Source organism: Paenibacillus sp. Lou8.1 (assembly GCF_024213565.1).
Classification (GTDB): Bacteria; Bacillota; Bacilli; order Paenibacillales; family Paenibacillaceae; genus Paenibacillus; species Paenibacillus polymyxa_B.
Genome location: NZ_JANAVN010000021.1, coordinates 1 through 57,671, shown reverse-complemented (window position 1 = coordinate 57,671; position 57,671 = coordinate 1). Strand labels below are relative to the sequence as shown.

Below are 57,671 nucleotides of genomic sequence, written 5' to 3'. Positions count from 1 at the left end.
AGTGTTGTAGATACGGCTACCGTCATGTTCAAAAAAGAAGGTTGATCCAGATACCCAATAGGTTCTGTTTCGTACAGACTGGAGCACCGCAGCACCCGTATAACCGGATGTTCGTCCAGCGCCGTAATGGCTTCATACAGGGTATGCTCACGCTCCCCCAAATTAGCCCCTAAAGCAATATAAGCCTCTGATCCCTCAGAGGTCGAATGTGCATTCATGTATCGTTCCTACTTTCTTGCGCGATAAAGCTCAACCGTCACGCCTTGAAAATGAATATCAAACGGCGGATGCGGCTTCGTGACTTTGACAGTCAGTGCATTGACACTAGTATAAGTGTCCAGTAGGGAAGATGCAATACGTTCGCCCAAAGCTTCAATCAATTGGTAAGATTCCTTTTCTACAATATCTTTAACGGTGTAATGCACCTCGGCGTAATTAACCGTTTTGTCCAAAGCATCCTGCTCACCCGCTTCACGCAGATCAAGCTCCAGTTCCAAATCAATATAGAAACGCTGTCCCAGCTTGCGCTCCTCTGGAAAAACGCCATGATATCCGTAATACTCCATACGATGCAAAACCATTTTATCCATCGTGGGTAGACCCCCTGTTTTTTATTAGATTTTTCTAAATAGGCTCAACCACCATAACTCAGTGCATTTTTAGACCCGTACACCATCGCATCACACATACGTACGGTGCGCTTGATTTGTGCCACATCATGTACACGCACAATCTGGCACCCTTGAGCAATGCCAAAAGCAACAGTAGCCGCCGTGCCCTCCACTACATCATTCACAGGCAAATCGAGTGCTGTACGAATAAATCTTTTGCGTGACGTAGCCAATAACAGTGGGAAGCCTAGCTGACTCAATGTATCGAGAGAAGTCATGGCATGGATATTTTCATCATAATCCTTGGCAAAACCGATGCCTGGGTCTAAAATGATCTGTTCCTCACGTACCCCCGCATCCAGCGCTAATCGGATACTCTCTTTCAAATCAGACAGCATATCAGAAACCAAATCACTATAATTACGATCATGACGATTATGCATCAAAATGACCGGGCAATCGAATTCCGCAGCTACACGCGCCATATCAGGGTCTGCCTTAAACCCCCACACATCATTAATGATATGTGCGCCAGCTTCAAGCGCCTGCCTGGCTACTTCGGCTTTGTAAGTATCTACAGATAACGGAATGTGCGGTGCAATGCGATGGATGGCTTGGACGACCGGAATGACCCGTGCCAGCTCCTCTTCCACACCTACCGGATCATGCCCCGGACGGGTAGACTCCCCACCAATGTCAATGATATCGGCTCCATCTTCCACCAGCTTCAATGCATGTAAAACAGCAATCTCGGGACTATAATGTAATCCTCCATCGGAAAATGAATCTGGGGTCACATTCAGTATACCCATGATCTGTGTGGAGTGTCCGAGCGTAAGCTCGGCATCCCCCATTCGGTAACTACGTTGATAAAGGGTCGGTATGTTCACTTGATCCCTGCTTTCTGTCTATAATCGTGCAACAGCAAAGCTGTTATGGACCTGGGCTGTGTCAAGGGAACCGATACATGGTTCGTTGCTCCTCCCGGCCCCAACAACAAATCCACGGGCCGTATTTCTTGTATAGAGTTGGTCATAAAAATTTCATCAGCCTGTTTCAGCTCGTCCCAGCGGTACAACCCCTGCTCACAAGGAATGTCTCGCAGATGCGCCAGCTCCAAAATGAATTCACGCGTAATGCCTGGCAGAATCCCTGTACACAAGTCAGGGGTATACAGCGTATTATTCCGCACAAAAAACAGATTGCTGACCATTCCCTCTGCCAGAAAACCATCCGCCGTAAGCATCATTCCTTCAGCCTTATAACGGACAGCCTCGGCATACTGCTGAAGTTCCCGCTTCGCAAGAATATTATTCATATAATGGAGCGACTTTAAACGAACCTCACCCTCTGGAGTGTTTCTGCGGGTTCGCAACAACTGAAGCGCCGATGGGGAAATGGATTGCCCGGTTTGTGTATGGGTAGAGGGCAACGGTTTCGCAAACAAAATATGGTTGGGGCGCGTATAGTCCCCCGTCGGCAATCCTAGCACCTCTTCGCCCGCTGATACGGTGTAGCGGATATAGGCTTCATCCAGTCCATTCGCCACCATCAGATGTTGGATGTGTCTCGTAAGCTGCTCCTCATCCGGTTGAAAAGGAATGCCGAGCATTCGGCAACCTTCCTGCAGTCGATGCAGATGCCGATCCAGCAAGAATGGGACACCCTTGTAGGTGCGGAATGTTTCAAACAAGCCCATTCCGTATAAAAAGCCGTGATCACTTACGTGAATCACGGCTTTTGCGGCATCCGTGAGGACGCCGTTGACTCCGATATATTTCATGAATCAGACGCCTACCTTGCGTTTTAGGAAATTGCGTAATAGTTGATGCCCGTAATCCGTAATAATGGATTCTGGATGGAACTGAACTCCTTCTACGGCAAATTCTTTATGCCGCAAACCCATAATTTCACCTTCCGCGGTTTCTGCGGTAATCTCTAGACACTCAGGCAGACTCTCGCGCTCCACCAGCAATGAGTGATACCGGGTTGCTGTGAACGGAGAAGGCAAGCCTTCAAATACCGATGTATTGTGATGAAGAATCGGTGATGTTTTACCGTGCATGAGTCGTTCAGCCCGGATAACCTTACCGCTAAAAGCCTGTCCGATGGCCTGGTGGCCGAGGCAAACGCCAAAAATCGGAATGCGACCTTTAAAATGGCTGATCACATCCAGTGATATCCCCGCCTCATTCGGCGTGCATGGACCCGGCGAGATCAAAATATGCTCTGGTGCCAGCTCTTCTATGCCCTTTACATCAATCTCATCGTTCCGTTTTACGGTTACTTCTTCGCCAAGTTCACCCAAATATTGAACAAGATTGTACGTAAACGAATCATAATTATCAATCACCAAAATCATACGACTCACCCTCCTGTAATACCGCTTCTGCTCAAAGCAGCTTCTTCTTCACCACATTGTACCGCCTTCATGACAGCTCTGGCCTTGTTCCGACATTCCCGATATTCCCTGTACGGGTCTGAATCAATGACAATCCCCGCACCAGTCTGTAAATAGGCAGTGCTGCCTTTAACAGCTAGTGTTCTTATTATAATATTTAATTCCATATTGCCGTTATAGTCAATCCATCCAAGGGACCCTGTATAAGGACCCCGACGAACGGGCTCTAATTCTTCAATGATTTCCATGGTGCGCACCTTGGGTGCCCCGGTAATGGTTCCGCCTGGAAAGGTAGCAGCAATTACATCTATAGCTGTACGACCCGGGGCTAATTTTCCCTCAACCTGAGATACCAGATGCATAACGTGCGAATAGTATTCGACAGTCAGCAGTTCAGGCACATGCACCGATCCGTATTCAGCAATCCGTCCGATATCGTTACGCTCCAGATCGACGAGCATAATATGCTCGGCGCGTTCTTTTTCGCTTGATAGAAGCTCTGCTGCCATAGCGGCATCTTCATCCGGTGTTAGCCCCCTTCTTCTCGTACCTGCAATAGGTCGGGCGCTCACACGTCCATCCTCCAGCTTCACCAACAATTCTGGCGAGCCACTGACGATCCGTAAATCTGGCATACGCAGCATACCCATATAAGGGGAAGGATTCAGCAGACGAAGCCATTCATATATATTTTCAGGGAGGGCTGTAAGCGCACGTTGCTGACGAATCGACAAGTTAACCTGGAATACATCCCCTTGGGCAATGTATTCCTGCACACGTTTCACGGCATGTTCAAAATCTTGTTGGTTGAATGCCGCTGTCCAACCATCAGATTCTTGATGAGCAGCCTCTAGCCCCTCTTCGGCAAGCCTAGCACAACGACGAGGGTACGCAGGATCAATCTCTCCTGCATTTATGATGTTATTCCACTGAATCAGCATACGTTCTGCACGTTGGGCAGCTTCCGCATAATGCTCGCAAAGTATGGGATTTGGCCCATCCCGTTTAACGGGATTGGTCAAATCGGTATCACGGCTGACTTTATCGGAATGCGCAGGAGCAGGCATATGAACAGCACAATATATGCAGGATTTTTCGTGATCATAAATCCATAGCTCATCCACCCTCATCCATACATAATCAGGTATGCCCGTATCGTCTGCAGCTTGAGATGGCAAACGCTCCAACGAGCGAGCTACATCGTAGCCAAGATAACCCGCAAATCCCCCGGAGAAAAAAGGCATGCCAGGTACACGCGGTGCACGGTAAGGAGCGATCCAGTTGTTCATGACTTTCAAAGGTTGACCATGTATATCTCCATGTTTCCCATTTTGCAAATCGGTCCAAACTGCATGTTCTCCCTTGCCTTCCAATATAGCAACCGGATTTAAAGCCAGATAGGTGTACCTCCCACCTTTAGCGCTCTCCAGCAAAAAGGCATATGGCGACGAATCCTCCCAAGCCTTCCGCCACGATGACGGTAGCCCTCCCACAGGTAATGGGTACTCAGCGATATAGGGAAGTATGCTCCAGCCTTCCTCCTGCCAAACCTGCCACTGCGCCTCCGTCACTCTAGCTGTCGATTTCATCCGTGTGTGCTTCCCCTTCCCTACTTTTCAAAAAGTCTACATTCTCTCCTTAAAAAGAAACCCCCACCCCCCTGCAACAGGGAAATGAGGGAATCCTTACGTATAGTATACACAATTACGACATAATTACAGCTCGAAATTGTATAGTGGCGTACTCAGGTAACGTTCTCCATTACTTGGAACAATGACAACGATCCGTTTACCCTTGCCCAGTTGCTTAGCAAGTTTCAAAGCCGCATGAACAGCCGCGCCAGATGAAATACCGGACAAAATGCCCTCTTCCTTGGCCACTCTACGTGCTACCTCGAAAGCTTCATCGTTTTCTACATGAATAATTTCATCATAGATATCACGGTTTAAAATTTCAGGAATAAAGTTGGCACCCAGCCCTTGGATCTTGTGGGGTCCTGGCTTACCGCCTGCTAACAGCGGGGAAGAGGCGGGCTCTACAGCCACAACTTTAATATCAGGGAATTCTTTCTTAAGCACTTCTCCGGCACCAGAAATGGTTCCGCCAGTGCCTATTCCCGCTATAAAAGCATCCAGAGTTCCGCCAATGGAACGAATGGCTTCCACAATCTCAGGACCGGTCGTTTCACGGTGAATTTTGATATTAGCTTTGTTCTTGAACTGCTCAGCAGCAAAATAATCCGGATTTTCACTCAGCAATTCTTCCATTTTCTTAACGGACCCATTCATGCCTTCTGATCCTGGTGTTAACACAAGCTCGGCTCCATAAGCACGCAACAAATTACGACGCTCTATGCTCATCGTTTCTGGCATAACGATGACTGCCTTATAGCCCTTCGCAGCAGCTACCATAGCCAAGCCGATTCCTGTATTACCGCTTGTTGCTTCAATAATGGTACCGCCTGGCTTAAGCAAACCTTCACGTTCAGCTTCTTCTACCATGCTAATCGCAATACGATCTTTTACACTGGAGCCTGGGTTCTGATATTCCAGTTTCAAATAGATTTCGGCGCTATCTTCCGGTACGATCCGGTTGAGGCGAACGAGGGGTGTTTCTCCGATAAGTTCGGTAATGTTATTAACAACTTTAGCCATGATAATTCCTCCCTGACTGTAGATGATATATTAAAAATTGCGAAATCATATTGTAGATTATTCTTAGTCAATTACTTTAATTTGGTGCCGTTCATTAATTTCCGATAAAAATAGTTGGTTTTATACGCTAATCATAACAATCTTCAATTCCAATGTCAATACGAGTGAATAAGCCGCGATGCTGTCAACCCGCGTTATCAGCATCGGGCTTCCTTCAAACCAATATTCTTTCACTACGTTACAGAGAAGCTTAGGATGTATTCTTTCCAGATAAAATACGCGCTCCATATTTATCACGCAGACCCTTCTCGACCTCTTCCAAAGGAGCGGCTTGTGCAAGCGCAAGAGATCGGCGAATTTGCTGCCGGATCTGCTGCTTATCCGGAGAATTCTTCAACCTTACATCCTGTACATAAATGACAGCATAGCCATCGTTAACAGAGATCGGACCTGCAACATCCCCAGAGCTTAGTTCTCTCGCCGCCTTCATGATCGCCTCCGGTTGCAATGGATCATATTCATCCACCCATCCCAGCTGTCCACTGCTATCTTTGTCGAAAGGCTTACCTGCATGCTCTTGAATCAGCACATCGAAGCTCTCCCCCTGCTTAACCCGATCTAGCAACGCTTCTGCTTCCTCCGCATTATCTACATAAAGAGCTGCCAATTGGATCTGCTTACCGACGGCAAATTCCTCAGGATGCTGCTCCCAATACTCGTCAATCTCAGCTTCCTGAACCTGAATACCCTGCGTGGCTATTTTCTCCAAACCAATCCGGTATTCCGCTTCATTCCGCAAATCAACCGGACCTAAGCCAAACTGTCGCTGCATTTCATCAAAATAGGCATGATCTGAGTCATACCCTTTACTATCCTGCTCCAGCACCTGCTGTAGATCCTCTTGGGTGACCTTGATACCGAGACGCTTGGTTTCAGCCTGCACGGCTTTACGATTCAACATTTGCAACAGCGTATTGGTTCCATATCGCTTTTTCAGTTCCGCTACCCACTGTTCCTCCGATATGCCTTCCTGACCCATCTCCGCCACAGTATGATCGCCGTCATCCTTGCTTACATCACCCGGCTTTGACAGCCCCCGAAGCATGATAAGACCACCCAAGGCGGCGACGCTAACGGTCAGAATAATGACAGCTGTCCATAATCCTTTTTCCCGTGTAGTCATCGCTTGCACCGCCCATCCGGTTAGGCTTTGGCTTGATCTAACAGATTTTGCAATTCATCTTTATTAAACTGATAAGCCTCATTACAAAAGTGGCATACGACCTCAGCCTGTCCTTCTTCCTCAATTAACTGCTCTAATTCGCTTTCTCCCAAACTGATCAATGTTTTTTCCACGCGCTCACGTGAACACTCACATTGAAAATGAATATCCAATTCATCGAGAATCCGAACGTCCGGCAGCATCCAGCGCAGCATTTCATCAAGTTCCAACCCTTGATCCAGCAAAGCAGTAACGGGTGGAATGGAGCTGACTGCATTTTCGATCGCAGTAATCTCATCATCATTCAAGCCTGGAAGCAACTGAATAATAAATCCACCAGCCACAATAACCGAGTTATCCGTATCTACCAGCACACCCAAGCCCACTGCTGACGGGGTCTGTTCCGATTTGGCAAAATAATAGGTAAAGTCCTCACCCAGTTCACCGGAAATAATCGGAGTACTGCCGCGATACGGTTCTTTTAACCCCAAATCCTTGATGATATGAATGAAACCCTCTGTACCTACGGCACCCGCTACATCCAGTTTGCCCATATTATTGCTCGGCAAATGCACATGCGGTTCAGTAACATAACCTCGCACTTCCCCTACAGCATTGGCATCAACGACGATTTGCCCAATCGGTCCATCACCTTTAACTTGAATGGTCAATCGCTCTTTGCCTTTTAGCATAGAACCCATAATAGCACCTGCTGTGAGGGTTCGCCCTAAAGCAGCGGTAGCCGTTGGATACGTATCATGTCTTCTCCGTAATTCCTCTACCAATTGAGTTGTCCGAACAGCAAAAGCTCTAACCCTTCCATCCATGGCTGTGCCACGAATAAGTCGATCCTGCTTATTTTCCATATTGATATCCTCCCCTATTCTCCAGGACAGCTATGCTGCTTATTTTCGTTAGTATGGCTCATCATTGAAGCATAATTTCCTATTATATAAACAACCTGCATCGACAGATCACGCGAATTGTTCAAAAACGTAACATATTTCAGTATAGACGAAAAACGCCGCTAATCCAAACCGATAAGATCATCGGTTGGACTCAGCGGCAGCTTATATCCACTTTTTTTATTCAGCGTTACGTTGGTAAATGATGCGTAATCCTTCGAGCGTCAACATCGGCAGCACTTTCTGAATGCTCTCTGTCTCTGATGCGATCAGCTCTGCAAGACCTCCGGTAGCAATAACCGTAGGTTCCACCTGCATTTCTTCCTTAATGCGCCTCACAATGCCATCCACTTGCCCCGCATAACCGAAGATAATCCCAGCTTGCATGGCATGAACCGTATTACGACCAATAACCTTTTTGGGTTTCTCCAACTCGATGCGGGGCAGCTTGGAAGCCCGTTGATACAGTGCCTCCGTCGAAATCCCGATCCCCGGCACAATGACACCGCCCAAGTAGTTTCCCTTATCGTCAATACAATCAAACGTCGTCGCTGTTCCAAAGTCCACCACAACCAGCGGCCCGCCGAACCGTTCGACAGCCGCAACAGCGTTCACGATCCGATCCGCACCTACTTCACGTGGATTCTCATAACGCAGGTTAAGACCAGTCTTGATTCCCGGCCCGACGATTAACGGCGTTTTGCCTATGTATTTATCGCACATTTCTTCTAATACACGGACCAATGGCGGAACGACAGAGGAAATAATCACTCCCTGGATGTCATCCTTTAATACGCCACCCATACTAAAAAGATTATGTATGAGTACGCCGTATTCATCTGCGGTTGCCTGTCTGGAGGTACTGATCCGGTAATGGTGCAACAGCTCCCGCCCTTCGTATATCCCCAGAACAATATTGGTATTGCCTACATCCACTACAAGAATCAATGGGTGTCACCTATCTTTCTTTGCGTTAAGGTCAAGGCTGATATCCAGGTTATGAAAAGAGTATGTCAGCCTGCCTACAGAAATCACATCTACGCCACTCTCAGCCATCTCACGCACTGTATCCAGCGATACATTGCCCGAGGCTTCTGTTTTGACATGTGGTGCCCGTTCCCGAATGAACCGAACGGCTTCCTTCATATCTGGGGCAGACATGTTATCCAGCATAATGATATCCGCCCCAGCTTCCAGGGCTTCCTGAACTTGTTTCATGTTTTCCGTCTCTACTTCAATCGTCATCGTATGCGGTATATTAGCGCGCGCTCGACTCACAGCTTGTTCAATCCCACCTGCGCCCTTAATATGATTATCCTTAATCATAACAGCATCGTACAGGCCAAAGCGATGATTCGAGCCACCGCCTACACGAACAGCATACTTCTCCAGCAGTCGATGTCCCGGTGTTGTTTTACGTGTATCCACCAAGCGAGTGGACAGACCATGCAATTGATCTATAAAAGCCCGAGTCCGCGTGGCAATACCAGACATCCGTTGGAGCAGATTTAACGCCAATCGCTCTCCGGTCAGAATTGCATGGGTACTCCCCGTTACTTCTGCCAAAACGCTCCCCTTTTCAATCCACTGTCCATCGACTACCAGCGGAGTGAACGACAAGGAAGGGTCCACTACCTGAAATACAAGGGCAGCCACGGGTAACCCCGCAACCACGCCGCTCTCCTTGGCATGAATGACAGCCTTGGATTGGTGGCCCTGCTCAATTGTCCAGCGCGTAGTCACATCGCCAGTGCCCGTATCTTCTCGCAGCCAGCTGCGAATTTGTGCCGTCAGTTCTTCCTGATATCCACTAAACTCTCCATAAAGCTCGCTGTTAGATGTCATGAACGTACTCCTCCGTTATCCCTTGCTCACGTCGTTGCTGAACATGCTTTCGCCAGACGCTATCATCTGTCTCAGGAAAATCCTCGCGATAATGCGCTCCCCGGCTCTCCTCACGTAGCAGCGCACCATCTGTTACTAATAAAGCACAGGTGAGCAAATTGGCAAATTCGATCTCTTCCCGGCTAGCGATCACAGCCTCAAAAATAGGCATTAGCCCTTGCAACTCATCTAATGCTGCTTGCAGCCCTTCGCCGTGCCGACGAACTCCAGCATAACGAACCATTGCTTCTTGCAGCCTATGCCGCTGCTCCGCGACGGATGAAGCCGGGAACTCTGTACGGTTATCGCTATAAGATATCAACGTATGGCCGACTAGCGGTGGCAATGAATGCAGTCGGTCAATAATCCTGCTGGCGAATACAATAGCTTCAGATAACGAATTGCTCGCCAGACGATTAGCTCCGTGAACACCTGTAGAAGAGGTTTCCCCGCAGGCGAACAAACGCGCAATGGAGCTTTCCCCGTGTAGATTAGTCTGAACACCACCCATCATATAATGGGCAGCAGGCGCAATGGGGATCCAGTCTGTCGTCATATCCAAACCAAATGACAGACATGTCCGATAAATGGTTGGAAAACGTTGCTTCACCCGCTCTGGTGGCTCATGCGTAATATCCAGGTATACAAACGCAGCTTGGGTGCGTTCCATCTCATGAATGATAGCACGAGCTACGATATCTCTGGGTGCAAGCTCCTGCCGGGAATCATATTTGTCCATGAAGCGTTCTCCGTGAATATTGCGTAACACGGCTCCTTCTCCCCGTACGGCTTCGGAAATTAGAAACCTTGGAGCGCCCGGATGGCACAACGCCGTAGGATGAAACTGTATGAATTCCATATCCCGTACAATCGCCCCAGCACGATATGCCATAGCGATACCATCCCCGGTTGCAATATCCGGGTTGGTCGTATAACGGTATAATTGCCCGCTACCTCCTGAGCACAAAATCGTTGCATTAGCAGTGATATACGACCTTTCCCCACCTGGCTTTTGGACGAGGGCTCCAATACACTCACCATGCTCCGTCAGCAGATCAATTACCATGCATTCTTCCCACACTTCGATACCGGGATGGGCAGCAACCTGGTCTGATAAGGCACGCACAATTTCATAACCGGTAGCATCTCCATTCGCATGCAAAATACGCCGGTGACTATGCGCTCCTTCCCGTGTCAACGCTAGTTCACCATCCACACGGTCAAAAACCGTTCCCATACGTATTAACTCTTGAATACCAACTGGACCTTCATGGACAAGCGTACTGATCGCCTCAGGTTCACACAGACCTGCTCCAGCAATCAGAGTATCTTCCATATGATAGGCTGGTGTATCCTCGTCCGATGTGACAGCAGCAATGCCGCCTTGAGCATAACGCGTGTTGCTTTCCATCAAAGTCTTCTTGGTAATCAGCAACACTTTCCGATTCTCCGCAGCCTTAATCGCCGTATATAAGCCCGCAATGCCCGAGCCGATAATTAACACGTCGGCCTCCAATCGGGTCAAGTCCGCTACATCAAAATCAACTAGATATCTTGGAATCATGCCTTCACCTGATTTCACAGAAGAATAGCGCACACCATAGGTTCTACAGTATGCGCTCACGTATATGTTCAAAATGATAGAGAGTCGATTGCAGTGACTGTTGGCTTTTATACGCTAAGAAGACGACAGCCGTTTATTTAACAATAAATGTACACAACGTTCCGATGTCTGTCAAATCACGTTATCAATAATCTTCCATTTAAAAAACTCCGGAAAACCAATAATACCTGGTTCCCCGGAGCTTCCTATACGCTTATTCAACTATCCCATCGGATGATTAGGTTGTTGTCGGTGGAGTACCACCGGAGTTGCCCGAATTGTTATCATCCTCTGGCTTTTTCAGATTAGGGATATCATTCGGTTGATCCGTTGTATTCTTAGGCTCGTCATCCTTACCTTGAATACGTACACGGACGTCTCCAATGTTGTCGATCACAGGCTCACCGTTTTCTGGTGTTCCTTCTCCCTCCGTTGTGCCACCATCCAAAGAACCTGTCTCGATCAAACGTTTGATTTGTTCAAGTTCCAGAGTTTCTTCTACCAGCAAGGTTTGAGCAATCAAATGAACCTCTTTGGAATACTTGGTCAGGAGTTCTCTAGCACGCTCATAAGACTCAGTGATGAAGCGATTCATCTCCTGGTCAATCTGATAAGCGATCTGATCACTGTAGTTCTGCTCATGACCGATATCGCGTCCAAGGAATACTTGGCCTTGTGAAGTACCGAACTGCATCGGACCAAGCTTCTCACTCATACCATATTCTACGATCATGCTGCGTGCAATGCTTGTCGCTTGCTGGAAGTCGCTATAGGCTCCCGTTCCGATCTCACCAATGAACAGTTCCTCGGATACGCGTCCACCCAACAATCCAGTGATTTTGTCCAGCAATTCCTGCTTAGTTGTCAACATGCGGTCTTCCTTCGGAAGCATGATGACATATCCGCCTGCACGTCCACGTGGAATAATCGTTACCTTATGAACCATATCCGCATTTTCCAAGAAGAAGCCGATAATCGTATGGCCTGCTTCATGATAAGCAACAATTCGTTTCTCGCGGTCACTGATTACGCGGCTGCGTTTTTCGGTACCTACGATAACACGGTCGATAGCTTCATCTACTTCTCGCATCGAGATATCTCTGCGGTTACGACGAGCCGCCAACAAAGCAGCTTCGTTCAACAGATTTTCCAGATCAGCGCCTGTAAAGCCTGTTGTACGTTTCGCAATTACGTCCAATTTAACATCCTTCGTTAATGGCTTGTTGCGAGCATGTACATACAATACTGCTTCACGGCCTTTAACATCTGGACGGTCAACCGTAATTTGACGGTCAAAACGTCCTGGACGAAGCAACGCCGGGTCTAAGATATCCGGACGGTTTGTAGCCGCTACGATGATGATACCTTCGTTTGCGCCGAATCCATCCATCTCTACGAGCAATTGGTTGAGCGTCTGCTCACGTTCATCATGTCCGCCACCCAATCCGGCGCCACGTTGACGTCCAACGGCATCAATCTCATCAATGAAAATGATACAAGGTGCGTTCTTCTTCGCGTTCTCGAACAAATCACGAACACGGGAAGCACCGACCCCGACGAACATTTCTACAAAATCAGAACCCGAGATGCTGAAAAACGGTACTCCGGCCTCGCCTGCAACAGCTCTCGCCAAGAGTGTTTTACCCGTACCTGGAGGGCCCACTAACAGAACACCTTTTGGAATACGAGCGCCCACAGCTGCAAACTTGCGTGGGTCCTTCAAGAATTCTACGACTTCGACAAGCTCTTGCTTCTCTTCGTCAGCCCCTGCCACGTCCTCGAACGTAACCTTCTTCTTCTCTTCGTTATACAGACGGGCTTTGCTCTTGCCGAAGTTCATAACTTTGCCGCCACCGCCCTGTGCCTGATTAAACAGGAAGAAGAACAACAGGAACATGATCACCAAAGGAATGATAGAAGTCAAAAACGTCAGCCAAATGCTTTCGCCTTCCATTTTCTTCTGCACGTATTCAAACCCGTTCGTTTCGCTGGCATTCACCAGTTCACTTAGTGCTTGATCCGTTGGTGGAACATATACGGAAAAATTGGTCGATTTAGCATTAGCCGGCTGCTTCTTATATGCACCGGTTACAAGATAGGCGTAACCGTCAAATTGGACCGTTACTTTAGAGATGTTATTAGCTTTAACCTCTTGCCGTAATTGGTCATATCTAGGGAGATCGGAGGCTTCGTTACTGTTGCTAACAAACTGAACGATACCCACCACAACTAAAAAAAGAATCAAATAAAAACCAGAATTCCGGATGAACCGATTCATCCCCTACCTCCTCTCGAGACACTTAAGTTATTTTACCATAGCCTGTAAGTCCTTCTCAACAAAGGGCCTTATTTAGTCCTAGGACTGGAGGCTGAGATTAGTTGGTGTAGATTTCCGGCTTTAAAATCCCTATGTATGGGAGGTTCCGGTAGTGCTCGGCATAGTCCAGACCATAGCCGACAACAAACGCATCTGGAAGCGTAAATCCAGTATAATCTGCTTCAAGATTAACTGTCCGGCGTGCAGGCTTGTCGAACAAGGTTACGACACATACCGAATTGGCATTACGGTTTTTAAGCAATTCAATCAAATGCGTCAGCGTCAGGCCGCTGTCGATAATATCTTCGACAATCAGAACGTCGCGTCCTTCTACAGATGCGTCCAAATCCTTAATGATTTTGATGATACCTGAGGATTTTGTGGATGCTCCGTAACTTGATACAGCCATGAAATCAAGCTCCAACGGCACTGTAATGGTTTTAACCAAATCAGCCATAAAGATAAACGCACCTTTCAGTACGCAAATCACCAATGGATTTTTACCTTCATATTTCACGCTGAGCTGTGCACCCAATTCCTTAATTTTACTCTGAATTTCTTCTTCGCTGATCAATATTTCCTGAATATCATTTTGCAACGGTGTAAACCTCCTAAGTTTATACTATGAAAGCCGTTCCTGCGCAATTACCGATGCCCCGGACTCTCTCGTCTTTGCCATGACATATATATAACCGAAGACGTGTGCTTTTGCACTGCGGCATGTACAGAACGTCGTACGCCCGGAATCCAGAGAATAGTTCCAGCGTGGTCGCAGACGATGGGAGTAACGGAACGCATTGAAGGAGGTATTTTTTCATCAATAAAAATATCTTTAACCTTTTTTCTTCCGTTTAATCCCATTACATACATGGTATCTCCAGGTAATCGCGAGCGTACAGTCAAAGGCAGACTCAATTGATCTGCGTCGAACCACGCTTCCTCCTTATTCGCCGGATGGTCCGCATCCGAATAGGAAGCCCTTCGCCACCGAAGTATACCACCTGCCTCAGGCAACTCTAGCTCACCGGAAAAAGGCAATACACTTAGTCCATAGCACCATTCGCCCATAACGACTTGCGTACGGTCAAACAAAACCGCCTGGTCATATTCGCGGACTCCAACCGCACCGCCTCCCAAGTCCAAACTCCATGTAGACGATGCCTCTTGGAGAAGTCTTAGTCGAACGGTCTCAATTTTACGAAAATCAAAATTTTCACTGTCCGAAGGCAGATAATTTAATATTAGTTTAATCAACCTCCGTTGTAAAGCAACGGATAGCTTACGGTATGAAGCGATGGGAAACATGTACCTGCCATTATCCAAGCGCACCATTTTCTCGTATGCCGACAGCGTGGATGCCTCCATAAAGTCATTTTCGTCAGCCATCGTTTCGGCCAGCCGGTTTAGGGACGGTGTCAGTCGCTCATTATATTGCCCCAAAAAAGGAAGCACATCCATGCGAATGGCGTTACGACGGTATTTGGATGATAAATTAGTGCTGTCTATCACATAGGAAAGATCATAAAAGTTACAAAACTCAATCAGGTCAGCCTTGTACATACGTAGCAGCGGGCGAATGAGTTGCACATTTTTTTCCCTGCGCGCCAAACGCATACCTGCCAAACCTGCTGGGCCGCTACCACGCAGCAAGTGCAAGAGAACCGTTTCGGCTTGATCGTCGCCGTGATGAGCCATTGCAATATGCTGTGCTTCCCACTTTGTAGCCATATCATGTAAAAAACTGTAGCGCAGCTCGCGGGCTGCTTCCTGTGGCCCCTTCCCGCTCTCCTTCATATAAGCGGGTACATCCACCCGAGTCATTTCAAATGGAAGTTCGAGCTTTTGGGCAATATTGCGTACCTCTTCAGCCTCCGCATCCGATTCTTCTGGTCTGAAACCATGATGAACGTGAGCGCAGACGAGTTGTAAAGGCATATGTATAACGGATATTTCATGTAAAATGTGCAAAAGGGCCACCGAATCCGGCCCACCGGATACAGCAACCACAATGCGGTCTCCGGGGCTCCACAGTGAATGATCTCGCGCCAAGGCGAGCACTTCCTGTACAACACCGGTCGGTTTTGTTGTTCCCATTCACGACCCTCTTTTCTCCCGACCGTAAAAATGATGATCATCTGTTATCTTATGTAAGTCTGCTGCTACCTTAACGCAATCCAGAGCGCTCCGGCAAGCAGCAAAAGCGATACCGTGAAAGCATATCCCAGCCAGCGTGGGTTCCCTTTTTTGACCGACGATTGCCTGACATGTGCGGAAGCCAAACGTGACCAAGATCGGGCCGCTGCACGAGTATCGGAATATTCTCCACGCACTGCACCCAGCAGCCATTCGGCATAGGGGCGCAATACACGGCTACGGCGAATGATGACCGTCAATTCTGCCGTATTCCGCAGCTGTGGCAGCCTACTCGCAGCGGTCTTTAATGATTCGCTCTCCAATATATGAATCGTTAGAAGAGCGAAGGCAAACAGGTCATACTGGGAATCAGCATTTCGGCTGCCAGCATTCCAGAATCCCCTATCATACCACTCTGTGAATTGTTTAACACTCCGACCAGCAAGAGACACCCCGCCGTAGTCAATTAATTCAGCCTCTCCATAGGCATTGACCAAAATATTCTGCGGCTTCAGGTCGCCAAACACCCATCCTGCCTGATGGAGATCCGCCAGACGATTCAGTATACCGGTTCCAGCCACACCATACCATTCCGGCCCTTTGGCTGCCACAAAACGATGAAGCGGATCACCCTTAACATATCGCATAACATAAAAGGGGATTTCTCCGCTGCGTAACACTACATCATCCACCTCAAACAAAAAGGAAGGATTTCCATTGCGCTGAAGGGCGGCCTGAGTCCCCTGAGACTGCAATGTGGTCAGCACATTAATCTCCGATTGCAGATCAAGCGTGTTCTTCCCCATTTTCAGAGCAAATTGCCGATCGGCCTGTGCTTCTTTTACCAAATATACAGTTCCGTTCGCTCCCCGGCCCAGCAAGCGCTGGATGACATAGCTGCTCCGCTTCCACTTGCCCTTGATGACCGTTCCGGGTGCAAGAACGGGATCAGACGACGTAGTCACCGAGCATCCCTTCTCCTTTGCCATAGGATTCTTCCAGATCTTTCTGTTCTCCTAGTGTAACATATCGGTAATAATCAATCACTTGTAAAATGGCAGGACCTGTCGGTGTTGCCCCTTTCATCCGCAAGCGTCCAAATATCGATTTGATCTGGTTAAGCTCAGAGGTCCAACCGATATCCATGACTGCGTCTTCTCCCATTTTGCCGCCCGGAAAATGAAACACAGATATACGACTGTGTCCGCTTCTGGACTGTAAACTGAGTAGCAAATCACGGATGCTGTCCTCTACAGCAGGTAGCTTGGGCTTCATGCTCGCACTTGCATCAATGAGCAAAGCAATCTCCAGGGTGCTTGTTTCTGTCAGTTCATCCATCACCTCAACCACTTGGGCTCGTTTGGCCGGAGGAAGTTCACCGATATGTTTGGCGCCACCCTCACCCAGAATGTGCGTTAACTCTCTATTAACCGCCTGCTGAATGGTTTGAACCACCGTCTTGCGCGTCATCATCTGCATGGTCTGCGCCAACTGCTTCGTCCCTACGATTTGGCTAAACCCTCCCCCTGCTTTAGCAATTTCTTGAATCTCCGCACTGCCAAGCTCGCCAATAGTTCCATAATCTATGACTCCGGCGACGTTCACTGTAATACCTTCCCGTAAAGCCTGGGCAGCCGCCATGACTGGACTAACACCTACATTCGAGCATCCGTCTGTAATGATCAAAATTTGCTTCATCGTTTTTTGACCTCCGCTTCCTCTTAATCTATCCCGATAGATTCTATCTTTGCCTAATCCGGAACGATTCAAACGAAGGATGCGGATTTTTAAAAATGGGTAAGGAATTTCCCGGGCAATGTCGGCTTAGCTCACCGTCCGTGGACGTTCCAACCACCTCATGCCAGGTACATGGAGAGTTGCCCACTCTGGGCGGAAGTGGTCGATTTTACTAACAACTACAGTCATATCATCATAGATTTGATTTTGCTGGTATCGAATAACCCGTTCTAGCAAACAGTCGGCCAACTGCTGAGGATCTTCGCTTTCAATTTCCTGAATCATGCGTTTCATCCATATTTCCTTATTAACCGCGTAACCCGGTGAGTCGTATATACCGTCTGTAATCATAATGAGAATATCGCCCGGCTGGAGCTGTAGTGATACCAAATCAATTTCAATATCCTGTATAATGCCAATCGGCAAGTTGCTGGCAGATACAGGGGTGACCTCCTCCCCTCTTTTAATAAAGCTCGGCGTAGACCCAATCTTCATAAAAGTTGTCTGGGCCGTGTACTGATCAATCAGCGCCATATCGACCGTAGCGTACATTTCCTCAGGTGATCGCAGCATCAGGACAGAGTTAACCGACTTGATCGCCAACTTTTCGTCCATACCCGATTGCAGTAATTCCTCCAAAATGTTAAGTGCTGCACTGCTTTCTTGCTGCGCGCGCTCTCCGTTCCCCATACCATCACTTAATGAGACTGCAAAAGTCCCGTTCCCTAGCTCCATCATGCTGTAGCTGTCACCTGAGAAAAAATCGCCTCCTTTGGCGGCACTAGCTACCCCTGTAGCAATCTCATACGTTTTAGCAGAGCCGAACATGACTGTAGCCAAGCCTTGGCGGCGATCTGCCTCCGTTTCGCGCATCACAGCTATATGCTCGTCCAGTATGTCCGACAGAAGTGGAGCAATGATTTTCCGACATTCATCAAATCCCCTTGTATAGGCATGGACAATCTCAATTTCTACCTGACCTGCATCCAGATTAATAATCTCAATAGATTGGATGGACAAGCCCAGTCTATCAAGAGCTTCTCGTATTTGCTCCTCCTGCCGATGCATGGTCTGTCCTTCCCGCTGAATTTCTCGCGCTAAATCCTCCATAATTTGTGATACACCCGATAGCTGGTCAGCAACAAGCTGACGACTATCGTATACTTGGCGCTTCCACTGCATATTATGTTGGTAGAGGCTATACTGCTGCTTCATCACTTGCAGGACAGCGCCCGTTTTAGCACATGCCTTGCTCCATTGCGGGGGTATCTGCTCCGGCTCCAAATCCGGGTTATCCTCAATGGCGCTCATCATTTCCGTCATATACTGATGGGTTTGCATAAACTTGCCGTCCCAGCACTGCTCACACTTGAAGCAGGAGGCACATGTCCCTTCTGCCACCGCATTCATAAAGTGTTCGATTTCTCCGTCCGACTTCGTGCTCTCACTCGCAGATATCTGGTGAAAGCTGCGGGATAGCTGACTGAATACACGGGAAAACTTCGTTACCCGCTCTGCGGTGAGATCGCGGACCCTTTTGGCATATTCATGCTGAGATTTGGCGTGGTCCTGCGTACCGGGAACATAGGTAGAAACCGCTTTAAAGAAACTTTTTGGGGTCATTAAGAATAATAGAATCGCCGCACAACTCTCCCAGGTTGACGTCAGCACGTCTCCGGTTCCGTCCAAATAGATCGTCAGAATTGAGGAGCCTAGCAGCATCCCAAGCGCAACAGCACCCTTTTTCCCTTCACGCAGCATCCCTGCCAGCAAACCTGCAAAAGCGAGTAAACTCATCTGCACAATTGCAGACATATTGGCCAAGCTTAAAATTAAACCGGTAATTACACCGACCGATGCACCCAGCGAAGCACCTCCCACCAAAGCAAACACCAAGACCAAATATCGCGACAGTACATGATCGACAGACAATGAATGAACAGTCCAGCCTACTGCTCCCGTCATCACAGAGGCTAATAAAATAATAAGACATAAAATTTCCTCATTTTTGAGCTGGCTTGTCTTCTTGCGGTACGTAAACAACGGTATGGCCTGCGTGAACACCAGCGTAAGCATAAAGCTGAGAACCGCATCCGTTCCCACAATGATAAGCTCATACCATGTGAAAGTTGGAGCCATCACGGCGTTAAATAAATTGACCATAAACACCGACAAGAAAACCATAAGCGGGGCATAGGATAATTCCAGACGGTCGAAGGTTCGTAGCCCGCGATACAGGAGATAAAATACCAGTAGCTCGCCACCAATCATAAATAACGATGGGTAAGGAGCTAATAGGCTGCCTAACACAACGGATACAGCTACAGGCAGCATCAGATCACGCCGAAGAAACGTTATGACCGCAAAATAAGCGAGGGCAAAAGGAGAAAGCTCGTCCAAAATAGTGGCGCGTCCCAGTAGAACTCCCATAGCTGACAATAGCAGCATCCATCTTTGCGCCGTTACCCATTGCACCACTTTATGTGAATCCAGCCGTTTCTTGAGTCTGGAAGACCACCCTTCCGTACGCTCTTTGGATTTGGACTTTCTAGATTTTAACCCCGGAAAATGTACCACGTTCCATTTCTCCATCATGCGTCAGGCACCCCATTCATCAATTTGATGTTCCTATCTTAAACCGGAACGACTGAGAAAGTTTGTCAGAACCCCACGTCTTATTCCAAGAAATTTCCGACAAAAAAACGTTCTGCGCGAAAGGACAGAGCATCACTCTGAACATCAAGCTACGCCCGTATGGAAGCCGATGGAAGAAACGTCCCGCTACTCCTTATATGACCTCTCGATGTCGTTCATCCTGATGTCCAATCTAGCGATTTGCACAGAAGATAGACGGAAAACCGTTGGAGTTTGTCGGACGATTATGTCCTCACGACAAAAAAAACATCCGCTTTCCAGCATCGAAGCTCTTTTCTTCTTCATCAAAATTGCGAATCTCATAAATGCCCGTACGACTAACCACTGGATTCAGCGCCAACAATCGCTGCTTATCGCATCCGTTGTCGGTAGAACGCAAAAAAAACCGTAGCAGTCTCTCGACTGTACGGTTTTCCGTGTATGATTGATACGGTTGTCAAAGTGAATTAAACACGCTTCGCGCCGCGTCCTCCGCGTTTACCTTCGGTGTTCTTTTTCAGCGACGAAATGCGTTCCTCACTATCTTTCAGGAAGCGTGACATTTTATCCTCAAATGAAGGTTTACCCGGTGCAGGCTTGAAAGAACGGCCTCCACGATCGCGGTTGAAACCACCGCCACCACCACCGCGTCCTTGACTTGGACCTGAACCTCCACCGCCGAAACGGTCGCCTCCGCCTGGTCCTCCTGTACGCTCCGGTCTTGGAGCTCTTGGGGGACGGGCTTCACTTGCCGGCTTGTCAATCGTTTGCTTAATGGAAAGTCCGATTTTGCCATCTTTGTCAACATTAATGACTTTCACCGTCACAACATCATTAATCTTCAGGTGGTCGTTAACATCCTTAACATAGTTATCGGCGATTTCCGAGATGTGAACGAGACCCGTGACACCTCCAGACAAATCCACAAATGCTCCAAAATGCGTGATGCCTGTCACTTTGCCCTCTAACTTGGTGCCCACTTCAATTGCCATAGAATAAAATGATCCTCCCTTAAAATATACAACCGATTTTTTTGCAAAAAAATCCCGCTGTGGTGATTTGATTATACAAAATGGCGGAACCAAGGTCAACTAAGCATTGGCCCGATAATGTTCCTATTTTTGATCTCCGATGATTGGCGTCTCTTCCGGTTTGTAAAGACCGTACTTGCTTCTGGCAATCTCGCCAATGTACTCAGGGTCCTTCAGACGATTCACTTCGGTTTGAAGCTGTTGTTCCGTTTGTGTAGCAGCTTGCTTCTGCTTTTCCTTCTGGGTGAGCTGTTCACTTCGATCGGCCATAATCATGCCTTGAGAAAAAAAGGTAAAAATTGCCCAACTACCAAAGGCGGCAAGCGATAGCAACCAAATCATGATTCGCCTGCGCCCGCCCGCGTTGGACTTGGACGTAGAAGATGAATGGCGATCTACAGACGAATTACGCATGATACTACCTCCTTCCAAACCATCTTTTCGCTGTGTTTTTCAGTCTGATACCCAGCTTTACGAGCAACTCTGGAGTCTTCCAGCGCGCTTTAAGCGGACCGATCAGCCATAGGATCGGCTTCCAAACCGGCATCAGGATGTATATCAGCATCCTTCCCAGGAACACAATTAGTGCCCATGTCCATCCGACCAGCTTGCGTAACAGCCGATACAGCGCTAACACCGGAAGAACAATCAGGATGCGCAGTATGCTGTTCACGATCAACGTCAGTCTGCGAACTATCTCTAATAACATTACCACAAAACGTTGGGTTGTAACACTAAAGGCCCAAAAATAGAGCCAAACCCCCAAAAGTAGTCCTAAAAAGACATAAAACCGCAGCTCACCGCGATTACTCGCGTATAGCACACGGAAAATAAACAAAGCCGAGGCCACCCAGTACAGCACGTCCAACATATGAACGCTCCAGCGGGCAAAATGAAAGCGTATGGACAGCACCCGGTAGCTGTCAAACACCACTCCCATGGCTATGCCCGACATCAGCATCCACGTCAACGTCAGCCATTGCGTGTAAGGGTTCATTTGAAGATCTTGCCGAATAGGCTTTTTCCGTTTTTGGCCGGGGCCCCGGGCTCCAGGTAGACGAGGGAAGTAATCAAACCTTCAATGGACAACAGCCCCTCTTCTAGACTGAGGTTTTTGATATGTAAATGTTGTCCGCGAATGGTGAGATGGCCCAGCTCGGTCTGAAGCAAAAATTCTTCACTGTCAAAGCTCTCCACATTGCTGACGCCTGAAATATCGAGTTGCTTGCGGCTTTGCATGCGCAGATCATGGTGCTTGGACTTCCCTTGTTCAATCATGGCATGTACCCCTCCTTCTGTTCTTAGCTTATGAAGGGGGCCGTATGATTTAGAACCGCTTTTGCTGTTAATCAGCATATGATGGACGAAAACTCGTCATTAAAGAAAAAAAGCACTCCTTCATAAAATAATGAAGGAATGCTTTCATGTACAGTTATGAGAAAATCAGATGTCTGCTTACCAGTTCAAACCATTGTCCCTGGCAATAGGCTCTTCCTTTACCAAAGTGTACATACTTGCAGCCTCGTCCTTGCGTGTAGTGTCGGCGAGCCGTTCCACTCGCACGGTCACCAGCTTCTGGCCAAACTGGACGGTAATTTCATCGCCTACTTTGACCGCACTGCTCGGCTTGGCTTCGCGTCCGTTCACCAGCACTCTCCCTTGTTCGGAGACGTCCTTGGCTACCGTACGCCGCTTAATCAGCCGCGAGACTTTCAAGAATTTATCAAGACGCATTAGTTAACGGCTTCTTTAAGCTTATTACCGGCTTTAAAAGCAGGAACGGTCGATTCTGGAATTTCAATCGTGTTACCGGTTTGTGGATTGCGGCCTGTACGGCTGGAACGCTTGCGTGTTTCGAAAGTACCAAAGCCGATCAGTTGCACTTTGTCACCGCTAGCAAGTGCATCTGTAATTTCACCAAGAACGCCATTCAATACAGCTTCAACGTCACGTTTGCTCAAACCGCTTTTGCTGGAAATATTGTTGATCAGATCTGTCTTGTTCATAAGATAAAAGCCTCCCAAATGTCAAAAAATAATCATCACGCTGCATGTCCATTTATGGAGCAGACGTGAGGTCCAACTGTGGCCGAAGCCCTCCTGAATGTCACTGTAACACGCTTAACTATAAGCTACAGTTATTTTCAGAATTACTACAAGTTATTCTGGCTTGTCCGTAAAAATCCTGCAATAACAGGCGTTTTTTTATTCGACCCCAGTTAAGCCAACATCCTACTACAAAACTCTGTCCATTGGCAAGTCTTCTCAAACTGAGCCTTCTTTCAACCCTGCATATGTCCCATTTTTCTGGTCTGTGCAGCCAAAAGCGAATGTGTGGAATCACGCTTTGCCAAGGAGCTTTTTCGCTTCCTGCCAGTAAGTCTCCATTTCATCTACGCTGCTTTCTTCGGGACGACGCCCCTGCTCGCGTAATTTCTGCTCAATATACTGGAAACGGTCGACAAATTTGCGATTGGTGGCGGACAATGCCTCTTCTGGATCTACTCCCATGAACCGGGCTGCATTCACGGCAACAAATAACACATCGCCTAACTCCAGCAACTGGGCTTCCACGGCATGCCCTTCACGAACCGCTTCCTTCAACTCAGCCACTTCTTCGTCTAATTTATCAAATACGCCCTCAATGCTATCCCAGTTAAAGCCTACTTTAGCTGCTTTCTTCTGGAGCTTGTACGATTTCATAAGAGCAGGCAGATCACGTGGAACCCCATCCAGTACGGAAGGGTATGCTGCCGTCGTGCCTTTAAGCCGTTTTTCCTCAGCCTTCATCTGCTCCCAGTTTTGCAGCGCCTCTTCCGCATCATTCGCTTGATTGTCACCAAATACATGTGGATGACGGAAAATAAGCTTATCATTCAGCCCCTGGATAACATCATACACATTGAAGGTTCCGACTTCCTCTTCCATTTGGGCATGCAGCAAAATTTGCAACAACAGATCGCCCAGTTCTTCCTTCATATGCTCAGGGTCGTCCTCATCTATCGTTTCGATGACTTCATACGTTTCTTCGATCAGATTTTTGCGAATCGACTGATGTGTCTGTTCACGATCCCATGGACAGCCCTCCGGGCTGCGTAAAATATCGACAATCTCGTGTAGACGGTCAAAAGAACGCCGTTTCAGCGCCTCATCTTCACTGCGAGGTATGTATACCAAGGATAGGTTCCCGTAGCCCTCTACTCGATCCAGCTCGTACAGCGGCACCTTGTGCACCGCTTCCTCACCTTCCACCCCAAGAGCGTGACCGACATACACCTCATAATCGTCAGGATACCGCTCCATCAGGCACAGCTTCACATCAGATGCCGTGAAGGTGTCATATACCTGTCCGATCAGCGTATGCAGCTGAGGCTGGAGCCAGCTGGCATCCAGTGTACCTGCGTCCAACAGCTGGAAACCCTCAATCGGATCAAAACCAAGACGCACAAAAGCTTCATCCAGGAAACTTTCGCCGCCCAGAATGTTCAGTTCAATCCCTTGCGCAGGACAACGCTCCTTAAGCAACTGCACCGCTGCTTCTGCCACCATCGGGTGACCGGGAACCGCATAGACGATTTCGCTTCCGTCTGCCGCCTTAGCAGCCGTCGTAATTAATTGGCTGGTAATTTCCTCGTATACCTCTGGAAAGGACTCCTTTGTCTCATATACGTTGTCAAACGACTCAAAAGGCACTTCAAACTCATTCAGTACTTGAACCGCAGGATGCTCCTTGGTCCGCAGATAGAGCGCTGAAGCGCCCCGCATTTTGTTCAATATCCCTATCGTAAGCTGATCCGGGTCTCCCGAGCCCAGACCTACGACCGTTAATGTTACGCTCATATTCAATCCTCCGTTTCGCAGAAACAAGGTTCTTGCTCGAAAAAATACACGGCCTAACCCGCTTCCGCTTCCTTTGCTTTGGCATTTACTATACCACAAAGTTGTATAGGCTCATAAAATGGCTGTGCCGCTTTCGCACCCTAAGCCCTATGCCTGGGCTAAGCCAGTACACGTAGCCTGCGCAGCACGGCTGCCAGCGGGCGTCCGAGCTTGGGCACCGCCACAAGCTCGGCTTCCGTGATCAGCCTCAAGCGTGCGAGGCCGATCACGAACACTACGGTGCCTGCGGCTACGCCCAGCAGGCTCTCCGCGGCTGCCGTGGCACGACCTCCGGCAGCCCACCCCAAGGCACCCAGCACAGCGCTGGTGCCCCACATCGCCGCCCCGGCCGCACCAGCCAGGGCGATAAGCAGTGCCGCCGGCTTGAGCACGCTGGCGGACCAGCTCCCACGCAGGCCTACCAAGCGAGCCAGCAGCACGATGTTGATCACCGCCGCCAGCAGATAGGCGACAGCCCCCGCAATGGCGGCTCCAGCCGTGCCTAGCTGCGGCACGAGCAGCCAGTTTAGCAGCGCCTTGGCTACTGCGGCCGCGAGCATCGCCAGAGCCGGCGCGCGAACCGCGCCAAGCCCTTGCAGCAGCGCAGCCGAGATGATGCTGAGCGTGCCGCCTACGGCGGTTAGCGCCATCCAGCGCATAACCCCGCTGCCGGTGTCGTCCGCATACAGCATCACATTGACGGGCACAGCCAGCACGATCAAGCCTGTCGCAGCGGCTAGTCCCAGTAGCCAAAACCAGCGCAGCGATTGCTCGCACTGGCGACGTGCCAGCTCCGTACCGCCGGTTATCCGGGCCTCAGCCAGCGATGGAATGAATAATGCCGACAAGGTGGTGGCAAACATCATGACTAGCTGTACCAGCGGCAGACCTCGGTTATACACGCCAAAGGCCACCATAACCGCAGTATCGTCCAAACCCTCCTGCTTTAACAATCGAGGTACGGTAAATGTGTCTACCAGACTAATTAACGGAACGGCTAGCGCTCCAAGGCAAACAGGCAAGGCATAACGCAGCAGCGCCTTTAGCAAGGCACCGTTGCTTTCCGCTGGGTGTAGCTCTTCAGTTTGTGCTTGCACTGTGGCCATGACCGTCCCTTGTCTTCTAAGCCTCTTCCTGTGATTTCGCCAATATAGCAACATGACGACCAAGCCCGCTGCTCCGCCTGCTGCTGAACCAAACACTGCTCCGGCGGCAATCATATCCGCCCCCGCTCCTTGTGACAGCATGAGCAGCAACAGCATAATCATCACGCTTACCCGTATCGCCTGCTCCGTCACTTGGGAGATAGCAGTCGGAAGCATATTTTGCAAACCTTGAAAATATCCTCTCAATCCCGCCATAACCGGCACGAACAAAAAGGCAAACGCCGCCGCCCTCACCGACGGAATGACGTGAGCATTGTCGATCCATTGACCAATGAGCGGCGCACACGTATACATCAGCACGCCCAGGATCAATCCAAACACACCCAAGACAAGCGAAGATAGCCAAGCAACACGTTGCCCCGCTGCCCGGTTTCCCACTGCCTCAAACTCAGCTACAAATTTGGATATTGCAGCCGGAAATCCAGCAGCTGCAATGGTAATGAACAGCGTATAAAAAGGATAAACCGTATTATAAATGCCAAACACGCCGTCGCCGCCGATATTCTGCAGCGGGATTTTTTGCACTGTGCCGATCAGCTTGCTCGCTACCGCTGCCAGTGTCAAAATGACAGCACCCCGTAGCAGCCGCGAAGCGGCGCGATTTTCCTGCATTCTCCGTCTTCACTCCCACCTGAAATATGCATCTTTCACCAGTCCTATTATACCGCCTCTTCTCCCGGAAAGAAAAAAACCCTGTACAACGTAGGACGGCTTTCGCCATTCTGTACGTCATACAGGGGTGAAACGGGATGTTACTGTTCCATTTGTTTGCCCAGGAAGCCAGCGGCTGTTTCAGCCATTTTGACTTCCATTTCGGACATTTTTACATTTTCGTCCTTGTTCAACAATACAACGGAACCAATGGGATCACCACCGGAAACAATGGGAGCCGCCACAAAGGACGAGAGTGTTTCTTCGTGGTCTCGCGTTAGCTCATAAGAGCCGCTGGCTGTCTCCAGCACAGTTTTGCGATTATCCATACTACCTTCGATAATGCTACCGATTGGCTTGTCCAGAAAATCTTTTTTGGAGCCTCCAGCCACCGTAATAATGGTGTCCCGATCGGTAATCATTGTAATATGGCCCGTGCTTTCAAACAGGGACTCAGCATATTCTTTGGCGAAATCACCAAGTTCACCAATAGGTGAATACTTTTTCAAAATGACTTCTCCGTCACGATCCACAAAAATCTCAAGCGGATCTCCTTCACGAATTCTCAAGGTGCGGCGAATTTCCTTTGGAATAACTACCCGCCCAAGGTCATCAATACGGCGAACTATACCAGTAGCTTTCATTTCACATGTTGCCCCACTTTCTCAAGAAGAATTTAGTAAACTACTGACGGTATCGAAAGACGCTTCCACTCCCCCAGAAGCGGTCACGAAGAACGTCACGGTCATGGTGTTTATGGTGATATCTGACCATAGTATTCATCTGTTCCCAATTCCTTATGCATGTTCAGTTATTTACCTTCGTTTGTAGCTCCATCTTTGGCTGTTCCTGCCTTGGCATCGCCCGTACCGTTTGTTGTTGCGCCCGGTGTAGTTGTGCTACCGGCACCGGAAGTTGCACCGCTTTTCTCTTGCGTAGCTGGTACCTTCGGCAGATTGATTTTCAAATCAAGTTTTGCCAAATCATTTTCGGTAAAGTTTTGGATACTTTCCCCGGCCAATTTATTTTTCAGGGCTGCCTTTTCGTTGTCTTTCAATTTATCAAACGTTGGCTCATTGCGGGACTCCACTTTGATCACGTGATATCCGTATTCCGTTTCCACCGGCTCACCAATTTTGTTAATCGGCTGAGTCTCAGCGGCCTCTTTAAAAGCAGGTACCCATTGCGCTACGGATGCATTCTCATACAGACCTCCGTTAGACGCAGAACCTGGGTCTTCTGAATATTTCTTAGCAATCGTCGCAAAATCCGCTCCTCCATCCAGCTTCGCCTTCACTTCTTTGGCCAGCTTGAGGGTATCCTCTTTTTTGCGCTGTTTCTTCGTTTTAGGATCTTCGAAGTTAATCAATACATGGCGCACAGTTGCTGTCGTGAATTGATCTTTATTTTTCTCAAATTCCTGTTTTAGCTGATCATCTGTTACTTTGTTGGTTTCGCTGTTGATTACCGTCATTACACGCGTGAAGTAATCTTTCACACCTTGTTCGGTCAGTTTTTTATCACTCAGAAATGTCTTGAACTTATCTTCTCCGACTGACTTTTTATACTGCTCCAGCTGTTCGTTCCCTTGTTTGGCACCCTGCTCCTTGGCTTTGTCGTCCGCTTTGGCCGCCAGAAGCTTGTACACCACTTCCTGCTTTACAATTTGCTCCCGTACCTGATCCGAAGCTAACGCAGCCTCATATTCCGGGTAAAGGAATTTCATCATGCTGATTTCTTGGTTGAACTCATTTTCGGTAATGGTTCCACCCTTATAGGTCACGACAACCTTGCTGTTGTCCTTCGGTTCATCCTTGACCTTGTTCTCATCCGCTTGCTTCGTACATGCTGCCAGGACAGATATAGCTAGCAGCGCTGCCATTCCCAAGGAGAGCATTCTCCAAGGTTTTCTTTTATTTAGTTGTGGCATTTTGCAGTTCCTCCTTCAATGTGAATGCTTCTTTCAATGCACTCAAAAATTGTTCCAGCAGTTCTAGCAACTGTGGATCATTTAGACCTTTGCCCTTTATGCGTGCGCTCATAGAAGTGCCCTGTTCAAATTGTACACGTCTTTCAAAGCGATTGCCAATCTCGGCAAGTTTGGCGGTCTGTACCGCCTGCTGGCGCCCTTCATGGAATTTCAGCACTATATTGTCATCCCGTTGCACCATGGACTCGATGCCATACATGCGTCCATATACCTTAAGGCGAGCCACGGCTAGCAAATGACGCACAGCCTCTGGCAGATCACCAAATCGGTCGACCAGTTCATCCTCCAGTTCGGATGCCTCGTCAAAGGTGCTGACCGCTGCAACCTTTTTATAAATTTCAATCTTTTGGATGCTGTCATAAATATAGTCTCCCGGCAGGTAAGCATCGACGCCTAAATCAATCGACGTACTCCAATTCCGATTGGACTGATCCTCTTCTCCAAGTACGCTGACTTTACGTTTATTAATTTCCTCAGCCAGCATCTGCGAGTAAAGATCAAAACCGACCGATGCAATGAATCCGTGCTGCTCAGCGCCAAGCAAGTTACCCGCTCCACGGATGGACAAATCGCGCATTGCAATCTTGAACCCGGAGCCGAGCTCCGTAAATTCTTTAATCGACTGAAGGCGCTTCTCCGCCACTTCCGTGAGCACCTTATCCCGCTGGTACGTGAAATAAGCATAGGCAATCCGATTGGAACGACCTACACGCCCACGCAGCTGATAAAGCTGAGATAGCCCCATTTTATCGGCATCATGCACAATGAGTGTATTCACATTTGGAATATCCACGCCGGTTTCGATAATGCTGGTGCTGACCAGCACATCGTATTCGCCATCCAGGAAATCCAAAATCGTTTTCTCCAGTTCGGTTTCGGACATCTGTCCGTGACCCACGCCCACCTTGGCCTCCGGTACGAGCGCATTGATCTCGGCAGCCATCTCCTGAATACCCTGCACGCGATTATACAGGTAGTACACCTGTCCACCGCGTGCCATCTCGCGTTCAATGGCCTCACGAACTAGAGTTTGGCTGTGCTCAACCACATAGGTTTGCACTGGAAAACGGTTTTCCGGTGGCGTCTCAATGACTGACAAGTCACGTACACCCAGCATGGACATATGCAACGTACGCGGAATAGGTGTTGCCGTTAACGTCAGCACATCTACGTTCGTTTTCAGCTTCTTCAGCTTTTCCTTGTGGGTTACGCCAAATCGCTGTTCTTCATCGACAATCAGCATTCCGAGGTCCTTAAACACCAGATCCTGCGACAACAGACGATGGGTACCAATGACAATATCGACCGTGCCTTGCCGGACCCCTTTAATCGTCTCATTCTGCTCTTTGCGCGAGCGGAAACGGCTCAATACCTGAATATTGAACGGATACCCTGAAAAACGTTCACGGAACGTCTCATAGTGTTGTTGTGCCAAAATTGTCGTCGGTACCAGCACCGCTACTTGTTTGCCTTCAATAGCAGACTTAAAAGCAGCACGAATGGCAACTTCAGTTTTGCCGTAACCTACATCACCGCATAGCAAACGATCCATCGGGCGGCTCTGCTCCATATCCTTCTTAATCTCTTCGATGGCCCGAATCTGGTCACGTGTCTCATCATACGGGAACATATCCTCAAACTCTTGTTGCTCTGGTGAATCCTTTTCAAAAGCAAACCCTGGTGCCGACTGTCGTTCTGCATATAGCTTGATCAAGTCATCCGCAATATCCTGAACCGAGCTGCGCACCTTACTTTTAACCCGTGTCCACTCATTGCCACCCAGTTTATAAATCTTGGGTTCCTTGTCCTCTGAGCCGACATATTTCTGAATCAAATCAATTTGTTCAATCGGCACTGACAGCTTATCTCCACCCGCGTAGAGGACATGCATGTAATCCTTATGGATACCGCCAACCTCCAGCGTGCCGATCCCCATGTACTTCCCGATCCCGTGATTTTGGTGTACGACGTAGTCGCCCACCTTCAGCTCGCTATAGCTCTTAATCCGTTCTGCATTGTCCACATGCCGGCCCTGCTTACGAGCTTTCCGCTGCTTCTGGGAAAACATCTCGCCCTCGGTAATGACTGCCAGATGAATAGACGGCATTTCAAAACCGCTTTGCAGATTGCCGATTGCCATCGTCGGCTCATCAATACCGTAATCTTCAAGCACTCGGCGCATCCGGTCCAGACGTTCATCTCCACTTGCCAGCATCATAACCTGCGTGCCGGCTTTGCGCCAACGATCCATCTCCGCCTTGAGCACATTCATTTGGCCATGGAAATCCTGCATTCCTCGGCAGATGAAATTCAAAATATTTTGTGGCTGAGTATGAGGAACCTGACGGAGAAAAATCGACAGGAACAACGTCTGAAATCTCCGGTTGTACAGCAGATTGTCCGCGTCATCTGACAGTTCTAGCTGTGGTAACGTTTTACCGTTTTGAAGCAAATGCAGATTCCATTCTGACTCATCCCGTTCCAGTTGCTTGGCTGTTTCCAGCATACGTGCCGGTTCGTCAATAATCAGAATCGTATCTTCCGGCATATAGTCTGCTAGGGTTTTACGTTCAGGATACAGCAGGGAGATATATTTATAGATTTCGTCAAAATACACATGCTCTCGCAGCAACTCAATTTCACGATGAATCTCTTCTTTCAGGTGCTGCTTAGCTTGACGATCCGTCATTTTGCCCAGCTGCTCCTCCAACAAAATAGCAGCGGCATCCGCCGCCTGATCCATACGCTGGTTATTCGCAATAACTTCCTTACACGGCGTTACGGTAACGTCCTGAACCTTTTCCACCGAACGCTGATCTTGCGGATCAAACTTACGGATCGAATCGATTTCATCGTCAAACAGCTCCACACGATAACCCCAACGGGTTGTCATTGGATAAAAATCAATAATTCCTCCGCGTACGCTCATCTCTCCACGTGATTCCACACGCTCTACACGCTGGTAGCCCATCTCGACCATATGTAGCAAAAACGCTTCCAGCTGAATCGTTTCGCCTTCTTTCAGCTCAATACGAGCCTCACGCCATGTTTCCGGGATTGGCAGTAAACGTCGGACACCAGAAAACGGCACGACAACAATCCCACGAAAACCCTGGGCGCAGCGTATCAATACATCAATTCGTTGGGACAATGTCTCTGGACTGGATATTGCAGCTTCAGCAGCTACCAGCTCATTAGCAGGATACAATAAAACCTGATCAGGAGAAAGCGCTTCCTGTAAGTCATCTGCTATTTTTTGAGCGGCAAACATATTGTGCGTCATGACCATTAACGGTCGTCCGGTATCTTCGGCAAGCGCGGCCATCAGTACCTGTCGGGAAGAGCCTGATAAACCTGATATCAGTTGTTCCTTCATCCCTGATGAAATACCTGCTGCAATGGATGCATAATCAGCATCCTTCGTAAAAGCCTGAATAAGTGCTTGTAACAAAAAAGGCACCCCTTTATGCTTATAAATAGTTACATGTAAACCGAAAAAGAAGCCTCAGCAATGCTGCCAAGGCTCCATAAGCGGAATTGCCGCTTCACCTCTCAAGCTGGTACATCCTACCAGTTGAATACCTGTTATTGGAGCGGATTAACGAGCAGACTCAGCTCTGGATTATTCTCCAATGCCTGACTGCAATGCTCGCAAATGACTTTGACGGTCACTTCACCACCCGAATTATACGCTATTATATCTCTACGTTCGGCAGGGGTCAAGGAATGGAAGCCCAACCTTTCTTCGGTTATTGCCGCGGAATCAATTCGTCCCAAGAAAGTTCGACAATGTCTGCATACATAATTAACAATCATGTAATGTATATGCCTCCTGAAAGTTTTCTATACCTTTCAGTATGTCCAACAATCTTCCATTTAAGCCCGTCTGCCTACGTCTGAACTTACTTGTTGAATTCAGCCATCGTCCGTTCAAACGGATGACTCAAGCTGTGTTCTAAGGCGTTGCACGTGTCCTCGATCATTCCGGCCAGTAATTCTTTTTCCTTCTTGGGAAAGGTACCCAGAACATAATCGACAATAGCATGTCCAGGCTCCGGGCGGGAAATGCCCATACGAATCCGATTGAAGGACTGCGTGCCGGTATGCTGAATGATCGATTTAATGCCGTTATGACCGCCTGCGCTACCTTGATAACGCAATCTTATTTTACCGACTTCTGTATCCAGATCATCGTACACGACAATCAGATCTTCCATATCGGCCTTATAATAGTCCATATAAGCACGTAAAGACTCGCCTGATAGATTCATATAGGTCATTGGCTTAATCAGTACGGTTTTTACGCCACCAATGTGACCCTCTCCAATTAACGCCTTGCATTTGCTTTGGTTAATCTGGATGTTATGACGCGAGGCAAGAGCATCCAATGCCATAAATCCGACATTATGTCTCGTTTTCTCGTATTGGGGACCGGGGTTGCCCAATCCTACAATCCACTTCATAACCTTGACACCCTCTTTCGCAGTCTGTATTTTTTGGTAAAATAGTTGTATTGAATAGGAAGGTGCGTGCCGGTATGCTCAATCAAGGTGATATCCTCTTATATGACAGCCATTTTCTATATCATTTAAAACATTCCGTTCCTGTCCAAATATATGACGGGAATGTACATATTCAGATTGGCATCGTTGCGCGTTTTAATGAGCATTTCGTCGAAATAGAGGACACACTATACAATCGTCAACGTTTCACATTCATATCTCGCCCAGGCTTTTAGCCTGACATGCTGATAGGGGTTACCTTTTCCATATGGAAAAGGCAACCCCTTTTTTAATGAGCCAGCGCTTATTCGATTTCAAACAGTTTGCTGATCGACAATTCTTCATGCACACGGATGATAGCTTCTCCCATTAATGGAGCCACAGACAATACCTTCAGCTTGCTTGTCGGATTCGGGTGAACGATCGGGATTGTATCCGTCACAACCACCTCTTTTAATGGCGAATTCTCCAGTCTTTCCATAGCAGGACCGGACAGCACAGCATGTGTACAACACGCATACACATCTTTTACGCCGCCTTCTTTAAGCGCATTGGCACCTAATACAATCGTTCCGGCTGTATCAATGATATCATCAATTAAAATAGCCGTTTTACCCTCAATGTTCCCGATGATGTTCATCACTTCACTGACATTTGGCTCTGGACGACGCTTATCAATAATAGCGAGCGGCGCACTCAGGAAGTCTGCCAGCTTACGCGCACGAACGACCCCGCCATGATCGGGTGAAACGACAATCGGGTTCTCAATTTGCTTGGAACGGAAATATTGGGCCAGAATTGGCGCTCCCAACATATGATCTACTGGAATATCAAAGAATCCCTGAATCTGCATCGCATGCAAATCCATGCTGATTACGCGGTGAGCTCCCGCTTTTTCAATCAAGTTAGCGACAAGCTTCGCTGTAATCGGATCGCGTGAACGAGCTTTACGATCCTGACGAGCGTAACCGTAATATGGCATAACGACATTGATACTTTTGGCAGAAGCGCGTTTAAGTGCATCAATCATAACCAATAACTCCATCAAGTTGTCGTTAACCGGCAGACAAGTTGACTGCACAATATACACATGGCAGCCGCGTACGCTTTCCGACAGCTTAACCTGGATTTCACCGTCACTAAACGATGTGGTATGGGATTCCCCCATTGGGATGCCGATGTAGTCCGCAATCTGGTGGGCTAACTTCGGATTGGAGTTACAAGTAAATATTTTGAGTTTGGAATCGCAATAAGTCATTAATAGAAACCCTCCGTGCTGGTTCATTCATTACAGATTCAACAGCTTGCTGATTAAGGTCATTCCGATCTTTTCTTCTTCGCTTTGGCACGTGCGCGGATTTTGTCCGCATATCCGGCTTTGTTCTCTTGACGTGGTCTGGCAATGGCCAGATCGTTATCAGGGACAGCATGTGTTACAGTGGAGCCTGCTACAACATAAGCACCTTTTCCAATCTTAATCGGGGCGATCAGATTCACGTTGCTGCCAATAAAGGCATCGTCTTCAATTTCTGTAATGGATTTATTATATCCATCATAATTGACCGTTATTGCCCCGCAGCCAATATTTACGTTTGTACCCACCTTGGCATCACCGACATAGCTCAAATGAGACACCTTGGAATGATCTCCAATGGTCGCATTTTTCACCTCAACAAAATCACCAATTTTCACATGTTCGCCAAGCTTCGCGCCTGGACGCAGATAAGCAAACGGCCCCACAGATGTACTGCTTCCCACTTCCGCTTCGTTCAACACCGAATGTTTTACCGTTGCGCCTGAATGGATAATCGTATTCTGAATCTCAGCCTGTGGACCAATCACACAATCTTCTCCGATTTGTGTTTGACCATGCAGCCATGTGTTCGGGTACAGTACCGTATCGGAACCAATAACAACCTCGCTCCCGATATAGGTAGAAGACGGATCAATGACAGTGACACCATTCAGCATATGCTTGCGAACAATGCGCTCACGCATATAGCCCTCAGCTATCGACAAAGCCACTCTGTCGTTAACACCGATGGATTCAGACACATCATCTGTCAAATACGCCTCAACCTGCTCACCTTCACCATGCAAAATACCAATGACATCTGTCAGGTAATATTCCTGCTGTGCATTGGTGTTCGTTACCTTGTCCAGCGCTGCAAACAGCTTGGCATTGTCAAAGCAGTACGTTCCCGTATTGATCTCCCGGACAGCATCTTCCTCAGGTGAACAATCTTTCTGTTCCACGATCTTGAGCACGGCCCCGGAAGCATCACGAATAACTCGTCCATATCCTTTCGGGTCGTCCAACTCAGCGGTCAGAATCGTCGCAGCCGCCCCACGGCTCTCGTGCAGTTGCACCAAGCCCTCCAGCGTTTCCGCTGTGATCAAAGGAGTATCCCCACAAATGACAATGGTTGTACCTTTTTCCTGACCGAGCAAGTCCTTGGCTTGCTTGACAGCATGGCCCGTTCCCAACTGCTCAGCCTGAAGCGCATATTCTGCCGACGGTCCCAAATAAGACTGTACCGCCTCTGCTCCATGACCCACGACGACTACGCTTCGGGACACACCGATTTCACGAACCGTGTCCAGCACATGCCCGACCATCGGTTTTCCGCACACCGGATGCAGAACTTTATATAATTTGGATTTCATACGTTTTCCCTGCCCTGCGGCAAGAATGACTGCCAACCTTTCCAACAAGTCCAACCTCCTATCCTGAAAATAACAGTTACCCCTTGGCTAAAACGTTAATTCCCAGATCAGATTTTGCTTAACTTTTCACAATCCTCCTGAAAAATAACGGCGAACCTTTGGTTAATGGCTATTTTTTCAGGCCAGCTTGTGCTGGACATTCATCCCCGGGACGCATCGCTGCCTAGTCCCTGTCTTATGAAAAAGCCGCTTCGGCAGCCCGGATGGCTCCAAGTTGCCTTAAAACTGACTGTTAACTCACTAAAGAATATATCTCATTCCAGACAAAAAGAAAAGAGAGCCACAGTTAGTGGCTCTCTTTTTCTTTTGTACCCCAATCCTGCTTTAGGCGAATTAAGCGCCTTCTTCAATAGCAACTTCTTCATCCACAGCTGCACGTTCGTACTCAGTCAATACAGCAGCTTGGATCTTCTCACGGGTTCCTGAAGATATCGGATGAGCGATATCGCGAAACTCTCCGTCTGGAGTTCGTTTGCTTGGCATAGCTACGAACATCCCGTTATTACCGTCGATAACTCGTATGTCATGAACAACAAACTCGTTATCAATCGTAATGGATGCAATCGCCTTCATTCTTCCTTCTGAGTTCACTCGGCGGAGTCTAACATCCGTAATCTGCATGTGTGTTTCACCACCTTTTTCCAAATAGGACTTGGTGTATACATTCCACACAGCAGTTCGAAATCCTTCTTTTTTTCGGTAATTCGTATCCTAAATTCAGGTAATTTTTTTGAAAAGATTTCTTTTCGACATATTTAGGTATTTTATGATGGATTGTGACAATTTACTGCCCTGTTCACTCATCAAAATAATTGCCCAGCTTGACCGTAATTTGCTTGCTTCGAGAATCGACTGCGGTCAGATTCGCCAGTGAAATATAATCGTGCAGCAGGCGCTCTTCGTTCTCCACCTCGCCCGATTCTACCAGCACACCTACACCGGCCACCTCAGCATCAAACTCAGCCAGCAAGTCGACCATCCCCTGAATCGTGCCACCGGCCTTCATAAAATCATCTACGATGAGCACACGCGATTTCTCACGCATCGCACGTCTGGATAAAGACATCGTATGCAGGCTCTTTTGTGATCCTGAAACATAATTAATACTTACAGCCGAGCCTTCTGTCACCTGATGATCACGCCGTACGAGAACGACTGGCAAATTCAGCTGTGCTCCGGTTGCATAGGCAAGTGGAATACCCTTGGTCTCCACCGTCATAACCACATCAATCTGACGATTGGCAAAAGCGGTCGCGAATATTTTACCAGCTTCGTTCATCATCGCAGGTTGGCCCAGCAAATCGGACAAATACAGGTATCCTCCCGGTAATATGCGGTCAGGCTGCTCCAGTTGCGCACACAGGTCGTTCGCAAACGCAAGCGCATGTTGCTTGGAAAGCCTCGGGATCAGTTTCACGCCCCCTGCCGCTCCCGCCAGCGTCAGAAGCTCGCCAGTGCCCTCATCCTCAAATACTTCCTTGATGATGGCTAGATCCTCGCTTATGGAGGACTTAGCTGCCCCGTAGCGATCCGCAAAATGAGTAAGAGGCACCAGCGTATGCGGCCGTGACAACAAAAATTGCGTCATTTCCACCAATCGTGAGCTTCTTTTAAGTTTTTTCACAACAATTCCTCGCGATCTATTCTCCTGCCGCCCGCTTTGTACAGTAAAGCACCGGCGGACTGGCCGGTTGCTGGCGGAATGTAAGTGATATAGTAAAATCCGAATATTTAATAGTAAATATATCATCTTCGTACGTATTTGTACAACAATTACCACTATAATATGAAAGAAATATCTAAAATCAGGTCAAAAGTCGTACTGCGTACACATCTTTACAAAACCCTCTTAGTCCATTGTAAATCCGTGGCACTTTGGCTTCCTTCGATACCAGTCCGAACACTGTAGGTCCACTACCTGACATCAGCACACCGTCTGCTCCTAAGCGAATCATGGAGTTTTTAAGATGCTCTACCTCTGGATACAGCTTTAGTGTTACATCCTCAAGTACATTTCCCAGCGCGTTGCATACATCCGTAAAAGAAGCGTTATGGATCGCATGCTCCATCTGGCGGGCAGACGGGTGGTGCGCAATCTGATCTGCTTTGACACGACCATACACTTCAGCCGTCGATACATTAATCGGCGGCTTCGCAAGGATCACCCAGCATTGTGGCGGATTCGGAAGTGGCTTGAGCAGTTCTCCGCGTCCACTTGCTAAAGCTGTACCCCCTGTAATACAGAAAGGTACATCTGAGCCCAGTTCCGCACCCAGCACCCTTAATTCGGCATCCGAAATACCAAGCTTCCATAGCTTGTTCAGTCCACGCAGCGCTGCGGCAGCATCACTACTTCCACCTGCCAACCCTGCCGCCACCGGGATATGCTTATCCAGATGAATGTGGACGCCCGTAGACACGTTATAACGTTCTTTGATCAGACGAGCAGCCTGAAAAGCCAAGTTCTTTTCATCCAATGGTATGTACCCAGCTTGACTTGAAATAATAATGGTATCACGCGGTAACTCAGACATCGTCAATCGGTCAGACAGATCGACCATGGTCATAATCATTTCGACCTCGTGATAACCATCGTCCCGCTTACGTAGAACATCAAGCATTAAATTGATTTTCGCCGGTGCTTTTTCATATATTTTCAAGGCGTTCACCCACCTTCAACTTTTCCCTCAAGACAGCTTAACATATTATATCAGACTCAGCGTGTCAAGTCATGAGGTTCAAAAAAGCGGAGATGACCCGGTCTAATCCCGGATATCCCCGCTTTTCATCAGCACCACCGATAGCTACGATTTGCGGGAAGCTGCCTGCTCGGCAAGTTGGATAGCCCGCTTGACCATATTGCCCGCATCCTTGGCTTTAATGCCTCCCCAGCCTTCTTCCTTGACCGTGTCGTAAAATCCAAGATCTTTGGCCAGCTCGTACTTTAGCTCCTCCGACATGACACTCCGTCTTCTTCGGCTCATACATACGCCTCCTTCGGCAATGGAATAAGGAAGATCATTCCCGGCTTAGTATGTGCAGAGATGTCATGCTTCATCCTGCTCTGTATATACAAAACGGCCCCGTCATTTGAAATGACGAAGCCGTCGTTAAACCTGCAAAGCTGGTATAAATCACGAAATCAATTAAGGTGTTTCAAAATATTCGACTACACTTGTATGGGAGTCGGGATCATATACGCTGACTTCTACCGACTCGGTAAGAATGTCAGCATAGCTGTAGGAGACACGTTTAAACGTCTGTTGCTCCTGATCCAGCTTGACGATAAAAACAGAAGGGTACGTTTCTTCCAAGACACCAGTTCGTTCGACGGTCTTACGGCGTCCGCCGTTAGCCCGCAGCAAAATTTTTTGCCCTACATGTGCGTCGAGACTGCGTTTGATTTCCAACAGCGTATTTTTAGCCATTGCCTAACGACCACCTCTTTCCTTGTCCATTATAACGAATTTTAGAGGGATTGTCAAATCAAGCTAAATATTATAACAACACGAAAAATAAGTTGTCAATTTAATTTTTTGCGAACAGGAATAATTTATATAAAAAATGACAAAAAGCCTCTGAAAGCAGAGGCTTTTTGCTCAGGTTAATCCTATTGGCACATTTGAATCCTAGATTGCGGAAGGCGTTACTTTAAGCGTTGATAAATTTTCAAGCTTCGGCAGGCCGATGCGATAGCTTCCCCTAGTTTCAATTCCACCCACTCCGCGACTGCCACTGATTGTCTGGTGAAACAGGTCCCCCATGTTGACCGTATCACGGATCGAAGTAAAGGCCGCCTTGGCAGCCACGTAAACGGGGTCCAGCGCGTGAATCAGGATACGCCCTGGTGAGCTGGCGAAGTTCGCTCCCGCACGTAGCAGCGCCTCAAAATGGGACTGGCACGCCCCCGCTACAATCGTCAGCGAATCCAGATGACGTTCATATTGTCTTGCTACCTGAATCGCCGCCACAAAATTTTGCGAATTTTTATAACTTTTCAAGCTGTACAAATCGTAAGGCTGTGGCTGCTTCAGCACACCGTCATGTCCGGTAATGACTACGATATCCGGACGGATACGAGGAAGCAGTCGGTACAACGTGTCCGCCATTCCCGATTCGTGAACGTGATGTCCCTCTGCAGGAACACGGAGCTGTTCATATAAACTGAGACATTTTTTCAGATAACTGGGATCTCCATCCAGGTGAAGAACCTTTCCCGGCATTTCAAAATAGGTTGACTCGACCGGATCACTCCAGTCCCCTACCAGAGCTGCCTGACTACGAGCAGCTTGCTGCTGGCGTGCCCGTTGCAACAGATTAAGAGACTCACCAGCCTTAATGTGGGCCTGCTGAGTCTTACCGCTAATCTGGTCTGCAGGCACTCTGACCAGATCGTTCACCGGGGAATCAGCCAGCAGCCGAAATTCTATTCCCTTAATGATCGCTTTATCCCGCTGGATGTCCTCAACACGAAACGTGACATCTCCGCCGTACGATTTCCGAACGACCAAGTCTCCTAAACTCATCACACTGTATCACCCCTCCTATATCGTATGGGTGAATGCACAGTTTGGTTCCAGCTTAGGATATACCTGCCTCCAACAGCACAGCGCTGAGACGCGCAAATTCCTCAATACTTAGCGTTTCTCCTCGACGGGAGGGTTCAATACCAGCTTGTTGCAACAGCGGCTCCAGCGTGTCCCTGTTCTCTTTGGTGAAGAAACGGCTTTTTAAGTTATTGGAAATGGTTTTACGACGCTGGGCAAAAGCAGCATGAACCACTTCAAAGAAGTGCTTCTCATCCACCACTTCCACCGGGGGGGCTTCCCGTACACGCAGCCGGATGACTGCAGACTCCACATTTGGCTGGGGAATAAATACTGTATTCGGCACAATGCAGACTAATTCAGGTTCGCTGTAATATTGCACTGCAATGCTCAGACTGCCGTAATCCTTCGTTCCAGGAGACGCAGCCATGCGCTCAGCCACTTCTTTTTGGATCATAACGACGATATTCTCCAGAGGGAGCTTGTCCTCCAGTAGCCTCATCAGAATCGGTGTAGTAACATAGTACGGCAGATTAGCCACGACACTTACTTTACTCACGTCTGCAAAATCGGCTGCGAACACCTCGCGCAAATCCAGCTTCAGCACGTCTCCATGACGTACCTTCACATGCTCGTAAGGGGCCAACACCTCTTCGAGAATTGGCAGCAGCCGCTGGTCAATCTCGACAGCGGTAACTACCTTGGCCGATTGCGCCAGCTTCTCGGTCAAAGCGCCAATCCCAGGACCGATCTCAAGTGCACCCTTCGTCTCATCCAATCCGGCAGCATTTACAATCTTATTGAGAATATTTTGATCAATCAGGAAATTTTGTCCCAAACTCTTTTTGAACGAAAAACCGTGCCGTTGAATAATTTCCTTCGTACGCCGCGGTGTTGCTATATCTTGAATCCCTGTCATACGGACATCACAATCCTTCACTTTCAATTTGTGCCAGCGCCCCGGCAAATTCCTCGCGGCTGATCTGAAATACAGAGAGCCGTTTATGTAGCTGCTTTCCGTTACAATAACCAATACCCAGCACATTCCCTAAGGCCATACGGCGTGCAGCAGCATTGGGATGGGTGATGAGTCCAGCATCAATCAGGTCCGCCCACTCAATCAGCGGGTCAGCGCCTTCCACTGTCGTATGGACCCGTGCAAGAGCGTGTCTGATCGCTTCTGGTGAGGCATTCTCCACGCCAATATCTCCTTTACGCGTCGCTTCTGCCTCGGGTATAAAGGCCTGCTTGCAGCCGGGTACCTTGGAAGCGATAATCTTACGGATGCGCTCCCCTGCATGATCGGGATCGGTTAAAATGATGACCCCCCGCCGCTCCTGCGCCAATGCAATTTTACGCAGCGTCATTTTATTAATGGCGGAGCCGCCAGTTTCTATCGTATCCGCTTCAACAGCGCGGCGAATGGCCACCGTATCATCCCGGCCCTCTACCACGATCACTTCCTTGATCATTTGCGTTTCCCTCCACTGCTACACAGCAAGCTATATTTATCTTTCCCTGCTTTTGAAAACAAAATAAGAAGAGGATATCCTCTTCTTAGCATGGCATAACTATGTTGTTAATACTATCGCATTGCCCTCAACATACACAACCTGTTTTAGTTGATTTCAGGCTTTACCGGTCCGATAACATATACGGTTTTACCGTGCTTACGACCAAATTGGTTGGCTCGGCTCAAACTCTCATAATACACATCGATTTTGTGGCCTTTAATCGCGCCACCGGTATCCTCCGCACGACGGAAGCCCACCCCTTCGATGTACACCCACCAGCCGATTGGAATTATACTCGGATCGACCGCGATGGTGCGTCCTTCCGTGACACGTGCGCCGGATGCAGTACGTGTACCGATACCTGGCTCCTGTGAGGAATACGCCGTCATGGAGACATTTTGTAAAACTTTGCTATATTTAAAATTTACGCCTGCTTTACGGACAGCACTGCCCGAACTAACCGTTGTTGCCTTAACCGCATCATTGGGACCGACGGAAGCAGCAAGAACGACCGGTTTTTTCTTCGTTCCTACCGCAATGACCTTATCCACACGGTTCTGTGCAACTTCCTTGTTAACCAGCTGTTTGGATACCAATTTTCCATCATGATATACCTTTTGAACGTGCTGGACGACCACACCCGATTTGCCGCTTTGAATGACCCGATTATCGCCTTTATAAAGACTCGGATCGGCCGTTTTGATGACCTGATAAGGCACCTGTTTTTTCTGTTCGACCTGCTGTTTCTTCACACGGACGATTTTTATGTCCATGTTAGACGAAACAGAGGCATCCAACGCAGGATAAACTTTATCCGTTGATGATAATTTATAGCCCGAGGTACGAATGGCACCTTCTACTGTATTTTCTGTTGTGTACAACTTTTTCGTCTCATTGCCTGAAGATACTTTAACCTGATTGGCACGTTTAATGACTACGCGATCGCCATCCTGTATTGCTCCATTTAGCGGCATGGAAACTGTATCATGCGGCTGAAGTGAAATGGAATGCTCGCTCAGCAAATCTTGAAGCTTGGATTCCCGGGTTTCTACCGCAGACGCCTTGCCATCGATGACAAAAAAGACTTGTTTTTTAGATTGCGTGTACATCAGAATTGAAATCATAATCGTTAGCGCGATTAGAAAAATAGCAACCAAAGCAGCCTGGCGCACATTCTCTTGCTTCCAACGCAATACGTAAGACATGCTGGATGAGCGTGACTCATGGGTATCCTTTTTCTGGAAAATGCCCATTTCCTCCGTCCTCCTTACATAGCCCGCCGTCTGGAGTAAGACATAGTTGAGATTTGACGTGACTATAACAGATTTTCTACAAGACAAGCCCAAACTACGACTGTCCTGCACCATGTACCCGTCTTCGCGGCATGCTGTCCTCCCCTGTTTAACCACAGTATGATGACAGATTTTCTTTTATTCACAACAAAAAAAGCCAGAGAAAGAGACTAGAGAGCTCTTTCGTGGCTTCCGGCATGTGTGAATATGCGGGAAAACTCATGCACGAGATGGCTTCTCTCTTGTTACGCTTACGGGGTTAGCTGTCGGGTTCGGACGTAGAGAGTCGCCCTAGCTTGGGTCAACCGCTCATGGCGGTCGCCTTCACATTCACCCCGAAGACCCAGAAAGAAATCGAAATACGGCTCCTCCACCTGTTCAATCCCATCCGGGAAAAGAATTTAGGTCGAGCCGGCTGGCGGAAGAAACGTTCCCTTCTTGCACATACGCCGGACGTACTGTAAGCCATATCGGTTCCCCCGTTCCCTGTAAAAGGGACTCAGCGAGACTGGTTCATGAAATGACTTGTTGATGTTTACATTCAAACAACAATTCACTGAAAAGATGATATCCTGTTTCTATGCATGTTGTAAAGCAGGTTTCAAGTACATTTTTTAAAATATTCGGTTAAAATATTGTAATATTCTCGAGTTTCCTGCAACAAATTCATGATTAGCTTCGTCTATCTCTTTATTTTGATCGATTTCTTCACTTTTTCATTGAATGTCAAATCGTTCCAGGGCATTTCGGGTCGTTATTGACACTAATTCCTCCACTGTAATCCCTTTGATTTGGGCTGCAGCCTCTGCTACCAGTCTCACATGTGCAGACTCATTTCGCTTCCCACGAAACGGATGAGGCGTCAGATAGGGAGCATCAGTTTCAATGAGCAGACGGTCCAGCGGCACCTGTGCGAGCACCTCTTTTGGCTGCTTGGCATTTTTGAACGTTATTGGACCACCGAAGGAAAGGTGAAATCCCATATCCAGCACCATTTTGGCTGTCTCCCAGCTACCCGAAAAGGAGTGCATGACTCCACCAATCTCACTCGCTTTTTCCTCGCGCAAAATCTTAACAATATCTTCATGTGCATCCCGGTTATGAATAACAATGGGCATCTTGAGCTCACGAGCCAGACCAATTTGATTTCGAAACACCCGATGCTGCACATCCTTCGGTGATGTATCCCAATAATAATCCAGACCGATCTCCCCGATGGCTACAACCTTTTTATGACTGCATAACGATGCAATCCATTCTAGATCGCCCTCCTGCATTGTAATAGCATCCTGTGGGTGCCATCCAACTGCCGCATAAATAAAATCATACGTCTCGGCCAATTTCATGGTGGATGGAATGGTCTCACGATTAAATCCGATATTGATCATCCGCGTTACTCCTGATTCGACAGCACGTGCTATAACTTCTTCACGATCTTCGTCAAATTGTGGCGCATCCAAGTGAGTATGAGTGTCGAATAAATCCAAGGTTTACATCTCCTTTTTTTACTTACATTTCTATATAGTTGTCTATTCTTTGACAAAATAATTCCTTATTTCGGCAGGAATCCTGTCTTTTACCGCGTTCAATTTATTCTGGGGAAAATACATATGATATTTCCCTCGGTGAATACCACTTATTGAGCGCACAATTTCCGAAACTTCGGATATTTCACTCACCTCGCCCTGACGTCCAAGCAGTAAAATCTGGTTGTCCGTCGAGCCACCCTGCCGAAACACATCATAAGGAAGATCTGTCGGAAAATCAATTTCAAAATCATATTCAGGGTGCAAACCAGCCTCTTTCAAAGCTTCTCGAATACTGTCAATGGTATCTGTATCCATATTTTCAATCTCTACATATTTATACAATCTACGGTCCATAAACCGGCTGCTCAAATCACTTAAAATCTCGTCCTTTTCTCGTTTCCACTGGCTAAATACGGTCTGGATTAATGACTCGTCGAGCATCAGATATTGCTCTACTGTAAGATCTCCTTTCAACAGATCCGGCAACGGGTCCAGCAGAAATCCAAACTCATATCCGTTTTTAAACAATTCCTTTGCTCGCTTGAAAATTTTACGTAAAAGGATTTCCGAGCTGCGTGTTACAGGATGAAAATAAATTTGCCAATACATCTGGTAGCGTGACATTAAATAATCTTCTACTGCATGCATACCTGATTCCTTCACAACAATTCTCCCATTATGAGGACGCAGCAGTCGTAAAATACGATCCAAATCAATCGTGCCGTAGTTGACACCTGTCGAGTGAGCATCCCGCAACAAATAATCCATACGATCGGCATCTAGTGGACTGGTTACCAGGTTGACAACAATCGGTTTATCATACGTTTTGGCTATAACCGCAGCCACCTTTTGTGGAAGCTTCTCGTCGACTTGCCGTAGCACGGCGTTGATCTCCGTGTCTCCCAGTACAATGCGGCATGTCCAATCCTCATGGTTCATATGAAAGGCTTCCTCAATTGAATGAGAAAATGGGCCGTGCCCCACATCATGCAATAGAGCTGCACACAGAGCAACCAGCCTTTCCTCCTTCGGCCAATCCGGGAAATCTCCACGTTCAAATTGAGAAATAATACTTCTCGTAATCTCATATACGCCCAATGAGTGTGAAAACCGGCTATGCTCCGCTCCATGAAACGTAAGATACGACGTTCCTAACTGCCGTATTCGCCGTAAACGTTGGAACTCCGGCGTGTTGATCAACCGCCATATCACAGTATCCTGAACATGGATGTAATTATGTACCGGGTCTTTAAAAACTTTTTCTTCACTGAGTGGCTGGTGCAAGATATCAGCTCCTTTAATATTCGGAATAATGGATTAAAATACAATAAAATCCTAAATGGTTTCCCTCATTCGACATTCTTTGTCGTAATATGTCGAATTATAGTTTTTCGACATTTCCAAATCGACAAACTGAATAAATCATCAATAAGATAAGGCAATACACACAAGTAAAGCTCTTTAATCTAAATACTTTTGCATAATCAGACTGTTACTACATTTTTAAGGTTGACTGTTTTGGGAATCGTTGGTATAGTAAATATCAGAAAAGAGAAAATTTTGTCGAATCATGACACTTATATTATTTTAAACGGCGAGAGGAGCCTGATTTATTATGATGAAATCCACTGGTATTGTAAGAAAAGTTGACGAGCTCGGACGTGTTGTTATTCCAATCGAATTGCGCCGTACCCTGGGAATCGGAGAGAAAGACGCTTTGGAAATTTATGTTGATGGCGAACGCATCATGCTTAAAAAATACGAGCCAGCTTGTATCTTCTGCGGCAATGCTGAGAACGTAATTTACTTCAAAGGAAAAATTGTTTGCCAAGATTGCATTTCTGAAATCCCAACACCTGTGACAAACTGAGAATTTTAGTATATAATAGACTTATCAGATATTGTTAATTCTAACCTTTTTCATATATACTCCTTGTTGCCTTCCACGGTTTGAACCCAACCGTTGGAAGGCCCTTTTTTGTTTAGGCAGATATTCATAAGAGTGCGTTGTAAACATCTCTCTTGGAGATTGAACGATCTGTGGCTGTACGCTTCATTGCATCCTTGCGTGTGAGTCCCTCTGCCTCATAATGTGCGACGTGGGACTGCAAAGATAAAGACTGCCACCATGCCTGACGTTCCTGTTCCTCTTCCTCTTCGTCTTTCCCTTCAACCACCAGACAATATTCACCAATCGGCGGATTCTCCTCTAGTTTAGCAAGGCATTGCTCCACGGTTCCCCGCACCCATTCCTCATGCAGCTTGGTCAGCTCACGCGCAAGCACCACTTTGCGTGAACCTAATGTTTCCTTCAACACCATCAATGTCTTCACAATACGATGAGGCGATTCATAAAAAATAATTGTGCCGTGAGATACCTGAAACGATAGCAACAGCTTCTCTAAGTCCTTTTTCTCCCGTGGTGGAAAGCCAGCGAAGGTGAACCTTTCTGTACCCAGTCCTGAGGCAATTAAAGCCGATAGTGCCGCATTTGCTCCTGGGATAGGAATGACGCTAATTTCCGCTTCCAGTGCCAGTTTGACCAGATCCGAACCAGGGTCAGAAATGGCCGGTAGACCTGCATCGCTAACCAGTGCCAAATTTTTTCCTTCTATTATATATCGTATCAGTTCAGGCCCACTGGCAGCCTTATTATGTTCATGATAACTGAAGAGCATATCCGGTGTAATTTCGAAATGAGTGAGCAGTTTACGTGTCTGCCGTGTATCTTCAGCAGCGATAATACTACATGATTTTAAGGTGTTAATCGCCCTAAAGGTCATATCGTCCAGATTTCCAATAGGTGTCGCAACAAGATACAACTTTCCCCGTTCTTCTTCGCTGGTACTAAAGCTTTTTTGTACAGCTGCTTTCACACAGAATCCCCCTTGCTTACTTCTCCATAGATATCTCTTATTTCCTGAGTATAATTCCCATTTTCCTGATATACAATGAGCGGAGGCAACAAACGAACCTCCGGTTTACCGTCACGTAATGCTTCAACTAGTACCATATTGGCTTCCATATGAACTCTTGGGTGAACAAAACGTATTCGTTTGGGTTCCAAACTATGTTTACGCATCAAGGTTATAATCTCACCCAGCCGCTGTGGGCGATGAACCATAGATACCTTTCCCCCATTACGGACAAGCCGGGTGGATGCCTGAATGACTTCTTCGAGTGTGCAGTTCACTTCGTGACGGGCAATTGCCTGGTGAGGATTCAGCTTGATATCGCTACCATTTAGCGGCATATAGGGGGGATTCACGGTAATCGCATCATAAACACCATGTCCCGTGATGTGAACCAGCTCACGTAGGTCCCCTTCCCGAATCTGAATTGCTGCTTCTAATCCATTCAAGCTGACACTACGTCTAGCCATATCTGCCAAACGTGGTTGAATCTCAATTCCTTCAATAGACGCTTTTGTTCGTGTCGTTAGCAACAGCGGGACAACCCCATTGCCAGTACACAAATCCAGAATCTTCCCGCGCTGCGGAATACCGGCAAAACGTGCCAGCAAGACCGCGTCCATCGAGAAGCTGAATACTTCATCACTTTGGATAATGCGCAAATTATGTGAAAGCAGATCATCAATTCGTTCCGACTTCTTTTCATTTTCGTACATAGTGCTCTCCCATCTTTTATAACCAAAATCGCTTTTCACTCATACTTCCTTACAAAAAAGCCGTAGGCATCTTGCTCCTACGGCTTGTTTTTATTTATTCAAAAATGACAGACAGAAGAGGCAATCGCCTTCCGTTCGCAAATGTCCGTAATACACGTTGCATATATGAAATCCTTCATGATACAGCCTCGCTAGATTGTCGTAGCCTTCGCCCACGACCTCACCCGTTTGCCCTTCATCCTTAATGACGATCGGAGGAGGAAGCTTCGGCTTGTTTGCCGTCTTTTCTTCTCCAGAGGTTTCACGTTTGAGCATCTTGCGCACCTGTTCGTTTTCAATCGTTAGTCGTTGATTTTCCTCCAGCAGCTCTTTTACTGCCAGTTTCAATTCACCCAGATCGCTATGCAACTGTCCCATTTGGGTTTCCATTTCGTGAATACGCGCAAAAACATTTAATTTATCCAAGTTTCCACCCCGAAGCAACCTAATGGTTTACTTGACGACTACATCGTCCATTGGAAGTTCCTTGACCTTACTGATCTCAAATAGTTGAACATGCACCGTGCGATGACCTGCATTCACACCTACGACTTTACCTTCTCCCAAAGAGGTGATAACCATCTTACCCACCTGAGGTAGCTCTTCTCGCATGCTTTCGTAGTTATCATGTTCAAACTTGAGACAGCACATCAATCTCCCGCACAACCCGGAAATCTTCGTCGGATTCAGCGACAAACTCTGATCCTTCGCCATCTTAATAGATACCGGCTCAAAATCCCCCAGCCATGAGGAGCAACACAGAATACGTCCACAAGGTCCGATTCCGCCAAGCATTTTAGCCTCATCCCGTACGCCGATCTGCCGCAGCTCGATCCGTGTACGAAAAATACTGGCCAAGTCCTTTACAAGCTCTCGAAAATCCACCCGACCCTCTGCCGTAAAATAAAAAATGATCTTATTTCGGTCAAATGTAAATTCTACATCTACCAGCTTCATTTTAAGGCCATGGTCTTTAATTTTATTTAAACACGTGCCGAATGCATCCTTGGCCGCCAATTTATTCTCTTCTACAACAAGAGCGTCATCATCCCCAGCAATACGAATGACTTTTTTTAAGGGCAGGACAACATCCGAATCATTTACCTCTTTTTTGCCCACTACAACCTTGCCATATTCAATACCGCGCGCGGTCTCTACAATGACGCAGTTTTCTTTCTCCACTGGAAGATCCAACGGATCAAAATAATAAGTCTTGCCCGCCTTCTTGAAACGGACACCCACTACACTATACAAAAATTAACCCCCTTGTATGCCACTAAACCTCATTTGAAGCCGACATTGTACGAATGGCCGCAATTGAAGTCTCACTGTCGCACAAACCGGGAACCTGGCGTCGCGGATTGTGCAGAGTGGAACAAGCGCGCCTTCCTGTTAGCCGGTGATAGAACCGCTTGTATCGGACAACCCAATCAGAAGCTGCTCCACGCATAATTGCCCGTTGACGTGAAAACGGAGCTTCTTCCTGCAATTCGCGGCCAAATCCATATAAGAGACCCATTGTTCCGTGCTGCGGGTGATTGCCAATTTGGAGACGGACTCCAAATGATCTATGAAAACAATGCTTTCGTGCCTTCCGTAACGGAAATGAAGCATATCCTTAAACCACAAATGAAACAGATGAAACAGAATATCCAGGTGTTCAGAAAGTCCAGTTTTAAAAATCTTCTGTTGAGCCAGAATAATAGACGAGCTCCCCCGACTCATGGACTCCTTCACTAATTGTAACACTACGTTTCTAATTTCTGCAAACCAATTCTGCTGGAGAATTTCTCTACATGATTCCAGTCCTGAAGCAATATGAACGACCGACCGGACAAGCCCTGCCGTATAGCCTTCCCCAATTAATGCCTGCATCATCACCTCCGGCTGTAAAGCGTGGAAAGGAACCTGCTGCGTCCGTGATTGAATCGTAGGCAGCAACGCCTGTCCATTTTCAGAAATGAGTATGCCGACCACTGGAATCTGGGGCTCCTCCAGAAATTTAAGTAGGCTATTAGCAGCTTGCACTGTCATGGTATCCGCCTGCCGAATGATATATACCTTCGGATTGGAGCTTTCAGATTTGTAAGAAAATATACGTTGAAGCCCACGAATCTGATCAATTTTAATCGTAGCTCCATCCGGCTCTACAATATGCAAATCTGGATGATTCCCGTGCTCTACCTTGCGGCATGACAAACACTCCCCGCATGCATCATCCGTCTGTCGCTCACAAAATAAAGCCTTAGCAAAGATCTGCGCCATGTTCATCTGCCCGCTTCCCGGCGGCCCGCTAAAAACATAGGCATGGTTGACCGTATGATTCCGTAGTGCACTTTGCAGCATTTTTTTGGCTACATCCTGGCCCATTATATGTTGAAAAGACATATTTCCTCACTTTCTCCACTGAAAACAACTGTGATCCATCGGCAAATCGTTGTTCTTCCAGGCATGTACATAGTCAAAAATAATCTGCCAGCATGATCAGCAAGCAGATTATTTCTTCGTGGCAACAGCCCGTCTGTATTCATTTATAACATAAGTCTGCATTAAAACGAGAGATTAATTAGCAATCCTCTGATCTCACCGACCCCTTGCAAAAGCTCAATCTTGCCTTGCTCGGTTTCGAGCAGCTCATCCGCCATTTTGAGCAACAGCTCATCCACTTCATCTATCAGCTTATAACGTTTGCTGCGTCCCCGGCGATCCCAGCCCTTTGTGTCCTTCATGGACACGCCTCGTCGAACGGTATCTTCCAAAAACCGTTTAACCAGCATCTTATAGGCCTTCAGCTCACGAATCGTCATTGAACGTGCAAGACGATCTCCCTGCATTTGTATTTCCTTAAAGCGCCGATTCAATTCCTCCTGCGAAGCTTGCTCCCCATTTTGCTGCATAACGTCGGAGAAGCTCTTGGGCTGAATTGGTTTTGCACTCATTTCATTTGTAGACAATGTACTTTGTAAAGGGCGATAGCCCGGATTTATTTTCATATAAACCTGCTTTCTCCCCGGATGCTTCCACTTTCCCCCTTCATGAACAGTTCAACCTAGAACTCAGGGTTTCTTCGGCTTTCCGGGGACTGCGCTGTAGCGCTGCCGTTTTAGTGGATCTGCCCTCACTCTCATCATGTGAGAAGATACAGGCGATTTCCCTATCATATCGGCAGAATAGGCCCTATTGTGTAGATTCAGAAATGCTCGAAACGGTCTACAGGCATCACGAATACCGTCGCTCCACCCACCTGGACTTCAACAGGCAACGGTAAATAGGAATCCGTCGTCCCGCTCATAGGGGTAACGGGTGTGACCAGCTGTTCACGAACCTTGCAACTGCTGCGAATGACGTTCATTAATGAGTCCACCTGATTGTCATCAACACCGATCATAAATGTCGTATTACCAGCACGCAGAAATCCTCCAGTGCTCGCCAATTTAGTAGCACGGAAATTAGCTTTCACCAGTCCGCTGGATAATCTATTACTGTCCTTATCCTGTACAATCGCAATAATCAGCTTCATCCTGTATTCCTCCTTCAAGTCATATTAGAGACAACCTTGTCCCTAGCTCAATTTTACCGTATATCCTTCGACAATTATATGCTAAAATTCTGAACAAACCGCTTTTTCAGCAAATCCTTCAATACTTTCTCCACCTGCTCTGGCGCCGGAGATGCATCAACAATTGTAATTCGCTCCGGAAATTTGCGAGCCAACTCCAAATATGCCTCTCGCACCTTATGGTGAAACGATATACTCTCCATGTCGAGGCGGTCCATTTCTGCTCCTCGTGACGCATTAATTCTTGCCAATCCCAATTCGGGCTCAATATCCAGATAAAATGTGGCATCCGGCTCCCAATCATCCACCGCAAAGCGATTAATTGAAGCCACCTCTTCAATTCCGATCCCTCTTGCAAATCCTTGATAGACCAAGCTACTATCCACAAAACGATCACATAATACGATAGCTCCCTGTTCAATAGCCGGCTTTACCTTCTCCACCAAATGCTGACGCCGCGCCGCCGCGTATAAAAGTGCCTCTGTTCGAGCATCCATACTGGTATGAGCAGGGTCCAAAATGATAGAACGAATCTTTTCGGAAATTTCGATGCCACCCGGCTCCCTCGTCGTGATGACTGGATAGCCTTCTTCCTCCATAAACTTCGCCAGCCGTTGAATCATAGTTGTTTTACCGGAGCCGTCTCCCCCCTCCAGTGTGATAAAAATGCCTTTCCGATTCATGTTATTCCCTGCTTTCCTGCCTGAAAAATAAAAGTCACCCATAGGCTACGTATGCTTCTTTTATTCAGTCTTCTGTATTTGTTAAGTCTCTAGTATCTAATCTTTATTGTAAACGGAATACCCGAATTGTAAGCATACTTTCATCTGCTACCCCGTGCCACTTGGCTCCCAGCTCACGTAGACGACTCATCCGCAATGCAATCGCTTCTGTAATCGTTTCTCCTGCATATAGCAGTGGAATACCTGGAGGATACGGGATAATCATTTCAGCCGCTACCCTGCCAGCGGATTCGTCTACAGGCACGGTCTCCATCTGATCCGGGCTAATCGGTCGAAGCCCAAACGGCACCGGACTAGAGTATCCCTTCATTCTATCATTGTTCCACGTGGAAAAATCTAATTCGAATCTTTGCTGCTCTTTTTCCGTTGACCCCGGCTCACCAGCCGTCTCCTTAAATCTTATATCATTATCTATATGCACAAGAGCCTGCAACAGGTGACTCGCATCCTTAGCCGTAGAGCCTAACGTAAACAATAAAACAACATGTTTTTCGTCGCTCATCTCTGGAACACATCCGTAAGTCTCCAACTCATGCTTGAGTCCAAACCCATCCAGTATACCCCATGTATCATACAGCACCAATTTAAAAGGATCCTGGGTTGAATATTCGCTTATTCCCTCATCAGCCCTTTCTAGGACCTCAGAGATTCCCCTGTGAGCGTATTCTCCCTCTAGTGCCTGCTGTGTAGGTTCTAGCAAGCGAAAGCGTGGGAGCTGCTCCAGGCCCTTTCTAAAAGCATCTGCCGCCGCTAAGCCCACTGTAAAAGCATCTGTTCCATACGCCTCTATATACCATCTTGCCAAATCCAGTGAAGCCATTAACGGATAAGAAGGGCTAGAGCTTTGCACCATCGCCAAACGCTGACGAAGCAGTTCCCGATGGATTCTCTCTCCCTGCACATGTAACATGGCCCCCATGGTCATGGCTGGAAGCATTTTATGTGTCGACTGGACGACTACATCAGCCCCGCAGGATAGCGCAGAGGCTGGCAAACGAGGATGCAACCCATAATGGGCACCGTGTGCCTCATCTACCAATAGTGGTACATGGGCTGCATGACAAGCCTTAGCCGTTGCCGTCAGGTCATGCCCCATCCCATAGTAATTAGGTAGTGTAAGTAACACCCCTTTAGCCGAAGGATAGGCCTTCAGTGCAGCTTTTATTGTATCCGTCGTTGGGGCAACCGCCAGCCCGCTTCGTGTATCTATTTCCGGATCTAGGAATACCGCATTAGCCCCTGACAGCATGAGACCGTTAAGGACAGATTTGTGTACATTTCTCTGTACCAGCAGTAGATCTCCCGGCTCCGTACATACAGTTAAAATCATAGCCAAATTACCGACCGTGCTTCCTCCAATTAGCCAAAAGCTCTCTTCAGCACCAAAGCACTTTGCAGCCAGCTCTTGCCCTTCACGAATCACATCTTCTGGGTGATGCAAATCATCCAGTCCAGTAATTTCTGTCGCATCAATAGACATCACTTCTTGCAACAGAGCTGCAATATTTTCATGCTCATATACTTGTCCATTTTTATGACCGGGTACATGGAAAGAAGCATTGCCCTGAGTCCGGTAACGTATTAGAGCTTCCATTAATGGTGCATGTACCGCCTTTTTCCCCATCATTCTGCAATCCTTCCAAACAAAGCTTTATATCTACCTTATTTTATCGTAAAATCAAGCGGAATCCTACTTTTACTCACAGAAAAAAAGGCCCGTATCGACAGACCTTGGAATGCCAATCCTTCAAAGACTAATTAGCAAAGGATATTATGCATTTTTCTGTACCCAAATTTGCTTTAGTTGATCAATAAAAAAATGATATTTGGCATCAGTTGCATCCGTGTGCACCATTTCAGCTTCACACGTATCACAGATAAACTCGGAAACGATAAAAATGCCTTCATGCTTGTGCTGCCCGCATATAATACAGCGGTGGCCGCCTTGATCATGCATATCCATCCCACCTTGTTTCTTTTACTATTAGTATGGGGCACTTTCTACTATTTTAAACCTTTTCATAGCCCAGTTCGACGATATACTCTATATATATTCCATCTGGGCCATTATGGTGTTTGTACCCCGTATGTTTAAAAAACAGCCGTCTATGCCGATATAATAAGAAAAGCTCTTATGTTATGGGTACCCTTTCATCGGAGCCCTTGAACACTTCATCAGTGATAGCTTTTCCAGTAATTATAGAGTAGGCTAGCTAACACCGGATGTCGATCATTCTGTACTTCTACAAAAACGATTAAATGCTTATTTAAAGCGGCATGAGCGAAGTACCGTCCCTTTTTCCGGCTGTGGACGGGAAGCCACTTGTGATGCAGTAGATTAATGAAAGGACTGTTCGCATGACAGAGGAAACCGGAACCAAAGCTACCTACTATCACTACAAGCTCATTAAAAAAATCAGTATACCGCGTCAACTAATATGGAGTCATATCACACTGCCTGTTATTATGCTTCTCTTTCTGCTTCTTGCCTTTTCCTGGACTAGCGTGTTTTTGTTTGCTCTTGCCTTTTTCCTAACCTTATGGGTACACTTCGTAATCTCACGATCTGTCCTATACATCGGTGGCGGAACATCCTTCCGCAAACGCTGGGCATTCCACCGTAAATTACCTTGGCTAGGCTATATGACAGACCAGTACATAGGCTATAGCATCTTTCGTCGTGTGCACATACATACCCTCTGGATCGGTATCTGCTTATCAGCCGTATTCATTCTCTGGTCTCCACCAGCCTTTACTGTATCCTTACTCTTCTGGCATCTTTGGCTTATTGCACCGCGTCTATACATCCTCAGTCGGCTTACCGGCGAGAGAAAAGATGGCATGTTAAAGTTCACCGATGAAGATGCCTCATATTATCAACAGTAAATTTAACCACTCATTATCCGTACAGATAGAAAACTCAGGTCTGAACTAACCTATCAACGATCTAGACTGAAGCAATAAAAAAGGAGCAACCTCAAACGGTTACTCCTTTTTTGTGGATTAACAATTAAAATCGCTTTATTCTCTTATCAAGTAAACTTTTCCTCATCGTTATCCTCGTTATTCATGTAGGGCATTTGATCAACATGCAAATATATAAAAGGAAGCCACTCCCTACTCAACGGCAGTTCTGAGTGCTTCCCCATATCCGATCTCTTCATTCATCATGATACACAGCATACAATATGCTGAGTTTACTATAAATATGATCTACAATAAATCCTATGCTACTTACTCGGTTGAAAACCGTGTCCCTAATTAAGATCCACGCTTTTGCTCTTCACAACAGCCTTTCTGTCTTTTGGAACCAATACAGTAAAAGAACCATCATGCACAGACAAATGCACCATATGCTTATTTTTCTGAAACACCTTCTGATTCGAGGTGGATAAATTCGGTTCCTCAGTCCAGCCCCAAGCTGCAATCTCTTCTAAATAAGGAGCAGGTAGACTATCACTTTCCTTCAACGCTGGCAGTGCATAGCGAACATAGTCCATGTCCGAATTACTGCTGGCCCGATCGGTTTTACTAGCTTCTTTAGGAACCGGAAACGTCTTCTCGTTAGCAGCACCCTCAAACGATGTCCAAGAAGGCTCCTCTTCCACGCACCCGGTAAGAATCGCGACAGCGACACTGAATAGCACCAATAGAGCAAGCCATTTATTTCGCCGCATGATCTTCCCTCCTTACCAGCCTGATTGACTATACAAAATCCTATGATGGAGTTTGCATAATTCTGCAATAATGCAGCGTGTGTGTATGGGATTCAATACCTATATTATACAGGGTTTACTCCTACATTCCGTAACAAAAATGTTACCTTCCTTTTGTAAGGATATTTCTAAAATATACGTATATGCAAAAAAAATCATAATCTCAACGAGATTATGATTCTCTTTACTTGTTGCTTGGCGACGTCCTACTCTCCCAGGACCCTGCGGTCCAAGTACCATCGGCGCTGGAGGGCTTAACGGTCGTGTTCGGGATGGGTACGTGTGGAACCCCTCCGCTATCGCCACCAAACATGAATTTACATCGTAAATTCTACATTCAAGGTTACACCCTGAAAACTGGATCCGAAACTCATTGCGTCTTATCTTAGGATAAGCCCTCGACCGATTAGTATTGGTCAGCTCCATGCATTACTGCACTTCCACCCCCAACCTATCTACCTCGTCGTCTTCAAGGGGTCTTACATACTGGGAAATCTCATCTTGAGGGGGGCTTCACGCTTAGATGCTTTCAGCGCTTATCCCTTCCGTACATAGCTACCCAGCGGTGCTCCTGGCGGAACAACTGGTACACCAGCGGTACGTCCATCCCGGTCCTCTCGTACTAAGGACAGCTCCTCTCAAATTTCCTACGCCCACGACAGATAGGGACCGAACTGTCTCACGACGTTCTGAACCCAGCTCGCGTACCGCTTTAATGGGCGAACAGCCCAACCCTTGGGACCTACTTCAGCCCCAGGATGCGATGAGCCGACATCGAGGTGCCAAACCTCCCCGTCGATGTGGACTCTTGGGGGAGATAAGCCTGTTATCCCCAGGGTAGCTTTTATCCGTTGAGCGATGGCCCTTCCATGCGGTACCACCGGATCACTAAGCCCGACTTTCGTCCCTGCTCGACTTGTAGGTCTCGCAGTCAAGCTCCCTTCTGCCTTTGCACTCTTCGAATGATTTCCAACCATTCTGAGGGAACCTTGGGGCGCCTCCGTTACTCTTTAGGAGGCGACCGCCCCAGTCAAACTGCCCACCTGACACTGTCCTCG

The 57,671-nt window shown here is 47.5% G+C and carries 59 protein-coding genes, 2 rRNA genes and 1 riboswitch (1 of these 62 running past the window's edge); of the genes, 3 read left to right on the top strand and 58 right to left on the bottom strand.

Annotation, left to right across the window (positions count from 1 at the left end; translation table 11 throughout):
- The 32 genes from folK to pth all read right to left on the bottom strand — a co-directional run.
- Nucleotides 1–218 carry the start of a 2-amino-4-hydroxy-6-hydroxymethyldihydropteridine diphosphokinase gene (gene folK / locus NLX78_RS24430; RefSeq protein ID WP_254351770.1) on the bottom strand. It extends 331 nt beyond the left edge of the window, so the window shows 218 of its 549 coding nt (coding positions 1–218); its start codon is at nucleotides 216–218; its stop codon lies off the left edge, out of view.
- A 9-nt stretch (nucleotides 219–227) separates the two neighbouring features.
- Complete coding sequence (folB, locus tag NLX78_RS24425; protein WP_023986457.1) at nucleotides 228–590, bottom strand: dihydroneopterin aldolase; 363 nt, start codon at nucleotides 588–590, stop codon at nucleotides 228–230.
- 44 nt (nucleotides 591–634) lie between these two features.
- Nucleotides 635–1,501, bottom strand: coding sequence for a dihydropteroate synthase (gene folP, locus NLX78_RS24420; protein ID WP_254351769.1), 867 nt, complete (start codon nucleotides 1,499–1,501; stop codon nucleotides 635–637).
- A complete protein-coding gene (locus NLX78_RS24415; RefSeq protein WP_254351768.1) occupies nucleotides 1,498–2,394 on the bottom strand; it encodes an aminotransferase class IV in 897 nt (298 codons plus the stop codon). Before NLX78_RS24415 ends, folP begins: the two co-directional genes overlap by 4 nt.
- A gap of 3 nt (nucleotides 2,395–2,397) precedes the next feature.
- Nucleotides 2,398–2,973 carry an aminodeoxychorismate/anthranilate synthase component II gene (pabA, locus tag NLX78_RS24410; RefSeq protein ID WP_254351767.1) on the bottom strand — a complete coding sequence of 192 codons (576 nt, stop codon included), beginning with the start codon at nucleotides 2,971–2,973 and terminating at the stop codon, nucleotides 2,398–2,400.
- A 5-nt stretch (nucleotides 2,974–2,978) separates the two neighbouring features.
- Nucleotides 2,979–4,601 (bottom strand): anthranilate synthase component I family protein, encoded by a 1,623-nt coding sequence (locus NLX78_RS24405; protein WP_254351766.1) that lies wholly within the window; start codon nucleotides 4,599–4,601, stop codon nucleotides 2,979–2,981.
- Nucleotides 4,602–4,727: 126 nt separating this feature from the next.
- Nucleotides 4,728–5,666 (bottom strand): cysteine synthase A, encoded by a 939-nt coding sequence (gene cysK, locus NLX78_RS24400; protein ID WP_061831241.1) that lies wholly within the window; start codon nucleotides 5,664–5,666, stop codon nucleotides 4,728–4,730.
- A gap of 250 nt (nucleotides 5,667–5,916) precedes the next feature.
- Nucleotides 5,917–6,849 (bottom strand): peptidyl-prolyl cis-trans isomerase, encoded by a 933-nt coding sequence (locus NLX78_RS24395; protein ID WP_254351765.1) that lies wholly within the window; start codon nucleotides 6,847–6,849, stop codon nucleotides 5,917–5,919.
- Between the two features lie 20 nt (nucleotides 6,850–6,869).
- Nucleotides 6,870–7,754: an Hsp33 family molecular chaperone HslO gene (gene hslO, locus NLX78_RS24390; protein ID WP_254351764.1), complete on the bottom strand. Its 885-nt coding sequence runs from the start codon at nucleotides 7,752–7,754 to the stop codon at nucleotides 6,870–6,872.
- A gap of 219 nt (nucleotides 7,755–7,973) precedes the next feature.
- Nucleotides 7,974–8,741 (bottom strand): type III pantothenate kinase, encoded by a 768-nt coding sequence (locus NLX78_RS24385; RefSeq protein WP_013368697.1) that lies wholly within the window; start codon nucleotides 8,739–8,741, stop codon nucleotides 7,974–7,976.
- A gap of 6 nt (nucleotides 8,742–8,747) precedes the next feature.
- Nucleotides 8,748–9,638: a carboxylating nicotinate-nucleotide diphosphorylase gene (gene nadC / locus NLX78_RS24380; RefSeq protein WP_254351763.1), complete on the bottom strand. Its 891-nt coding sequence runs from the start codon at nucleotides 9,636–9,638 to the stop codon at nucleotides 8,748–8,750.
- Nucleotides 9,628–11,241: an L-aspartate oxidase gene (gene nadB / locus NLX78_RS24375; RefSeq protein ID WP_254351762.1), complete on the bottom strand. Its 1,614-nt coding sequence runs from the start codon at nucleotides 11,239–11,241 to the stop codon at nucleotides 9,628–9,630. Before nadB ends, nadC begins: the two co-directional genes overlap by 11 nt.
- A 277-nt stretch (nucleotides 11,242–11,518) precedes the next feature.
- Entirely contained in the window at nucleotides 11,519–13,558 is a 2,040-nt protein-coding gene (ftsH, locus tag NLX78_RS24370; protein ID WP_069290759.1) for an ATP-dependent zinc metalloprotease FtsH, read from the bottom strand.
- A 97-nt stretch (nucleotides 13,559–13,655) separates the two neighbouring features.
- Nucleotides 13,656–14,195: a hypoxanthine phosphoribosyltransferase gene (hpt, locus tag NLX78_RS24365; protein WP_254351761.1), complete on the bottom strand. Its 540-nt coding sequence runs from the start codon at nucleotides 14,193–14,195 to the stop codon at nucleotides 13,656–13,658.
- Between the two features lie 47 nt (nucleotides 14,196–14,242).
- The gene (gene tilS / locus NLX78_RS24360; protein WP_254351760.1) at nucleotides 14,243–15,691 is read right to left on the bottom strand and encodes a tRNA lysidine(34) synthetase TilS; all 1,449 of its coding nucleotides are present in this window, start codon (nucleotides 15,689–15,691) and stop codon (nucleotides 14,243–14,245) included.
- A gap of 65 nt (nucleotides 15,692–15,756) precedes the next feature.
- Nucleotides 15,757–16,695, bottom strand: a complete 939-nt coding sequence (locus NLX78_RS24355; protein ID WP_061831248.1) for a protein kinase domain-containing protein — start codon at nucleotides 16,693–16,695, stop codon at nucleotides 15,757–15,759.
- Nucleotides 16,679–17,428 carry a vWA domain-containing protein gene (locus NLX78_RS24350; protein WP_023986444.1) on the bottom strand — a complete coding sequence of 250 codons (750 nt, stop codon included), beginning with the start codon at nucleotides 17,426–17,428 and terminating at the stop codon, nucleotides 16,679–16,681. The genes NLX78_RS24355 and NLX78_RS24350 overlap by 17 nt, the downstream gene beginning before the upstream one ends.
- A 126-nt stretch (nucleotides 17,429–17,554) precedes the next feature.
- The gene (gene spoIIE / locus NLX78_RS24345; protein WP_254351759.1) at nucleotides 17,555–20,062 is read right to left on the bottom strand and encodes a stage II sporulation protein E; all 2,508 of its coding nucleotides are present in this window, start codon (nucleotides 20,060–20,062) and stop codon (nucleotides 17,555–17,557) included.
- Nucleotides 20,063–20,354: 292 nt separating this feature from the next.
- The gene (locus NLX78_RS24340) at nucleotides 20,355–20,501 is read right to left on the bottom strand and encodes a hypothetical protein (RefSeq protein WP_155765239.1); all 147 of its coding nucleotides are present in this window, start codon (nucleotides 20,499–20,501) and stop codon (nucleotides 20,355–20,357) included.
- 67 nt (nucleotides 20,502–20,568) lie between these two features.
- Entirely contained in the window at nucleotides 20,569–21,093 is a 525-nt protein-coding gene (locus tag NLX78_RS24335; protein ID WP_014279051.1) for a S1 domain-containing RNA-binding protein, read from the bottom strand.
- Between the two features lie 123 nt (nucleotides 21,094–21,216).
- Nucleotides 21,217–21,546, bottom strand: a complete 330-nt coding sequence (locus NLX78_RS24330) for an FtsB family cell division protein (RefSeq protein ID WP_013308137.1) — start codon at nucleotides 21,544–21,546, stop codon at nucleotides 21,217–21,219.
- 4 nt (nucleotides 21,547–21,550) lie between these two features.
- The gene (gene yabQ, locus NLX78_RS24325) at nucleotides 21,551–22,129 is read right to left on the bottom strand and encodes a spore cortex biosynthesis protein YabQ (protein ID WP_254351758.1); all 579 of its coding nucleotides are present in this window, start codon (nucleotides 22,127–22,129) and stop codon (nucleotides 21,551–21,553) included.
- On the bottom strand, nucleotides 22,126–22,410 hold the full coding sequence (gene yabP, locus NLX78_RS24320; RefSeq protein ID WP_025721693.1) for a sporulation protein YabP: 285 nt from the start codon (nucleotides 22,408–22,410) through the stop codon (nucleotides 22,126–22,128). Before yabP ends, yabQ begins: the two co-directional genes overlap by 4 nt.
- Nucleotides 22,411–22,587: 177 nt before the next feature.
- Entirely contained in the window at nucleotides 22,588–22,866 is a 279-nt protein-coding gene (locus NLX78_RS24315) for an RNA-binding S4 domain-containing protein (RefSeq protein WP_016818913.1), read from the bottom strand.
- Nucleotides 22,866–23,138 carry an HU family DNA-binding protein gene (locus NLX78_RS24310; RefSeq protein WP_007428028.1) on the bottom strand — a complete coding sequence of 91 codons (273 nt, stop codon included), beginning with the start codon at nucleotides 23,136–23,138 and terminating at the stop codon, nucleotides 22,866–22,868. Before NLX78_RS24310 ends, NLX78_RS24315 begins: the two co-directional genes overlap by 1 nt.
- A gap of 333 nt (nucleotides 23,139–23,471) precedes the next feature.
- Nucleotides 23,472–24,971, bottom strand: a complete 1,500-nt coding sequence (gene yabN, locus NLX78_RS24305) for a bifunctional methyltransferase/pyrophosphohydrolase YabN (protein ID WP_254351757.1) — start codon at nucleotides 24,969–24,971, stop codon at nucleotides 23,472–23,474.
- 158 nt (nucleotides 24,972–25,129) lie between these two features.
- Nucleotides 25,130–26,788 (bottom strand): putative polysaccharide biosynthesis protein, encoded by a 1,659-nt coding sequence (locus NLX78_RS24300; RefSeq protein ID WP_254351756.1) that lies wholly within the window; start codon nucleotides 26,786–26,788, stop codon nucleotides 25,130–25,132.
- Between the two features lie 140 nt (nucleotides 26,789–26,928).
- Entirely contained in the window at nucleotides 26,929–27,471 is a 543-nt protein-coding gene (spoVT, locus tag NLX78_RS24295; RefSeq protein WP_061831843.1) for a stage V sporulation protein T, read from the bottom strand.
- Between the two features lie 167 nt (nucleotides 27,472–27,638).
- Complete coding sequence (locus NLX78_RS24290; RefSeq protein WP_069290755.1) at nucleotides 27,639–28,757, bottom strand: peptidylprolyl isomerase; 1,119 nt, start codon at nucleotides 28,755–28,757, stop codon at nucleotides 27,639–27,641.
- Nucleotides 28,741–32,268 carry a transcription-repair coupling factor gene (mfd, locus tag NLX78_RS24285; protein ID WP_023986436.1) on the bottom strand — a complete coding sequence of 1,176 codons (3,528 nt, stop codon included), beginning with the start codon at nucleotides 32,266–32,268 and terminating at the stop codon, nucleotides 28,741–28,743. Before mfd ends, NLX78_RS24290 begins: the two co-directional genes overlap by 17 nt.
- Nucleotides 32,269–32,402: 134 nt before the next feature.
- A complete protein-coding gene (gene fin / locus NLX78_RS24280) occupies nucleotides 32,403–32,633 on the bottom strand; it encodes an anti-sigma-F factor Fin (protein ID WP_013308128.1) in 231 nt (76 codons plus the stop codon).
- 86 nt (nucleotides 32,634–32,719) lie between these two features.
- Nucleotides 32,720–33,280, bottom strand: coding sequence for an aminoacyl-tRNA hydrolase (gene pth / locus NLX78_RS24275; protein WP_061831840.1), 561 nt, complete (start codon nucleotides 33,278–33,280; stop codon nucleotides 32,720–32,722).
- Nucleotides 33,281–33,354: 74 nt separating this feature from the next.
- On the opposite strand from pth, the gene NLX78_RS26820 reads away from it, so the two are divergent.
- The gene (locus tag NLX78_RS26820; protein WP_023986434.1) at nucleotides 33,355–33,555 is read left to right on the top strand and encodes a hypothetical protein; all 201 of its coding nucleotides are present in this window, start codon (nucleotides 33,355–33,357) and stop codon (nucleotides 33,553–33,555) included.
- 68 nt (nucleotides 33,556–33,623) lie between these two features.
- On the opposite strand, the gene NLX78_RS24270 is transcribed toward NLX78_RS26820, so the two are convergent.
- From NLX78_RS24270 to NLX78_RS24210, 13 genes are all read right to left on the bottom strand, one after another.
- Complete coding sequence (locus NLX78_RS24270) at nucleotides 33,624–34,577, bottom strand: ribose-phosphate diphosphokinase (RefSeq protein WP_013308125.1); 954 nt, start codon at nucleotides 34,575–34,577, stop codon at nucleotides 33,624–33,626.
- A 59-nt stretch (nucleotides 34,578–34,636) separates the two neighbouring features.
- Nucleotides 34,637–36,034, bottom strand: a complete 1,398-nt coding sequence (glmU, locus tag NLX78_RS24265) for a bifunctional UDP-N-acetylglucosamine diphosphorylase/glucosamine-1-phosphate N-acetyltransferase GlmU (protein ID WP_081330709.1) — start codon at nucleotides 36,032–36,034, stop codon at nucleotides 34,637–34,639.
- A 345-nt stretch (nucleotides 36,035–36,379) separates the two neighbouring features.
- Complete coding sequence (gene spoVG / locus NLX78_RS24260) at nucleotides 36,380–36,667, bottom strand: septation regulator SpoVG (RefSeq protein WP_007428016.1); 288 nt, start codon at nucleotides 36,665–36,667, stop codon at nucleotides 36,380–36,382.
- 175 nt (nucleotides 36,668–36,842) lie between these two features.
- Nucleotides 36,843–37,670: a pur operon repressor gene (purR, locus tag NLX78_RS24255; protein ID WP_013308122.1), complete on the bottom strand. Its 828-nt coding sequence runs from the start codon at nucleotides 37,668–37,670 to the stop codon at nucleotides 36,843–36,845.
- 181 nt (nucleotides 37,671–37,851) lie between these two features.
- A complete protein-coding gene (gene ispE / locus NLX78_RS24250; protein ID WP_069290753.1) occupies nucleotides 37,852–38,706 on the bottom strand; it encodes a 4-(cytidine 5'-diphospho)-2-C-methyl-D-erythritol kinase in 855 nt (284 codons plus the stop codon).
- Between the two features lie 144 nt (nucleotides 38,707–38,850).
- The gene (locus tag NLX78_RS24245) at nucleotides 38,851–39,030 is read right to left on the bottom strand and encodes a small, acid-soluble spore protein, alpha/beta type (protein ID WP_007428013.1); all 180 of its coding nucleotides are present in this window, start codon (nucleotides 39,028–39,030) and stop codon (nucleotides 38,851–38,853) included.
- 162 nt (nucleotides 39,031–39,192) lie between these two features.
- Nucleotides 39,193–39,474, bottom strand: coding sequence for a biofilm formation stimulator Veg (gene veg / locus NLX78_RS24240; RefSeq protein WP_013308120.1), 282 nt, complete (start codon nucleotides 39,472–39,474; stop codon nucleotides 39,193–39,195).
- Between the two features lie 201 nt (nucleotides 39,475–39,675).
- Complete coding sequence (gene yabG, locus NLX78_RS24235; protein ID WP_254351776.1) at nucleotides 39,676–40,572, bottom strand: sporulation peptidase YabG; 897 nt, start codon at nucleotides 40,570–40,572, stop codon at nucleotides 39,676–39,678.
- Between the two features lie 55 nt (nucleotides 40,573–40,627).
- Nucleotides 40,628–41,512 (bottom strand): 16S rRNA (adenine(1518)-N(6)/adenine(1519)-N(6))-dimethyltransferase RsmA, encoded by an 885-nt coding sequence (rsmA, locus tag NLX78_RS24230; RefSeq protein WP_254351755.1) that lies wholly within the window; start codon nucleotides 41,510–41,512, stop codon nucleotides 40,628–40,630.
- A gap of 7 nt (nucleotides 41,513–41,519) precedes the next feature.
- A complete protein-coding gene (gene rnmV, locus NLX78_RS24225; protein WP_013308117.1) occupies nucleotides 41,520–42,065 on the bottom strand; it encodes a ribonuclease M5 in 546 nt (181 codons plus the stop codon).
- A gap of 146 nt (nucleotides 42,066–42,211) precedes the next feature.
- Nucleotides 42,212–43,360, bottom strand: coding sequence for a resuscitation-promoting factor (locus NLX78_RS24220; protein ID WP_061831836.1), 1,149 nt, complete (start codon nucleotides 43,358–43,360; stop codon nucleotides 42,212–42,214).
- Between the two features lie 271 nt (nucleotides 43,361–43,631).
- A riboswitch (cyclic di-AMP (ydaO/yuaA leader) is annotated at nucleotides 43,632–43,914 on the bottom strand.
- A 201-nt stretch (nucleotides 43,915–44,115) separates the two neighbouring features.
- On the bottom strand, nucleotides 44,116–44,886 hold the full coding sequence (locus NLX78_RS24215; RefSeq protein WP_013308115.1) for a TatD family hydrolase: 771 nt from the start codon (nucleotides 44,884–44,886) through the stop codon (nucleotides 44,116–44,118).
- A gap of 42 nt (nucleotides 44,887–44,928) precedes the next feature.
- The gene (locus NLX78_RS24210) at nucleotides 44,929–46,212 is read right to left on the bottom strand and encodes an HD domain-containing protein (protein ID WP_250267101.1); all 1,284 of its coding nucleotides are present in this window, start codon (nucleotides 46,210–46,212) and stop codon (nucleotides 44,929–44,931) included.
- Nucleotides 46,213–46,543: 331 nt separating this feature from the next.
- Between NLX78_RS24210 and NLX78_RS24205 the strand changes: the two genes are divergently transcribed.
- Nucleotides 46,544–46,798 carry an AbrB/MazE/SpoVT family DNA-binding domain-containing protein gene (locus tag NLX78_RS24205; protein WP_007428005.1) on the top strand — a complete coding sequence of 85 codons (255 nt, stop codon included), beginning with the start codon at nucleotides 46,544–46,546 and terminating at the stop codon, nucleotides 46,796–46,798.
- 124 nt (nucleotides 46,799–46,922) lie between these two features.
- On the opposite strand, the gene rsmI is transcribed toward NLX78_RS24205, so the two are convergent.
- From rsmI to NLX78_RS24155, 10 genes are all read right to left on the bottom strand, one after another.
- A complete protein-coding gene (rsmI, locus tag NLX78_RS24200; RefSeq protein WP_254351754.1) occupies nucleotides 46,923–47,804 on the bottom strand; it encodes a 16S rRNA (cytidine(1402)-2'-O)-methyltransferase in 882 nt (293 codons plus the stop codon).
- Nucleotides 47,801–48,556, bottom strand: coding sequence for a tRNA1(Val) (adenine(37)-N6)-methyltransferase (locus NLX78_RS24195; protein ID WP_025722559.1), 756 nt, complete (start codon nucleotides 48,554–48,556; stop codon nucleotides 47,801–47,803). Before NLX78_RS24195 ends, rsmI begins: the two co-directional genes overlap by 4 nt.
- Before the next feature lie 90 nt (nucleotides 48,557–48,646).
- Nucleotides 48,647–49,021, bottom strand: a complete 375-nt coding sequence (gene yabA, locus NLX78_RS24190) for a DNA replication initiation control protein YabA (protein ID WP_025722558.1) — start codon at nucleotides 49,019–49,021, stop codon at nucleotides 48,647–48,649.
- A gap of 27 nt (nucleotides 49,022–49,048) precedes the next feature.
- Nucleotides 49,049–49,849, bottom strand: a complete 801-nt coding sequence (locus NLX78_RS24185) for a PSP1 domain-containing protein (RefSeq protein ID WP_013308110.1) — start codon at nucleotides 49,847–49,849, stop codon at nucleotides 49,049–49,051.
- 138 nt (nucleotides 49,850–49,987) lie between these two features.
- Nucleotides 49,988–50,983, bottom strand: coding sequence for a DNA polymerase III subunit delta' (gene holB / locus NLX78_RS24180; protein ID WP_023986424.1), 996 nt, complete (start codon nucleotides 50,981–50,983; stop codon nucleotides 49,988–49,990).
- Between the two features lie 161 nt (nucleotides 50,984–51,144).
- The gene (locus NLX78_RS24175; protein WP_013308108.1) at nucleotides 51,145–51,588 is read right to left on the bottom strand and encodes a YaaR family protein; all 444 of its coding nucleotides are present in this window, start codon (nucleotides 51,586–51,588) and stop codon (nucleotides 51,145–51,147) included.
- A gap of 197 nt (nucleotides 51,589–51,785) precedes the next feature.
- On the bottom strand, nucleotides 51,786–52,115 hold the full coding sequence (locus NLX78_RS24170; protein WP_007427998.1) for a cyclic-di-AMP receptor: 330 nt from the start codon (nucleotides 52,113–52,115) through the stop codon (nucleotides 51,786–51,788).
- A 74-nt stretch (nucleotides 52,116–52,189) separates the two neighbouring features.
- On the bottom strand, nucleotides 52,190–52,837 hold the full coding sequence (gene tmk / locus NLX78_RS24165; RefSeq protein WP_254351753.1) for a dTMP kinase: 648 nt from the start codon (nucleotides 52,835–52,837) through the stop codon (nucleotides 52,190–52,192).
- Between the two features lie 103 nt (nucleotides 52,838–52,940).
- The gene (locus tag NLX78_RS24160; protein WP_254351752.1) at nucleotides 52,941–54,524 is read right to left on the bottom strand and encodes an aminotransferase class I/II-fold pyridoxal phosphate-dependent enzyme; all 1,584 of its coding nucleotides are present in this window, start codon (nucleotides 54,522–54,524) and stop codon (nucleotides 52,941–52,943) included.
- Nucleotides 54,525–54,668: 144 nt separating this feature from the next.
- The gene (locus tag NLX78_RS24155; RefSeq protein ID WP_023986422.1) at nucleotides 54,669–54,854 is read right to left on the bottom strand and encodes a sigma factor G inhibitor Gin; all 186 of its coding nucleotides are present in this window, start codon (nucleotides 54,852–54,854) and stop codon (nucleotides 54,669–54,671) included.
- A 401-nt stretch (nucleotides 54,855–55,255) separates the two neighbouring features.
- Between NLX78_RS24155 and NLX78_RS24150 the strand changes: the two genes are divergently transcribed.
- Nucleotides 55,256–55,783, top strand: a complete 528-nt coding sequence (locus NLX78_RS24150) for a hypothetical protein (protein ID WP_061831832.1) — start codon at nucleotides 55,256–55,258, stop codon at nucleotides 55,781–55,783.
- Between the two features lie 371 nt (nucleotides 55,784–56,154).
- On the opposite strand, the gene NLX78_RS24145 is transcribed toward NLX78_RS24150, so the two are convergent.
- The 3 genes from NLX78_RS24145 to NLX78_RS24135 form a co-directional block, all read right to left on the bottom strand.
- Nucleotides 56,155–56,574: a hypothetical protein gene (locus tag NLX78_RS24145; protein WP_013308104.1), complete on the bottom strand. Its 420-nt coding sequence runs from the start codon at nucleotides 56,572–56,574 to the stop codon at nucleotides 56,155–56,157.
- 232 nt (nucleotides 56,575–56,806) lie between these two features.
- Nucleotides 56,807–56,923 (bottom strand): 5S ribosomal RNA (rrf, locus tag NLX78_RS24140).
- Between the two features lie 76 nt (nucleotides 56,924–56,999).
- Nucleotides 57,000–57,671: ribosomal RNA gene (locus tag NLX78_RS24135) — 23S ribosomal RNA — on the bottom strand; the annotation flags it as partial.

Bases quoted from the DNA above. Each gene is read 5' to 3' on its own strand.
- folB (WP_023986457.1), bottom strand. From the start codon at position 590: ATGGATAAAATGGTTTTGCATCGTATGGAGTATTACGGATATCATGGC.
- NLX78_RS24415 (WP_254351768.1), bottom strand. From the start codon at position 2,394: ATGAAATATATCGGAGTCAACGGCGTCCTCACGGATGCCGCAAAAGCC.
- pabA (WP_254351767.1), bottom strand. From the start codon at position 2,973: ATGATTTTGGTGATTGATAATTATGATTCGTTTACGTACAATCTTGTT.
- NLX78_RS24405 (WP_254351766.1), bottom strand. From the start codon at position 4,601: ATGAAATCGACAGCTAGAGTGACGGAGGCGCAGTGGCAGGTTTGGCAG.
- cysK (WP_061831241.1), bottom strand. From the start codon at position 5,666: ATGGCTAAAGTTGTTAATAACATTACCGAACTTATCGGAGAAACACCC.
- NLX78_RS24395 (WP_254351765.1), bottom strand. From the start codon at position 6,849: ATGACTACACGGGAAAAAGGATTATGGACAGCTGTCATTATTCTGACC.
- hslO (WP_254351764.1), bottom strand. From the start codon at position 7,754: ATGGAAAATAAGCAGGATCGACTTATTCGTGGCACAGCCATGGATGGA.
- nadC (WP_254351763.1), bottom strand. From the start codon at position 9,638: ATGACATCTAACAGCGAGCTTTATGGAGAGTTTAGTGGATATCAGGAA.
- nadB (WP_254351762.1), bottom strand. From the start codon at position 11,241: ATGATTCCAAGATATCTAGTTGATTTTGATGTAGCGGACTTGACCCGA.
- ftsH (WP_069290759.1), bottom strand. From the start codon at position 13,558: ATGAATCGGTTCATCCGGAATTCTGGTTTTTATTTGATTCTTTTTTTA.
- tilS (WP_254351760.1), bottom strand. From the start codon at position 15,691: ATGGGAACAACAAAACCGACCGGTGTTGTACAGGAAGTGCTCGCCTTG.
- NLX78_RS24350 (WP_023986444.1), bottom strand. From the start codon at position 17,428: ATGAAGCAAATTTTGATCATTACAGACGGATGCTCGAATGTAGGTGTT.
- spoIIE (WP_254351759.1), bottom strand. From the start codon at position 20,062: ATGATGGAGAAATGGAACGTGGTACATTTTCCGGGGTTAAAATCTAGA.
- NLX78_RS24335 (WP_014279051.1), bottom strand. From the start codon at position 21,093: ATGGCAATTGAAGTGGGCACCAAGTTAGAGGGCAAAGTGACAGGCATC.
- NLX78_RS24330 (WP_013308137.1), bottom strand. From the start codon at position 21,546: ATGCGTAATTCGTCTGTAGATCGCCATTCATCTTCTACGTCCAAGTCC.
- yabQ (WP_254351758.1), bottom strand. From the start codon at position 22,129: ATGAACCCTTACACGCAATGGCTGACGTTGACGTGGATGCTGATGTCG.
- yabP (WP_025721693.1), bottom strand. From the start codon at position 22,410: ATGATTGAACAAGGGAAGTCCAAGCACCATGATCTGCGCATGCAAAGC.
- NLX78_RS24315 (WP_016818913.1), bottom strand. From the start codon at position 22,866: ATGCGTCTTGATAAATTCTTGAAAGTCTCGCGGCTGATTAAGCGGCGT.
- NLX78_RS24310 (WP_007428028.1), bottom strand. From the start codon at position 23,138: ATGAACAAGACAGATCTGATCAACAATATTTCCAGCAAAAGCGGTTTG.
- yabN (WP_254351757.1), bottom strand. From the start codon at position 24,971: ATGAGCGTAACATTAACGGTCGTAGGTCTGGGCTCGGGAGACCCGGAT.
- NLX78_RS24300 (WP_254351756.1), bottom strand. From the start codon at position 26,788: ATGCAGGAAAATCGCGCCGCTTCGCGGCTGCTACGGGGTGCTGTCATT.
- spoVT (WP_061831843.1), bottom strand. From the start codon at position 27,471: ATGAAAGCTACTGGTATAGTTCGCCGTATTGATGACCTTGGGCGGGTA.
- NLX78_RS24290 (WP_069290755.1), bottom strand. From the start codon at position 28,757: ATGCCACAACTAAATAAAAGAAAACCTTGGAGAATGCTCTCCTTGGGA.
- fin (WP_013308128.1), bottom strand. From the start codon at position 32,633: ATGATTGTTAATTATGTATGCAGACATTGTCGAACTTTCTTGGGACGA.
- pth (WP_061831840.1), bottom strand. From the start codon at position 33,280: ATGAAGTGGATTGTAGGATTGGGCAACCCCGGTCCCCAATACGAGAAA.
- NLX78_RS26820 (WP_023986434.1), top strand. From the start codon at position 33,355: ATGCTCAATCAAGGTGATATCCTCTTATATGACAGCCATTTTCTATAT.
- NLX78_RS24270 (WP_013308125.1), bottom strand. From the start codon at position 34,577: ATGACTTATTGCGATTCCAAACTCAAAATATTTACTTGTAACTCCAAT.
- spoVG (WP_007428016.1), bottom strand. From the start codon at position 36,667: ATGCAGATTACGGATGTTAGACTCCGCCGAGTGAACTCAGAAGGAAGA.
- NLX78_RS24245 (WP_007428013.1), bottom strand. From the start codon at position 39,030: ATGAGCCGAAGAAGACGGAGTGTCATGTCGGAGGAGCTAAAGTACGAG.
- veg (WP_013308120.1), bottom strand. From the start codon at position 39,474: ATGGCTAAAAATACGCTGTTGGAAATCAAACGCAGTCTCGACGCACAT.
- yabG (WP_254351776.1), bottom strand. From the start codon at position 40,572: ATGAGTTTAGGAGACTTGGTCGTTCGGAAATCGTACGGCGGAGATGTC.
- rsmA (WP_254351755.1), bottom strand. From the start codon at position 41,512: ATGACAGGGATTCAAGATATAGCAACACCGCGGCGTACGAAGGAAATT.
- rnmV (WP_013308117.1), bottom strand. From the start codon at position 42,065: ATGATCAAGGAAGTGATCGTGGTAGAGGGCCGGGATGATACGGTGGCC.
- NLX78_RS24220 (WP_061831836.1), bottom strand. From the start codon at position 43,360: ATGGGCATTTTCCAGAAAAAGGATACCCATGAGTCACGCTCATCCAGC.
- NLX78_RS24205 (WP_007428005.1), top strand. From the start codon at position 46,544: ATGATGAAATCCACTGGTATTGTAAGAAAAGTTGACGAGCTCGGACGT.
- NLX78_RS24195 (WP_025722559.1), bottom strand. From the start codon at position 48,556: ATGTACGAAAATGAAAAGAAGTCGGAACGAATTGATGATCTGCTTTCA.
- holB (WP_023986424.1), bottom strand. From the start codon at position 50,983: ATGTCTTTTCAACATATAATGGGCCAGGATGTAGCCAAAAAAATGCTG.
- NLX78_RS24175 (WP_013308108.1), bottom strand. From the start codon at position 51,588: ATGAAAATAAATCCGGGCTATCGCCCTTTACAAAGTACATTGTCTACA.
- NLX78_RS24170 (WP_007427998.1), bottom strand. From the start codon at position 52,115: ATGAAGCTGATTATTGCGATTGTACAGGATAAGGACAGTAATAGATTA.
- tmk (WP_254351753.1), bottom strand. From the start codon at position 52,837: ATGAATCGGAAAGGCATTTTTATCACACTGGAGGGGGGAGACGGCTCC.
- NLX78_RS24160 (WP_254351752.1), bottom strand. From the start codon at position 54,524: ATGATGGGGAAAAAGGCGGTACATGCACCATTAATGGAAGCTCTAATA.
- NLX78_RS24155 (WP_023986422.1), bottom strand. From the start codon at position 54,854: ATGCATGATCAAGGCGGCCACCGCTGTATTATATGCGGGCAGCACAAG.
- NLX78_RS24150 (WP_061831832.1), top strand. From the start codon at position 55,256: ATGACAGAGGAAACCGGAACCAAAGCTACCTACTATCACTACAAGCTC.
- NLX78_RS24145 (WP_013308104.1), bottom strand. From the start codon at position 56,574: ATGCGGCGAAATAAATGGCTTGCTCTATTGGTGCTATTCAGTGTCGCT.